Below are 57,671 nucleotides of genomic sequence, written 5' to 3' on the forward strand. Positions count from 1 at the left end.
TCGAAAAAACGAGTCCGAAAGCCAAAAATACCATTGTGATGGGACCATTTTCTCACGGCGCATGGGCTTATGAGCAGGGAAGACATTTCCATAACCAAATTTATTTCGGAGACAGTATTGCAACCTATTATCAGAAAAATATTGAGACTAAATTTTTTAATCATTATTTGAAAGGAAATACTAAAGAAGATGCAGGTTTACCCGAAGCTTTAATGTATGACACAGGTTCAAAACAATGGAGAGAATTTGCGCAATATCCACCAAAAAACGCTCAGAAAATCAATTTTTATTTAGCTGATAAAACCTTAAAAAATACTTCTGGACAAGGATTTTCAGAATATTACAGTGATCCGAACAATCCTGTTTTAAGTTCAGATAACCTGAAAGATTTCAATGGCTTTACTCCAAAAAATTATATGTCGGAAGATCAGAGATTCGCAGAAGGAAGACCAGATGTTTTGACTTTCACCACCGATATCTTAACAGAGGATATTACTTTCGCAGGAGAAATTATGGCTAAGTTAAATATCGCTTCCACTTCCACAGATGCAGATTTTGCAGTAAAATTAATAGATATTTATCCTGAAGATTTTAAACCTGCTGAAAAGAAAGAAGGCGTTATTTACGGAAATTATCATCAGATGGTACGAAGCGAAATCATGCCTGCAAGATTCAGGAATTCAAGAGAAAAGGCAGAAGCTCTGGTTCCGAATCAGAAAACGGCAGTGAATTTCAGATTACAGGATGTTGTTCATACTTTCAAAAAAGGACATAAAATTCAGATACAGATTTCTTCAACATGGTTTCCGCTTTTTGCTATCAATCCACAGAAATTCATGGATAATCCGAATTTTGCAACGAAGGAAGATTACACAAAAGCGCTGATCAAAATTTTTGAAGATTCAGCAGTTGAAGTTGAAGTTTTGAAATAATTTTAAGTTAGAAGTTAGAAGTTAGAAGTTAGAGACAAAATTACGTACAGAATGGCAGTGTTATCGACACTGCCTTTTTATTCTTCAATCGTCCTGAACGTCAGATTCACTCTCGGAGTTTTCACTTTTGTGGTTGGAGGAAGCCGATGCATCCACTGATCTTGCGTTTCGCCTTTCATCACCAGCAAACTTCCATTTTCCAGGAATAATTCTACTTTTTCTTTGGTCGTTTTATGTTTAAATAAGAATTTTCTTTCCGCTCCAAACGTTAATGACGCAATAGCTCCATGCTTTTTCAGATCTTTCTCGCCATCGCTGTGATACGCCATTCCTTCGCTTCCGTCATGGTATAAATTCAACAGGCACGAATTGTAGGTTTCACCGGAAACCGCTTCACATTTTTGCTTTAGTTGTAATAATTCCGGAGTCCAGATTTTTGCATATTTTGTTCGTTTTGAATAGGTATACTCAAATGGTTTTTCTCCGAACCAGGCAACTTTTCGTTTGGTTAAAATCAGTTTACCGAAAATCACGGCTTCATCATTTTCCCACGGAATTTCGTTGAATAAATAGTGATAGTTTTGTTCGCATTCTTCATCAGAAAAAATCTTACCGTAATATTCTGTTATTCCGTCTTTTGGAAGAATATTGATGGGGAAATTTTGGATATTTTCGAATAAATTCAGCATTGATTTTTAATTAATGTTTACGGTTAAAATTTAACCATTAAATTGATGAAAAAGGTAAGGAAATGTAAGTTTGCTTAGCTTAAGAATTATAAGGTCAGGTCGTCAGAATAAATCTTTGCACTCTCCCAGCCAATCATCAGCTGCTTTCTGTCGGTTCCCCACATGTAACCGCCCAATTTTCCAGACGATTGTATGACGCGATGACAAGGAATCAAAAATGCGACAGGATTACTGCCAATCGCTGTTCCGACTGCTCTGGATGCTTTCGGATTGCCAACTGCATTCGCTAAATTTCCGTAGGTTGATAACTTTCCCAAGGGAATTGTCAATAGACTTTCCCATACTTTTAACTGAAAATCTGTTCCCTTTAAATGAAGTTTCACAGAATTCAGTTTTGACCAGTCTTTATTGAAAATTGAAAGAGCATTTCTTTGCATTTCGTTCTGATTCTCAAAAAAAGATGCATTGGGAAATTTATTAATTAAATCTCTCAATGCATTTTCTTTATCTTCTTCAAACGCCATGTAACAGATTCCTTTGTCGGTTGACGCTACGATAACTTTTCCAAAACAGGTTTCTGAAAAGCTGTATTGAATGCTAAGATTTTTTCCGCCGTTTTTGTATTCGGCAGGAGACATTCCTTCAATGTTTACAAACAAATCATGAAGTCTGCTTGTACTGGAAAGTCCGGTTTCGTAAGATGCATCAAAAAGGGATAATTTTTCATCTTTTAGTAAACTTTTCGCGTGTTCAAGACTGATGAACTGCAAAAATTTCTTCGGACTTGTACCTGCCCAATCTGTAAATATTCTCTGAAAATGAGCCGGACTCAGATTTATGTTCGCTGCCACTTCATCCAGATTAGGCTGAAGCTTAAAATTGCTACGGATATACTCTATCGCTTTGGCAATTCTATGGTAGTCAATTTGATTTTGTGTGGACATTGTTTTTCATTTACCTCACAAAGTTCCAGAAAAAATACCTCCTGAAAAATCCGAATCCTGCGAAGTTTAGTTTTTATTAATATGATAATAAGCCAACATTTTATAATACAGTTTTGCGGCTAAGAATGCGCTTGGTTTTGAATAAGCAGAATCCATCAACTCAACAATATCAAAAGCGACAACATTGCATTTTTCAAAAACTTTTCTCAACAGTTCTAAAGTCGGATACCATTGTAAACCACCCGGTTCTGGAGTTCCTGTAGAAGGTGCAATTGACGGATCAAAAGCATCAAGATCAATCGTTATATACACATTTCCTGAAACTTTTTCTAAAACATCATTCACCCAGTTTTCATTATTGGCAATTTCGTGAGCAAAAAACACTCTTCCTTCAGGTAAATATTCAGCTTCTTCAACATCCATTGAACGAATTCCCACCTGCACCAAATTATGCTTTTGGTTTGCTTCAAAAACCGCACACGCGTGATTGGAAGTCGAACCGTGAAATTCAGGGCGAAGATCTGTATGCGCATCTAATTGTAAAACCGTAAGATTTTCAAATTTCTCACCAACCGCACGAATTGAACCGATAGAAACCGAATGTTCACCACCAAAAAGCGTAAACAATTTATCAGTTGCCAAAAGCTCTTTCGTTTTCTGATAAACCGCTTCTGTCATTGCTTCAGGACTTGATTTTTCCGAAACTTCTCCTGCCATATAAACTCCTTCCAAATAAGGTTCTGTTCCCGTTTCGATGTCGTACAATTCCATGTTTTCAGAAGCATCGAGGAACAATTCCGGACCTTTGTCTGCGCCTTTTCCCCAAGTTGAAGTTCCGTCATAAGGAACAGTTACCAAAACTACTTTTGAATTTTCTAACGAAGCATTTTCTTCAGGAATTCCTGCGTATGTTTTCATAATTTATAATTAAAAAATTAAATGATTTAAAGATTAAAATATTTTCGCCAAAGATACAAAGAAGTTGGGAGATTGGCAGGATATGAAGGACGGGAGAAACACTGAAAGAATACAATACTTCAGTATTCAGTCACAGAAAATATTATTAGTTGCTATAATTCAAAAAAAATCCCTCATAATTGAGGGATATAAATTTATGAAATTTTTAATTTTACGATTTTATCAGAATTAAATAACTCGTCTGAAATATCAATGGGCAATGATGTATAATTTGAAAAATCGTCTAAAGAATATGCTAAATCATTTTTGAAAATATTTATAGCATTTTTTAAACAAGTTGGTTTATCTATAAAAACCTCAATTGGTTCTTTTTTAGTGTATCCATTTCTACTCATTTCTATTAAAAAATACTTATAACGATTTTCATCTATACATTTTAAGTCTTTTGCTCTCCTAATTATAGACGACATTGAAGTCAACCAATAACTTTTCAAATCTCCTAACTCATTCAACCTTATGTTTCTTAAAGCATTTTTTATGGACTTTTCAGGCATCAAAAATTCACTAGCAAACTGATTAGCTTCCTTTTCTTTATCTCGATAAGATGAAATTGGAAAATTATTCTCATTATGCATCAAAATATGTCCCAATTCGTGGGCGATTGTGAATCGTTTTCTATCATTAGAGAAATTTTTATTTACAATAATTACTGGAAATCCTTTGTCTGAAATAAACGAAACGCCATCAAATTTTTCATCATCATTAATCTCAAAAAGAATAATTCCCGACGATTCTAAAAGAGAAAATATATTTTTTATTGGTTCATCTCCATTACTTTTTAATATTCTTCTTGTATAATTAGCAATATATTCTGGATAATAGCCATCCTCAACATTCAATGGAGACAATGTAAAATCAGGCCATTCTATAGATTCTGAAAGTTCATCGATGACATAACCAATAACCTTACATTTATTTTCAAATTTTAAAATTTTAGCTTTGCTCACAGTAGCTCTTTTTCTATAATTCGCATTTTCAATAGTTGTATTGATTTTACGATAATAGAAACTTTCTGGAAAATCCAAAAATACAATAATTTTTTTCTGAACATCCTCAGATAAAACACCAAATCCTTTCTCAAATTTTGAAAGATTAGATTGAGAAAGACCCTGAATTTGATTCGACAATTCTGTTTGAGAATATCCTCGATATTCTCTAGCGAATGTTAATTGTTTGTGGTTCATAATAGTATTCTCAATTTAGATAAAAGTAATCAAAGTGCTGCGAAATTACTAATTAGCTTTTTTTATTACATTTTGTACTTTCAATCTTGGAACAACTTCAGTTATATCATTAACGGTTTCATTTTTAGAAGTAGGAATTTTTATTCCCAGGTCATTTTCGTTAATAGAGAAGTTAACTTCACCATCATCAATATAAATTAATTGTGGATTTACGAATTGTCCAAATCTATTTTTTTGATAACCAAAATACAATATTGGTTCATCATTAAAATCTGAATTAGCAAATAAGTCTAAAACTTGATTTTGGCTTAATATCGATTGTACATTAATCGTTTTAATATTCATTGGTTTCCCTTTTCCATTCAATTTCTTAAACAAAATCAAATAACCATTGGTTCTTAAAATTAATCTTTTATATCTTCCGTAAAATGCTTTTTCTCCAAAAGCATTGGAAAGAGATTCGGCAAAACTACTTTGCATAACACTAGCTTCAAATGTTCTTGACCTATGAGAGGGCTCAAATGATGATAATACAATATTCGTTTTAGCTAATGCAGTATAAAATACGTTAAACAATAGTTGTAGTTCTTTCTTTAACTCAACTTTACATTCACTTTCAGAGGCAAGTCTTCTTTTCCCTTGCATTCTTCTTGACAAATTATTATCTTTGTCGGACAAATCAAAAAAATCTGGTTCTGTCATAATCATAAATATTTGTGCAGCACTTTGAAAACTTATATCTCTGCTCCAACAGAGATTTTTTATTTTACAAATATACGAAAAAAAACAGAGTTATATAAATTTTACAATATTTTGTATATAATTTTTTAATTATTTTGTATTAATTTTCAATTTTAAATCATTTGCGAATATCAGTTTATGAGCAATTATATATTTGTTACAAAGGCGTTTCTCTAAATTTTATCCAATTAATAAATTACTTTTGCTATTTTCTTTATTATTAATATCTTCTTCTATCTTGTGTCCCTCAAGTTTTTAAAAATTTAAATTACAGTCTGCTATAATCTCTAAGCATAAATCTCAATAATAAGTTTTTCCAAATTCTTAAATTTTAAAACATTATTTTTGCAAAAATTAAAACATGTCATTAAAAGCTGTGCTGTTCGATATGGATGGCGTAATTGTAGATACAGAACCATTGCACAGAAAAGCGTATTTCAAAACATTTGACCAATTGAAAGTCCCTGTTTCTGAAAAACTTTATACCTCTTTCACAGGAGCTTCTACCAAGAGAGTTTGCGAAACTTTAATCAGTGAATTCAATCTTTCTCATTCGCATGAAGATATTGCTGCAATTAAGAGAGGTCATTTTAAAGATTATTTTTACAATGATGAAGAATTTGATCTGATTCCCGGTGTAAAAAAATTGATCGAACATTATCATGAAAATGGAATCACATTAATATTAGCTTCTTCCGCAACAATGACGACTATCAAGATGGTTTTTGAAAAATTTGATTTAGAAAAATACTTTAGCGGAAAAATAAGCGGTGCCGATTTGCAGGAATCTAAACCTCATCCTGAAATTTTCATCAAGGCTGCTGAAATGGCAAACCAACCTATTGAAAACTGTATGGTTATTGAAGATTCTACCAATGGCATTTTAGCGGCACATCGTGCTAATATTTTCTGTGCGGCTTACAAAAGTGAACATACACATAATCAGGATTACAGTTTGGCAAATATTATCGTTTCAGATTATTCAGAACTGGAAGTTGATAAGATTTCGAAATTCTTTTAAACATAAAAACGGCTCTCAAAATTGAGAGCCGTTTTTATATACGTTTTAGCTAAAGCCACTGATAATTTATTTCGTGAAAACGACAGCCCTTCGATAAGCTCAGGATAACATATCGTTCTTATTGATAATCTTTAGCCTGCCAACTAAATTAGTAACCCAGTATTTTCAAAATATCTTCTGGTTCCTGTCTTTCTCTAAAAATTTCATACTGGAATTCTCCATTTTCATCTTTCTGAATCAGAATATGTCTTGGTTGCGGCATTAAACAATGATGAACTCCGCCATAACCTCCAATCGTTTCCTGATAAGCACCTGTATGAAAAAAGCCGATATACAAGGGCTTCGTATCACTGAAAACAGGAAGATAAATAGCGTTGGTATGCTGTTCTGAGTTATAATAATCATCAGAATCACACGTTAAACCACCTAAGAAAACTCTTTCATAAGAATCTTCCCAACGGTTTAACGGAAGCATGATAAAATGTCTGGAAATCGCCCAGGTATCGGGAAGTGTAGTCATGAAAGATGAATCGATCATATTCCATTTTTCTCTGTCATTCTGGCGTTTCTGAGAGATGATTTTGTACAAATTTGCACCACTCTCTCCCACCGTAAAGCTTCCAAATTCTGTATAAATATTTGGTTCTTCTACGCCTTCTTCTTCACAGAATTTTTTGATCTGAGAGGCAATTTCTTCCACCATATACTGATAATCGTAGTCGAAATTCAATGAAGTTTTAATCGGGAATCCGCCACCAATATTCAAAGAATTCACTTCGGGAGCAATTTTTTTCAAACGAGCATATACACGAAGACATTTATACAACTCGTTCCAATAATACGCAGTGTCTTTTATCCCGGTATTGATGAAAAAGTGAAGCATTTTTAGCCTTGCATTCGGATGTTCCGCAATTTTTTGGCTATAATATGGGATAATATCTTTGTATCCGATTCCTAATCTTGAGGTATAAAATTCAAATTTCGGCTCTTCTTCAGAAGCGATTCTGATTCCGATGTCGAAAGTGGTATCGATGCTTTCGGTCAGTTTATCTAATTCGCGGTAATTATCAAGAATCGGAGTAATGTTTTCAAAACCACTGTTGATCATATCTGAAATTTTCGCCAGATAATCATCCGTTTTAAAACCATTGCAGATCACTTCAATATCTTTGGTCACTTTTCCTTCATTGTAAAGTGATTTTACAATATCCATATCGTAAGCAGAAGAAGTTTCGATCGAAATATCGTTCTTCAGAGCCTCTTCTATTACAAATTTAAAATGGCTGGATTTTGTACAGTAGCAATATCTGTACTCTTTTTTATAATCGATTTTCTCAAAAGCTTCCTTAAACCAGCCTTTTGCTTTCTGAATATTCTGAGAAATCTTCGGGAGGTAACTTACCTTAAGAGGCGTTCCAAACTTCTCAACAACTTCCATTAACGGAATATCGTGAAAAGACAAATTGTTCTCAGAAACGTTGAATTCTTCCGTAGGAAAATACAAAGTCTGATCAATAAGTTCCGAGTATTTTATTTTCATTTTCTGACAAGTGAATTAAGAATGCAAAATTGCTAAAAAAGATTGATTTTTTTAGTTTAAATTTTCTTAAAGTTTTCACCGATCTGAAATTACTGTAATCGTTATTTTCTATGTAAAATCAAAGATCCTTTTTTCCTACAAAGACCAGCAGATCTCCGTTTTCATATTCAATTAAAACCTCGTCTTTCACTGCAAAATTTCTGGTTCCGATTCTCGACGTAATGATCAGATCTTCACGATTTAAAGTCCATTCTAAACCTTTTGTAGTAACGTTTTCTGCATTCGGGAAAGGATAAAGTGAAATCAGTTTATTCTTTACATTTTTTAGCATAAAATGTTTAGGTATAAAATAATACTGAGAAAATTCGTCGTAAAATTTGATATTTAAATCTTCTTTAAAAGTGTAAGCAACGGTAAGATTTCCCAAAAAATGGTCTTGCTCACCTCCACTGCCGCCAAAAACGTCGATATTCTTAAAGCCTTTTTCCAAAATTATCTCCAAAGCTTTGTGAAAATCTGTCTTCTCCTGATTCGGAGTATAGATAAATTTATCTTCATACACACTTTCATCGGCGCCAGAATGCGAATCAAAATCACCTGAAATAAAATCTAATTTCTCTACAGGGAAATTCAGGTTTTTGAGATAATGAAAAGCGCCATCTGTACAGGCAATAAGAGTATATTCTTGTAAATCCGGAAGAAATTTCGGAGCGTCTCCATTGATGAAAAGCAGAACTTTATCTCTCATTCGGATTCCAGTATTCTTCCGGTTCGTTGTTGATTTTTGAGATGTATCTTGCTAAGACAAAAAGATAATCTGAAAGTCGGTTTAAGTATTTTATCAATTCTGAACGCACTTCTTCAGATTCATTTAAAAAAACCAAAGAACGTTCTGCTCTTCGGCAAATTGTTCTTGCTGCGTGTAAAAAAGTGGCAGATTTTCCACCGCCCGGCAAAATGAAATATTGTAATGGCTCGAGTTTTTCTTCAAAAGCATCCATCCAGTTTTCCAGTTCTTCGATTTCGGTATCAGAAATAATTACCGGAAGACGCGATTTTCCGTTTGCCAACATGAGTTTATCCACCGGCGTTGCTGCTTCTGAACCCACCGTAAATAAATCGAACTGAATTTTTTTTAACTGTTTTAAAACCTCATCATCCGTGATATGACTTTTTGAAATTCCGATGAATGAATTGAGTTCATCTATATTTCCGTAGCTTTCTACTCTTGCACTGGCTTTAGAAACACGGGTTCCGCCATACAATGCCGTTTCCCCTTTGTCGCCTGTTTTGGTATAAATCTTCATATTTAAATTTTCATTTGTAAAAAAGCCATTCACAAAGATGGCAATTTGATACGTCTAAAATAGTTTATTTTACAAAAAGTAAAAAATGAAAACCTAATGTTCTTAAAAAAATGTGATTCCTAGCCCGGATAGGAACGGCATCCTTTTTTGTGGCGGACTGATCCCGAAACTCGGGAGCAGACCGATATAAAAAAGATACAGTGGATAGCCGGAACCAGCTCCTGAAAAAAATTGTCGTAAACATACAATTTCTCAAGGATCATACTACAATATATTTATCTTTCTACATTGAGCCGCGAACAATTATTTCACAAAAATAAAATAATTTAAAATTTCAAAATCCTACTGACAAACTGTTGTCATCTTCGCTCTTTACCTTTGCCTTAAGATTAACAATTCAAAACAAAATTATGACAACTACAGCAACAGAAACAAGACAGTTTATCTCGTCAGTACAACTTTTAGAGCACTGGCAAGGACACAGAAATTTAACGAGAAGGGTGATAGAAATGTTTCCTGAGAAAGAATTATTCGAATTTTCTATAGGGGGAATGAGAACTTTTGCAAAATTAGCAGTAGAGTTACTCAGCATTGCAGGTCCTGGTTTGAAAGGAATTGTTGAAAAACAAGTTGAAGACTTTTCTGAGGAAGCTTTTCAGCCAAAAACGAAGGAAGAACTTTTAGCAAAATGGGATTCTGAAACAGAGGTGATCAACCAATATTTTAACCAGATTTCTGAAGAAAGATTTCAGGAAACTTTCAATTTATTTGGTCAGTATGAATTTCCCATTTATCAGAATATCCTTTATTTTGTAGATAATGAGGTGCATCATCGCGGGCAGGGTTTTGTTTATTTGAGAGCCTTGGGAATAGATCCGCCTTTCTTCTGGGAAAGATTTAGCATATAAAATCAAACTCAAAAAAAAGCTTTCGGAATTTTTCTGAAAGCTTTTTTTTATGATTATACGTTTAGTTCAAATGCAAAAATTAGCATTGATTTTTAATGGTTACAAATTACAGATATTCAGATATTTTTAGTCAGGTAAGACAGACTGGAAGAATTTTCTAATATTTTCTTTCAGTTTTACAAAAATTTCAGATGTTCCGAATTCTTTATTATCATAGCCAATGGGAAAACCTTTTTCAACATATTCGTTGTTTTTATCTAAAGTTAAATCCTGAAAATCTTTATTCACCTCGCCTAGTTTGCTGGTATGAATATCTAAAAATTTTACTTTTGCATTTTTAGAAAAATCCAGTTTCTTAAGATCAATTGTTTTCACTTCTTTTTTGAGATCAGAGCGAAAAGTAAGATTCATATTTTTCACATCTATCACCGTTTGCCATTCTCCTGCATGAATTGAGTTTAACATATCCCAGGCGTAAGCAACAGGCTTTTGGTCATATTGATAATTTTGCAGCATGTAATATGCTCGGTTATAACGGTCTTCCCATTTTCCCTGTTTTGCAAAATCAAAATGCTCTTTTCCTCCTAAAAAATCAAATTTCTGAGCGCCCTGAAAATCTTTTTGATATTGATTATTGCATAAAAGCGGCATCGGCATTTCTTTGTCTGTAAGCACTTTATATTTCCCATTAAGCAAAGCAATAGTGGCCGTATTTCCTTTTGCATCTGTAACAAAAAAGTGACTGCCGGCTGCATTGGGCCACCAATCGATATTGGGACCGTCATTTAAATGATCTACAACTTCTTTTACGTCTTTATAATTATCCAACTGATACTGAATCCACTGTGCCCAAAACATATTCGGCTGTTTTGGGTTAACGACTTTTGTAGTTTCTTCCAAATACAATTCTACAAGAAAAAGGCCTTTCTCATTGACTCCGTAACACGGGAAATCATATCCTAAAAGATTGAAAGTGACCGATCCGTATTTTGAAGACCAATTCTTTTTTTGCTGTATATTATTGGTTGTCAGATTTTCCCAGCTTATGTTTCTTTTCAGAACATCTCTTTTATTAATGGCAATCATTCCCGGCATTGTTTTCCAGTTTTCGTTAAAACCCACAACACAATAATCTTTTCCTTTCAGTAAAAAAGCTGAACATGCAGAAGCGTTGATATAAGAACTCATCAAAACAACTAAGAAGCTGCGTAAAAGTAAATTTTTCATTTATTAATAATCTATTGCAATTTTAGTAATTAAATTTTTCATTTTTTCCTTTAGTAATTCAGGTTCCAGAATTGTGGCATAATCTGCGAAAGTAATGAACCACCGCGGAAACCCTTCATCAATCCATTCGGTTTCAAAAGTCATTTCTATCCCATTTTCAGTTTCTTTCTCTTCAGTTAATCCGTAATAACTTTTAGAATTAATTAAATAGCCCATGATTTTTTTATCGACCAGCAATTTAATTTTTGTAGTTTTTTGCGACGCAATTACTCTGTGATCGGTAATTTTTCCATATTCCTGCGAAAAAGCGATCTCGGTTTTGGCAATTTTTAGAATTCTGTCTACTCTGAACTGTCTGAAATCTTTTCTAAGTGTGCAAAAAGCCATAATATACCAATATGAAAATTCATAAAAGATTCCTACTGCCTCAATCGTACGGTTTGAAACCTGTTTTTCAACCGTCTGATATTCTATTGAAAGCTGCTTTTTTTCGGCTATACTTTCCAGAATAATAGGAATAACGTTTTTGATAGAATCATCCGGCTTTGGGCTGTAATCGAAAATATCAATCTGATTTTCAATATTCTGAATTAAATTTTTATCTGAATTCCGCAATACCGAACGCAGCTTTTCCATTGCCGTTTTATAATGGTTGCCCAAACTTTGGTGAGAAAATTTCTGCATGAGTTTTTCTGCAGTAATAAAACTTAGAACTTCTTCTTTCGTAAACATGACAGGAGGAAGTTTGTAACCTTCCATCAAAGAATAACCGCTTCCCGCCTCACCAACAATAGGAATTCCGGCATTTTCCAAAGTTTTAATGTCCCGATAAATCGTTCTTACACTTACCTCAAATTTTTTGGCTAAATCCTGTGCCCTTACGATCGGTTTTGACTGTAACTGGGTAAGAATAGCGGTGACGCGATCGAGTTTTTTTAAGTAATGGTCGTTCATTATTGAGATTTGTTCAAATGACATAAATTTACTTTAATCTTCATCAAATTCTAACTTTTGAAATTTTTAAAACATTAAGATTTGTAAGTTCTTAAGTTTGGTGAAGGAAATATCTGAAGATATTTATTAAGCGGACTGCTTAATTTAGCTTTGTCTGAACCTTAAAAAACTTACCAACTAAAATTCCTTAATGGTTTAAATCACCGGCAAATTAGTTCTTGAAAGAATTCACCAGTTTATCAAGATTCAAACTTCTCGCCGAAGCATCAAAAATTTCCCGGTACGTTCCATTCATTTGCACTAATTCGTCATGCGTTCCGCTTTCTACCACTTCGCCTTTTTTCATCACATAAATTTTATCGGAATCTAAAATCTGGGAAAGTGAATGTGAAATAATTACCACCGTTCTTCCTTCTTTAATCGCATCCAGTGAATTTTTGATCTGTTCCGTGGCAATCGCATCCAGACTTGCCGTAGGTTCATCAAGAAATATAATCGGTGGGTTTTTTAAGAATAATCTCGCAATGGCAATTCTCTGCTGTTGTCCTCCTGAAAGCTGGGTAGCATCATGCTGATATTTTTCTTTTAAATCTAAAATCTGCTCGTGGAGATAGGCTTTTTTCGCTGCCTCCTGAATTTCCTCAAAACTCGCATTCATATTTCCGTAGCGAATATTGTCTTCAATACTTCCCTGAAAGATGTGATTTTTCTGTAAAACCAAACCGAGATCACCTCGTAAAAATGTATTGTCATACTGGTTTAAGTCAACTTTATCCAATAAAATTTCACCTGAATCCGGAAGATAAAATTTGCATAAAAGGTTGATGATGGTAGATTTTCCGGCACCACTGAGTCCCACCAAAGCGGTAGTTTTCCCGTTTTCGATAACCATCGAAACATTGTGTAATGCTTTTGTACCGTTTGGATAAGTAAAATCGATATTTTTCAGTTCAAAATTTCCAGCAATTTCATTTTCAATAAAAGTTCCGTTTGGTTCTTCTTCGTTATCAGCATTTAAAATTTCGAAATAACCTTCCGCATAAATCATTGCATCATTCATATCATCATAAATTCTATGAAGCTGTCTGATAGGCGATGAAACGTTGTTAAATAACATAATATGAAGCATAATCGCACCGATTGTCATTTGCTGATTCAGCACCAGATAAACTGTCAATAAAATAATAAGAACAACACCAATCTGCTCGATGAACGTCTTTAAACCTTCATATATAAAACTGGTTTTCCGCGTATACATCTGGCTTTCCATCAATTGCATCTGAAGATCAAACTGTTTTTTACCTTCAAATTTTTCGCGCACGAAGCTTTTAATTACTAATATTGAATTGATTAAATTTAATAATCCTGAAGTTTTCTGCTCACGTTGATTACGAAGCTGTCTTCTTACACCACCCAATTTTTTCGCCTGCATCGATGTTACATAAAAATAAATAGGGACAATAATTGTAGAAACCAAACCAACGTAAACATTCTGCATATACATAATGACCAAAGCAATAATGGCATTAGAGAACATTGGTAAAATGTCGATAAAAAAATTTTGAACAAGCTTGGTTAAGCTCTCAATACCGCGATCAATTCTGGTCTGCAATTTTCCTGAAGCGTGATTTTCGTCACTGAAATAGGCAACTTTGTACGTTAAAATCTTATCAATTGCAGATTGTGCCAAAACCGAACTTACATTAATTCTGATTTTTTCGCCATAAAATTTCTGCCCGAAACTGATAAAAATGTTGGCAATTTCTTTTCCTAAAAGGATTAACGAAATAACGATAAGGACATGAATACCCTCCGACATCGGACTGGGAAGTTTAGTTAATTTCTCAACTTCGTCAACTGTATATTTCAGCACTACAGCATTTACCTGAGCCGTAATTGCTCCCAAAAATGTAAGAAATAAGGTTCCGTAAATCATCAAACGATAAGGCTTGATGAAAGGCTTTAGTTGTCTGTAAATTCCGAAAATGCTGAGTGCTCTGGTGAAAGGTTTTGCCATAATTGGTTTTAATACAGATAAAGATGACATTAAATGTGATTACTTGCAATATATGACTTCTTTAAATCGCATCAAAAATAGTGATTTAATTCATAAAAAATTAATTGTTGCATCGCTCGTACAACAATTAATTATTTTACATTTGTATATAATTTTTACTAAACAAAATGACAAACGATCAAAAAAATTTAATTAACTCTACCGTTCCGATTTTGAAGAGCAATGGTATCGATCTCACCAAACATTTCTATTCCAGAATGTTTATGCATAATCCCGAATTGAAAAATGTTTTCAATATGGGAAACCAAGCCAGTGGTAAACAGCAAAATGCTCTAGCTGGGGCTGTTCTTGCATATGCCGAACACATAGAAAACCCAGAAGTTCTGATTGATGTCTTGAAATCTATCGGAAACAAACATGTAAGTCTGAACATTACTCCTGAGCAATACGATATTGTGGGGCTGCATCTTATTGCATCTATCAAAGAAGTTTTGGGAGAAACTGCTGACGATAATTTAATAGAAGCCTGGAACGAGGCGTACAATGAGCTTGCTCAAATAATGATTTCTATTGAAAACGATATGTATCAATCTACCATGAATAAAACCGGCGGCTGGAAAGGTTGGCGAAAATTTGTGATTACAGATATTGTAGAAGAAAGTAGCGAAATAAAATCGTTTTATCTGCAACCCAAAGACCAGAAAGCGATTGCAGATTATTTTCCGGGGCAGTATATTTCTATAAAAATATTTGTACCAACTTTAGCACATGAGCAAACGAGACAATACAGCCTGTCTTCTGCATATACTGAAAAACAGTACCGAATTTCTGTAAAAAGAGAAGTCTCTAATGACCGTCTTTTCGAAGGTATTGTTTCTAATGAAATGCATCGTAAAAAAACAGGTGATGAAGTGTGGGTTACTGCTCCTTCTGGCGTTTTCTATGAAGAATTCATTATTCAACGTCCACGTATTTTCATCAGTGGTGGTGTTGGGGTAACGCCTTTACTGAGCATGTTGGAAACTAACAAAAATAATCTTGAAAAAAATAATGTCGTTTGGCTGCACAGTTGCAGAAATGAAAAAGTACATGCTTTCAAGGAGAGAATTAATCATTTATCCGATGAAAATAGTTGGCTGACAACGCATATTTTTTATGAAAATGACGAAGAAACTACTGACAAAAATGTTAAAAAAGGGAGAATCAATTTGCATGAGATGAAAGACGATGTGTTGTTAGAAAATGCAAAGTATTACATTTGTGGACCAGACGCTTTTATTAAAGTTCAATACAACTCTTTATTAGAATTGGGTATTCCGAAAGAAGATATCTTGTACGAAGAGTTTGGCCCCCAACTTTTAAATTTTAATTAAACCTATGAAACTGAACCACTTTACCGATTACAGCATGAGAGTCTTGATTTTTTTAGACAAAAAAGAAGAAAACAATTCTGCTTCTTTAGATGAGATATCAGAAAAACTCAACATCTTAAGAAATAATCTCATCAAAGTGGTTCAGTTTTTATCTAAAGAAGAGCTGGTACTAACAAAACGAGGAAAAAGTGGAGGAATTACTATTTCAAAAAAAGCCCAAAATATGGGATTAGGAGATATGATACAATTACTACAACAAGAGAAATTTCCAATTATCAACTGTCAGGCGAAATCGTGTATTTTTATTTCATACAATTGCCAACTGAAGTCTTTTTTAGATATTGCATACCAAGCATTTTTAGCCAGCCTGAATCAGCATCGATTATCTGATTTAGTTTTCCAAAACTGGGGACAGATTTTCAACAGCAAACAGCAATGAATATTATTTATAAAAGCTTCCTTATCACCATGGTTATTACATTTACCCTGAATATTGTCAATAACAACTACCAACTACCTAATCACTTTTTTCAGCTTTGGCTCAAGTCTTGGAGCATCGCTTTCGGGGTGACTTTGTTGTTTAATTTCATTCTTTTTCCGTCGATAAAAACATTACAAAATAAAATAAAGAACTGCAATTAAAGAAGAAATTATGCTTCAAGCAAATAACCTGTCAGATAATGAAGTTCTGGCTTACTCGCTACCTAAGATTCTGCTTCTGGCTGGTTCCAAAGAATAAAGAGAATTGATTTCTTTACGCTTAAAACAGAAGAATTATTGGAATTTTTGTCAACAACATCATTAAAAATATGCTGAATTTCTAAATTTTACAAAGATGCAAAACTGATATCCTCAAAACTGTGCATCACTAGTAAATCATCAAACGATAAGGCTTGATGAAAGGCTTTAGTTGTCTGTAAATTCCGAAAATGCTGAGTGCTCTGGTGAAAGGTTTTGCCATAATCGGTAAATTAAAAAAACCTCAACATTGTGTAATGTTTGAGGTTTTAAAAGTATTAAAATTTAAGGTAATAATGTGAATAAGCTTTGTTACTTTTTCAATTCAATAACCTGAATTTGATTAGCTCCGTCGGTAGATTTCCATTTTTGATATTTCTTTTTGTTCTCAAGAATGATCCATGTTTTTGAAAAATCTGCGCCTCCATTTTCTATCGTCACATATTTTTCGGTTCCGGTCCACTTAAAAGACAATTCATCATTTCTTTGAATTCCTAAAACCTGATAATCAAGCTTTTTTTCGCCTGTATTGTTTGCTTTAAAAGTCATTGTGCCAATATTGGTGAGTGAGATGCTTTGCTGCCCAGGAGTTACATTTTCATATTTTGCAACGTTCCAAGTTCCTACCAATCGTTGCGAACAAGAAGTAAGTGATAAGATTGTAACAGCAAATGCCGCCAATCTGAAATAATTTGATTTCATATTTTTTATGTTTAAAAAATTCATTTGTGTTCATTTTCATTGTGTTTGAAATAATTTTAACTAAAATCAAACAAAATAAAACTTTATAGATTCAACTCTAACAAAAATAATTCCGATGTTCATTTTTTAACATAATTTTAAGTATAACCTATTTTCTTTACAACTATTTAACATAAAAAAACCATCATCTATTGACAATGGCTAAATATTTTTAAGGTGTAATTTATTAATTATCCTTCAAGCAAATAACTCGTTAGATAATGAAGTTCTGGCTTACTCGCTGCTTTAGATTCTGCTTCGGCCTGTTCCAAAGAATAAAGAGAATTGATTTCTTTACGCTGAAAAACAAAAGAATTATTGGCATTTTTGTCAACCACATCATTAAAAATATGCTGAATTTCTGAATTCCCCAAAGATGCAAAACTGATATCCTCAAAACCGTGCATCAATCTTAGATCATCAAACTGAGCAAAATTTTCATCAACAAAGCTTTGAAACTGAGATTTAGAATCAAAATTTCCTGCCCAGATATTATAAGCATGTTTTTTCTTGCTTTCTTTATCGAAAATACTTTGGTAAACAAAATTCTCTCCCAAATACGCTTCTCTTACCTGCGGATCATTTGCAAGATCTTCCGGTAAACCTTCTTTCAGGATTTTACCTTCAAACATGATGTAGGTTTTGTTGGTAATCGCCAAAGTCTGCTGTACGTTGTGATCTGTAATCAAAATTCCGATGTTCTTGTCGGTCAGACTTCTTACGATTTTCTGAATATCTTCTACTGCAATCGGGTCAACTCCGGCAAAAGGTTCATCCAACAAAATAAAACTCGGGCTGGTTGCCAAACATCTCGCGATTTCCGTTCTACGTCTTTCTCCACCGGAAAGAAGATCTCCACGGTTTTTACGAACGTGCTGTAATGAAAACTCTTCGATCAGCTCATCACATTTAATCTGCTGTTCACGTTTTGAAAGTTTCGTCAATTGCAAAACTCCCATAATATTATCTTCCACAGACAATTTTCTGAAAACCGAAGCTTCCTGTGCAAGGTAACCGATCCCTTTTTGAGCTCTCCGATACATCGCATCGTTGGTAATTTCCTGTTTATCAAGAAAAATTCTTCCGGAAGTTGGCTTTACCAGACCTACGATCATATAAAACGAAGTCGTCTTCCCGGCACCATTCGGACCTAGCAGACCGACAATTTCTCCCTGCTGAACCTGTACAGAAACGCCTTTTACAACTTTTTTGGGACCGTATTCTTTGATTAAGTTTTCTCCTCGTAAAATCATAAAGGCAAAGATAAAGTTTTTTTGAATTTAAATTTCAGATTAAAAAACGGTTGGTTCAGTTTTATGAAAATTTAAGGTTATTTTCTTTTTACCTAATTAATAATACAGAGTTTCGTCATTATTTTGTTGCCGGGGGAACTTTAAGTTGTTTTTAAATTAAATCTTTTTTAAATCATATTTTTCTTACATTTAAATCACCAAAAACATTTAAATTAACCATGGAAAACAATCAACAATTAACCGATTTACTGGCTTTAGATCTAGGAATCAATCTCATCAACCGCAGACCTTACGCAAAAGAAGTATTTAAATGGAAGGATATTGATCTTCTTCCGCACTCTTCCGCAGACACTTTACTGTGTGAAATTTACGAATGGAACGGCAGAAATTGGAGAACAACTAACAATAATCTCATCGGATTTCTATTCTCCGACGAGAAATTAAAATCCATAAAAGAGCAGCTTTTAAATGTTCCGAAACATCCGGCTTTAATTCCTGATTTTGAATTTACGAAAGAAAGTATGATTGAGTATGGTTTGTCTTTACCATCTTTATTTAATATCGGAATTAACGGAAATATCAACAGTGCGAAAAGTTTTTCTGTACGCGTAAACGGCGTTACTAAATCCCGAATTACAAATATCGATTCTCCTGGAATTGAAATCCTGAGAAAATATTCTGAATTTACAGATTCACAATCAAAAACTTATCGGAAAAATATAAAATTTAACTATCTGAGCACCTCATTATTCTATGCTGAAAGTGTAGAAATTTTCCTTGAAAAAGAATCCGGTGTTGGTATAGATGTGAGTTTTCAGACAACAAATGTAGAAGCTGAAGCCAAAGTTGATACGGATACTAAAAAACATTTCGTTTTAAAATATACTGGAAATCAGGCTCCATTTGCAGCAAAATTTACGAAAGGAAAAGATTTTGACTTCAAATGATTTTAAATGCTATAAATTAAAAGTTATGAATTATGAGTTTAGATTTTAAACTTATAATTCATAACTGATAACTTAAAACTAATAAACTAATTACCTGTTTAAAAGAATTGCAGCTTCTTTCGCAGCATAGGTGAAAATCATATCAGCTCCTGCTCTTTTGAAGCACGTAAGACTTTCAATAATCGCTTTGTCATTATCTAACCAACCGTTTTGTGCTGCAGCTTTCAGCATCGCATATTCTCCGCTCACATTGTAAACTGCAATTGGCAAATCGATCACTTCACGAACTTTTGCAACAATATCCAAATACGGTAAACCTGGTTTGATCATAATAATATCTGCACCTTCTTCCACATCTTTAAATACTTCATTTAAAGCTTCACGTGAATTGTGAAAATCCATCTGATAGGTCTTTTTATCTTTTGGAATTTCCATATCATCCTTTGGCGCACTGTCTAAGGCACTTCGGAATGGTCCATAAAACGAACTTGCATATTTTGCAGCATAACTTAAAATCCCAACATCGTGAAAACCGCTATCTTCTAATGCTTCACGAATCGCTAAAACTCTTCCATCCATCATGTCACTCGGTGCCACAATATCTGCTCCAGCTTCTGCATGAGAAACTGACATTCTTGCTAAAGCTTCATTAGTTGCATCATTCAGAATTTTTCCGTTTTCAATAATTCCGTCATGACCGTAAATTGAATATGGATCTAATGCGACGTCAGGCATAATTACCATTTCAGGAATCGCATCTTTGATTGCTTTGATCGTATTTTGCATCAGTCCGTCTTTGTTCCAGGCTTCTTTTCCGGTATTGTCCTTTAAGTGTTCTGAAACTTTCATGTACAGATTGACCGCTTTTACGCCTAAAGAAAATAATTCTTTACATTCTTTTACCGTCAGATCGATACTTCTCCTGAAAATTCCGGGCATTGATGAAATTGCCTCTTCTTTATTTTCACCTTCCATCACAAAAATCGGCATTACAAAATTGTCTGTAGAAAGGCTGCATTCTCTCACCAATCCTCTCATAGATTCATTTACTCGTAATCTTCTGTTTCTTGAATATATCATTTTGGAATACTTTTTGAATAATTTATTGCAAATTTAATATAAGTTCTATAAAAAACTATTGTGGATGATTATAGAATTTATTACTTTTGTTAGTAATAATTATGCAAATTATACGTTAGATGAAAAAAATTCTACTTTTAATTATATTTATGGGCGCTTTTGTTGGTTTTTCCGACAATCTTAAAGCACAGATAAAGGAACCTTCTTCAACTTCTCAGAAGTCTGACGATGGCGTTCTTACTGCATACCCAAATCCTGCTAAAGACTTTTTGGTGGTAAAAGCCAAAGACGCATCTTTAAAAATTAAATCAGTCATTTTCTATTCTATATTAGGGACGCAGGTTGCTAATTATAATGTCAACACCAACAGAGCAGAAATTAATATTGAAAAATTAAAACCCGGAAAGTATCTTATTCGCTACATTCTCAGCGACAATACGCAAAAGGTTACTCAAATAGTAAAACAATAATATTAAATCCTGATAATCATCAGGATTTTTTCTTTTAGATTTATTCTGTTTTAATAATTCCGTAACTTTCGGATTATTTTTATACTCATTATAAAAAAACAAATTAATGCTAAAAGCTGAACACATTACTAAAACTTACAACGCAGGAAAAAAAACAGCCTTGGAAGATTTTAGCATTCATGTGCCGAAAGGAAGTATCTACGGTCTTTTGGGACCCAACGGAGCAGGAAAAACCTCTTTCATTCGTATCATCAATCAAATTACACAGGCAGATTCCGGAAATGTTTTCATCAATGGTGAAAAGCTGAATCCAACTCACATCAAAGACATCGGATATATGCCTGAAGAACGTGGTTTGTACAAAAACATGAGCGTTGGAGATCAGATTCTCTATTTCGGAGAACTGAAAGGAATGAAAAAAAATGATGCATTGAATGAAGCTAAAAAATGGTTTGAAAAACTGCATATCGATCAATGGTGGAAGAAAAAACTGTCAGAACTTTCAAAAGGAATGGCTCAGAAAATACAGTTTGTAGTGACTGTACTTCACAGACCGCATTTATTAATTCTTGACGAACCATTTTCAGGTTTTGATCCTGTGAATGCCAATTTAATTAAAGATCAAATCATTGAACTTAAGAACAACGGAACAACAATTATCCTCTCTACCCACAGAATGGAAAGTGTAGAAGAAATGTGTGATTATGTTGCATTAATTGATAATTCTAAGAAGATCATTGACGGTAGAGTTTTTGACGTAAGAGAAAAATTCAAGAAAAATATTTTTGGAATTACACTTTCTGATGTTAACAATGAGCAACTTCAAAATTTTCAAAATAAATATGAGGTTTTCAACTTATCGGAACAAAACAATTTGATTTCGTTTGACCTGAAAAATACGGTGAATCAAAATGATATATTGCTTGATCTTGTACAAGCCGGAAAAGTAAGATCATTTGACGAGAAAATTCCAAGTATGAATGAAGTGTTTATTAACGCCGTAGGTAATCATTCTTAAACTTATGAACAATATATATTTAATTACAAAAAGAGAATTTCTTACGCAGGTTAAGAAAAAATCATTCATCTTACTGACTTTACTAGCTCCACTAATGATCATCGGATTTGGTGCCGTGATCGGATTGATGTTTAAAGCCAACGAATCTCACAACGTTATTGAAGTGGTTGACAACAGCGGACTTTTTAAAGGTCAGCTAAAATCTAATGACAAACTGGAATATATTTTTGTTCCCGTTGCTGATGAAAAATCAAAAATAAAAAATCTCAAAGGAAATGAATCTTTAGATGGAATTTTAGTTTTACCTCAGATTTCTAGTAATAATTTTGATGATTTAGAGAAAAACACGAGATTAGTCGTCAACACTAAGATCGGTCTTGATACTAAACAGCGCATCATCTCTGATATTAGCAATGTAATTAAGAAAGAGAAAATCAAACAATTAGGCATTGCAGAATCTCAGCTTAATAATCTTGATAAAAGTTTTGAACTTAAAACCATCAATGTTTCTGAAGACAATAAAGAAGATTCTGATCTTGCTTTTGGGGTGAAAACCGGATTGAGTTTAGGATTGATGTACGTTACTTTTATGTTTATCATTATTTACGGAGTTCGTGTCATGAGAAGTGTTTTGGAAGAGAAAAACAATAGAGTGGTAGAAATTATCATTTCATCGGTAAAACCTTTCGAACTGATGATGGGGAAGATTCTTGGGGTTACTATGGTTGCTCTGACACAGTTTATCGTTTGGATATCGATGTCTGTAATTGGAGCTTTAGTTTTGAACACAGGGTTTAATTCTATTCAGAAAAACATTCCAGGCGGAGAAGAAGGTGTTTTAAATAAATTAGATATTCTACAAATATTTACACAGATTTCTCATAGTTTATTGGATTTAAATTTTCCATTAATTATCTTTGTATTTATTGTATTTTTCCTTTTAGGGTATATCTTTTACAGTTCGATTTATGCTGCAATCGGTTCAGCAGTAGATAACGAAACCGAAACACAGCAATTTACTTTATTTGCAATCTTACCATTGACTTTAGGAATGTACGGAAGTTTCTCTTTAATGAATAATCCTGACGGACCGCTAGGTTTTTGGTTATCAATTATTCCTTTCACATCGCCTGTTGCGATGATTGCAAGAATTCCTTACGGCGTTCCAGCTTGGGAAATCGCTTTATCAATCTTTTTACTTCTGGCAACAACTATTTTTATGATTTTCTTAGCAGGAAAGATTTACCGAGTAGGAATTTTGATGTATGGAAATAAGGCGACTTTGAAGGAACTTTGGAAATGGATCAGAAGTTAAAAAATTTTAAAAATTATTAATTATATTGCATAAGCATGACAGAAAAAAATCTTTATATAATTGCAGGTTGTAATGGAGCCGGAAAAACAACTGCTTCTTTTTTACGATTTTACCTGAAATTTTAGATTGTAAAGAATTTGTTAATGCTGATGAAATTGCAAAAGGATTATCACCTTTCCAACCAGAAAAAGTTTCTTTGGAAGCTGGAAGAATTATGTTAAAACGAATCGATGAACTTTTTAAAAATAAAGAAAATTTTGCATTCGAAACTACTTTAGCTACTAAGTGTTATCGACCAAAGATCAAGAATGCACAGGAAAATGGTTACAATACTACATTACTCTTCTTTTGGTTGGAAAATTCAGATTTAGCAAAGGAGAGGGTTAAAATTAGAGTTGCAGAAGGTGGTCATAATATTCCGAATGAAACTATTGAAAGGCGTTACATTAATGGAATTAAAAATTTGTTTCAAATTTACCTTCCAATTGTTGATCAGATTTTGATTTTTGATAATTCTGAAGGAAAGCATAATTTAATAGCCGAAAAGAACCTTAATGAAGAAATTTTAATTCATAACACAGAAAAGTTTAACATTCTAAAACATTATTATGACGAAGGAAGATAAAAATATCAGAAAAAACAAAATACTAAAAGGTTTAGAAAAGGCATACGATAAAATGATTGAATTTAAAAAGGAGAAAAACAGTGAAATAGTAATCATTCGCGAAAAACAAATTATTAAAATCAAACCATAGTTTACGTATAATAGAAAAAAACTCCTGAGATTAATCTCGGGAGTTTTTATGTTAACTGAAAAATTGTTATTCAAAAATATAACTTAGGGTTACACTAAGAACCTGTTCAGATTTCTTTTTCACCGTATTCGGGTCTTTGGTGAAATCTTCAATCAGATTCGGATATGTGTTTGAAACTCCGAAGTCATATTTTAAAGCTAATTCGAGTTGTCTTTTGTAACTGTATCCTACTCCCACTCCCACTGCGAAATTAAAACTGTTTGCCTTTCCGCTGATCTGTGGATTGTTCGGAACTGATACATCCGGATCATAGTAGGGTCTTCCAGCAGGTACATTTTTAACATTTTGACTTAGCAAAAAATTAAATCTTGGGCCAATCATTCCAAAAAATTCTGATTCTGCTTCAGAAAAATATCCTTTAAAATAAATCGGTACACTCAGATAATTGTTTGCATACACCGCATCATAGCCATCCGCACCTTTTGAATCTTTATTTTTACCAGATTCTCCGGCTCCGTAATATGTGATCTCCGGCTGAAGATAAAACTGGTTCGCGCCACCCATCGGGATCAGTGCTAAAACACCACCCTGAAAAGCATATCTGGCTCCTGAAGGATTGTGTGCATTTTTTACTCTCGAATAGTTTCCACCAACTGTAACACCAAATCTTGTACTACTGAAGTCGATCTGAGCGAAAGACATTGTAGAAAGTGCTAAAGCTGATGTTAATAAAATTTTTTTCATATCATTTGTTGTTTATGTTATCCTAATACTTTTGCTACAGTAACACCAATGTCAGCAGGGGAATCTACCACATTGATACCGTTTTCTCTCATGATTTCCATTTTAGCCTGAGCCGTGTCTTCGTCACCACCAACGATAGCACCTGCGTGACCCATCGTTCTACCTTTAGGAGCAGTTTGACCCGCGATGAAACCAACAACAGGTTTTGTAGAACCACTGGCTTTGTACCATCTTGCAGCTTCAGCCTCAAGACCGCCACCGATTTCACCGATCATTACAACCGCTTCAGTTTCCGGATCGTTGATGAATAATTCTAAAGCTTCTCTTGTAGTAGTGCCAATAATTGGGTCACCACCAATTCCGATTGCTGTAGAAACACCGTAACCAGCTTTTACAACCTGATCAGCAGCTTCATAAGTAAGTGTTCCCGATTTTGAAACGATTCCTACTTTACCTTTTTTGAAAACGAAACCTGGCATAATACCAATTTTAGCTTCATCAGACGTGATGATTCCAGGACAGTTTGGCCCGATCAATCTGCACTCTTTGTCAGCGATATAAGATTTTACTTTTACCATGTCTGCAACAGGAATACCTTCCGTAATACATACGATTACTTTAATACCCGCTTCAGCAGCTTCCATGATAGCGTCTGCAGCAAATGCAGGCGGTACGAAAATAATACTTACATTAGCTCCTGCTTTTGCAACAGCGTCAGCAACAGTATTAAATACCGGCTTTCCTAAGTGCTCGCTACCTCCTTTTCCTGGAGTAACGCCACCTACTACGTTTGTACCGTACTCGATCATCTGACCAGCGTGGAAAGTACCTTCGTTACCAGTAAAACCCTGTACAATTACTTTAGAATCTTTGTTTACTAAAATTGACATTTTATTGTTGTTTTAATTTATTTTTTATCTTTTTATTAATGCTCACAAAAATAGCGATTATTTGCCGTAAAAAAAAAGTTTGATTCCGAATTATTCATCATATCTCTTTAATATATTAAGCAAATCCTGATCACTAAGTTTATCATAATTAATCTTCTCAATAAGTGGCTCTAGCTCGGGCTTATCACTCATTAATGCTTTTAACCTTTTTCTGTTATTAACAAATAAGCCCAACTTCTGTATTGTTCCGTTTTTGACTAAAAAGTCTGAAAGCTGTACAGATCCATCATAACCGTTAGCAAAATAACTTCTGTACCATTTAATTTTTCCGTCATGTAACAGCTCTACTAATACATCTTGGAAATCAGGAGCATGCACAAAAGTTCTATTTCTATTTTTTAAATCGGTAAATTCTAATCTCTGTATCGCTGACGATAAATACTTTATTTTTTCGCCATTTTGAAAAACAACCACATATTTGTCAGTTACGGACAGTTCATTGATCAAATCCCGACTGAACATATTAACCCGGAAAGGTATTTTGGTTTCAATGATCTTACCATTAGTCATGGTAATTTTAGAATCAATATCAGATTTTTGTCCTAAACAGATTATAGAAACAAGAATAAAAAGAAAGCTTATTTTTTTCATCACAAATTTCTGAGTTTCACCTCTTTTTTGAGGTACGTTTTGTAATCTTCTGCGAACATCCCAATGTAAGTTCCTTTTTTGAGATCTCTATTGACCCCTGTTTTGCCTAAAAGTACAGATCCTGTTTCAATATTATTACCTGAAGCAATGCCAACCTGTCCCCACAAAGTGACCTCATCACCAATGATACAACAGCCGGCAATACCAACCTGAGAAGCAATGAGACATTTCTTTCCGATCACCGTATCATGACCAATCTGAATCTGATTGTCTAAAACCGAACCCTCACCGATGATGGTAGAATCTGTCACACCTCTGTCGATGGTGCAACCATTTCCAATTTCGACGTTGTCTTCGATGATGACGTTTCCTACAGAGATTAAACGGTCAAAATTTCCGTCTAATTTTCTGTAATAAAAAGCATCTCCGCCCAAAACAGTGTTTGATTGAATGATGACGTTATTACCGATCACAGTTCGGTCTCCAATGACTACATTTGGGAATACAATCGTGTTTTTCCCGATGGTAATGTTGTTTCCCAAAACTGCGGATGGATGTATCTTTGTACCTTCTCCTATTTCCACATCATGAAGTGTTTCTGTGAAATTATAGATCTTCGTGAAATGGGTATTGATTTTATTGAAATCTCCAAACGGATCGTCTGAAATCAAAAGTGCTTTTCCTTCCGGACACTCAACTTCTTTATCAATTAGAATGATGGTTGCAGCCGAATTTAAAGCTTTATCGTAATATTTTGGATGGTTTACAAATACGATTTCACCTGATTTTACTCTGTGAATTTCGTTGGTGCCAAAAACCTGAAAATCTTCGGAACCCACAAATTTTGCTCCGATAAGATCTGCAATTGTTTTTAATTTTTGTGGCTGATGAAACGTCATATTTTTTAATGATGTTTATTTAGTTTACTCAATCTTGATAAGACTCTTGAACCGTAACAAATGTTGTTTTTGGTTCGACTCTGCAGCCCGACCTGAGTGGAGCTCTTTTTTATTTTTTCAAAAAAAAATAAAAAAAGCGGGAACGGAGGGCGGAAATTGCTGCCATAAAAAAAAATCACAAACGGACAGCGCCGAAATGCTTTTAAAATAAGAAAGCTGGAAAACCAATGCTTCCAGCTTAATTATTTTCAATATTTATTCTTTTACTCTTTCCAGATAAGAACCGTCTTCAGTGCTTACTTTAATTTTGTCTCCTGCTTCGATGAACAGAGGAACCATCACTCTAGCTCCTGTCTCAACGATTGCGTTTTTCAGAGCATTTGTTGCTGTATTTCCTTTTACGCCCGGATCTGCTTCTACAACTTCTAAGTAAACAGACTGTGGTAATTCCGCAGAAAGCGGAGTTTCGTCAGCTTCTTTCAAAATGATCGTCACTTCTTCACCTGCTTTCATCAGATTTGAATTTTCAATCATTTCTTTATCTAAATATAATTGAGAGAAATCTTCATTATTCATAAAGTGGAAACCGTTCTCATCATCATAAAGATATTGGAATTTTCTTGTAATTACCTTTACTTCGTCGATTTTGTGACCTGCAGAAAAAGTATTATCAATTACTTTACCGTTGGTTACAGATTTTAATTTTGTTCTTACGAAAGCAGGACCTTTTCCTGGTTTTACGTGCATAAATTCGATTACTTTAAAAATATCATTGCTGTACTCTATGCAAAGACCTTTTTTTATATCGTTACTTGTTGCCATTATTTATAGTATATTTTTTTATTTTGATTTATAAATCTGAAGATGAAGCAGCTGTCTTCCCATCAAATCAGTAGCGTCAATTCTTGGTCTGTAAAAAGTTCCCGCGTCAACTGATGTCACAGAATGATTATTAATAACAGAATTAAAATTGATATCATTAATTAAAAGCTGATCAAGATTTTTATTGATTTCTGATGAAGATTTCAAGCTCAGATTTGAGAATGTTTTTTTCGAATGATCCAGAATAGAATTTACATTTTTAACTGCCAGAGAATCTCTTAAATTCAGAGACAAATCCTTTTTTTGTTGCGCAAACACCAAAGAAGAGACTACTGTAAGAACTAAAACTGGAATTTTCATTATTTTAAATTATTATTCTTTCCCTGTTCCGTATCCTTTGACGATACCTCTCGGGGAATTTTGGATAAACTGTAGAATTTCGTCTCTTTCTGCTGTTGGAAGCATTTCTTTTTCGATGTGAGAAACTGCTTGAGAGACATTCATTTTCATCTGGAAGATTGCTCTGTAAATTTTTTGAATTTCAAAAATTTTATCGTTGGTAAAACCTCTTCTTCTTAAACCTACAGAATTAATTCCTGCATAAGACATCGGCTCACGAGCAACTTTTACATAAGGGGGAATATCTTTTCTCACCAGAGTTCCACCGGAAATCATTACGTGTTTTCCGATTTTTCCAAATTGATGAACAGCACTTAAGCCGCCCATTACCGTAAAATCACCAATTTCTACGTGACCTGCAATACCGCAACCATTCACGATGATTACATGATCACCAATCACACAATCATGAGCGATATGAGAAGTTGCCATAATCAAGCAATTGTCACCAATTTTGGTATAACCTAAGGCTTTTGTGCCACGGTTTACAGTAACACATTCTCTGATTGTGGTCTCATCACCGATGATCGTCTGTGTATCTTCACCATCAAATTTCAGATCCTGCGGAATGGCAGAAATTACGGTTCCCGGGAAAATTCTGCAATTTTTACCGATTCTTGCACCATCCATAATGGTCACATTAGAACCGATCCAGGTTCCTTCACCGATTTCCACATCACCTGCAATCGTAGTAAAGGGTTCTACAATTACATTTTTACTGATTTTTGCACGTTTATCAACGGCTGCTAATTGGTGAATCATTTAGTCAACTTTATTTTTTGCAACCTGAGCCATAAGCTCGGCTTCTACAGCTATTGTGTCCCCAACATATCCGTAACCCTGCATATGCACGATACCTCTTCTGATTGGCTCTATCAATTCGATTTTAAAAATCATGGTATCGCCAGGAACTACTTTTCTTTTGAATTTTACTTTATCCATTTTAATGAAATAAGTAGAATAGTTTTCAGGATCCGGCACGCTTGCTAAAACCAGAATTCCACCAGTCTGAGCCAAAGCTTCCACTTGTAAAACTCCCGGCATTACAGGTTCTTTCGGGAAGTGACCAACGAAGAAAGGTTCGTTCATCGTCACATTCTTTAAACCGACAACGTGCGAGTCTGACAATTCAAGAATTTTGTCGATCAATAAAAATGGAGGTCTGTGAGGCATTAATCTCATGATTCCGTTGATATCGAAAACAGGTTCTTTATTTAAATCAAAATCGGGAACGTTTTTCTTTTTCTGTAATTTCCACTGACGGTTCAGTTTTTTCGCAAACTGAGTATTTACAAAATGTCCCGGTTTGTTGGCGATAATTTTGCCTTTAATTTTAACACCGCACAAAGCCAGATCACCAATTACATCAAGCAATTTGTGTCTTGCAGCCTCATTAGGATAGTTTAAAGTCAAATTATCAAGAATTCCGTTTGGTCTGATCGCAACATGATCTTTACCAAACGCTTTCTTTAATTTTTCGGTAGTTTCTGCAGTAAGATCTTTGTCAACGTACACAATTGCATTAGAAATATCTCCACCTTTGATCAAACCGTGATCAAGAAGCATCTCTAATTCGTGTAAAAAGCTGAATGTTCGTGCAGAAGAAATTTCTTCTTTGAATTCTGAAATATTTTTAAGAGTAGCATTCTGAGTACCCAAAACTTTGGTTCCAAAATCTACCATTGTTGTAATTTCGTAATTATCTGAAGGGATAATTGTAATTTCCGAACCTGTTGCAGGATCGCTGTAGCTTAGAACTTCTTTCACAACCAGATATTCTCTGGCAGTCTTTTGTTCTACAACACCTACGCTTTCGATAGCTTCAACGAAAAATTTAGAAGAACCATCTAGAATTGGCGGCTCCGAAGCATCCATCTCCAAGTACGCATTGTCGACATCACAACCAACTAACGCTGCCAAAAGGTGCTCGCAAGTATTGATTTTAACGCCCAGCTTTTCAAGAGTTGTTCCTCTTTCTGTGGCTACAACATAGTTTACATCAGCTTCAACCTGAGGGTGACCCTCCAAATCTGTTCTCACGAAGATGAAACCTGTATTTTCTTTTGCAGGTTTGATGGTCAGTTTTACTTCTTTACCAGTATGAAGGCCAATTCCGGAAAGAGTAACCTCTTCCTGAAGTGTTTTTTGCATATCACTCATTAGTCTGATCTTTTGAGTTATTCTCAAGATTATTTATTCGCTTTACAAGTTCAGGAAGATTCCTGAAATGTACGTAACTTTTAAGATAATTATTATAGCTGATCGCAGGCGACCCATAAACCGTTTCTTTGTCATTCACATGAGAATTGACACCGCTCTGTGCCTGAATTTTCACCTGACTTCCAATTTTTATATGTCCCACGATTCCTACCTGACCGCCAATTTGATTCCAATCACCGACAATTGTAGATCCTGCAATTCCCGTCTGGGAAGCAATTACATTGTTCTGGCCAATCTTTACGTTGTGTGCAATCTGAATCAGATTATCAATCTTCGTCCCCTTACCGATTACCGTAGAACCAATTGTGGCTCTGTCAATACTGCAATTTGAGCCGATCTCAACATCATCTTCAATGATTACATTCCCCAATTGAGGAATTTTTTTGAAACCTTGAGGAGTTGGCTGAAAACCAAAACCGTCACCACCAATCACTGTGTTTGAATGAATAACACAATTGTCACCAATAATGCAGTAATCATAGATTCTTGCACCACTGTCAATCTTACAGTTTTTACCAATTTTCACACCTTTTCCGATGTAAACTTGAGGGTAAATCTGTGATCCTTCACCAATCTTGGCTTTTTCTGAAACATAGGTGAATGCTCCAACATAGGCTTTTTCTCCCACTACAGCAGTTTCGTGAATAGAAGCACCGTCTTCAACACCTTCTTTTCTACCCTGCATTTCCTGATACAAATTCATCAGAACCTGAAAAGAAAGATAAGCATCTTTTACAGAAATAATTGTCTGACTGTAGCTGTCTTTGGTTAAAATATTTTCCGAAACGATAAGAACGGAACAGTTTGAAGTATCTAAATAGTGTGAAAAACGTTCTTGGGCGATAAAAGAAAGATGCCCGGCTTCCCCACTTTCAATAGGTGAAACTCCTGTTATAAGTGCATTTTCGTCACCTATAATTTTTCCGTCAATAAAACTCGCAATTTGCGAAGCTGTGAATTCCATATCCTGCAAAGATAACAAATTCTATTATTCACCAACATTTTTTAGATTGCGGAATATAGATTTTAATATTCTTTAAGAGTTTAAATTCAATATAAATCAATTAATGCCTCGGAAATGTAAGAATGTATCTTGTTGTCTTGTTGGTAATTAATCCTGATAAAAGCTGATCTTCAGATTCTTCGAGTCTTAAAATTTTACCGCTTTTCTGAAGCAAATAAATAGGCTGTTTATCTGTGTTATAAGGTAAAAGCGTTCGCTCAATCTCGTGCACAAGGTCTTGAGCATTATCTATTCCTAAAAACTCATTGGTGTTTTTTATTTTTTCTGCCACAAATTCCGGGTCGAAGGGTTGTGAAGAAATGATTGTTTTCGGAAGATTTCTCTGGATCACACACTGACACCAATAAGACAGAATAAAATCATCTGAAGTTTGCCACAATTTCATCGCATGAATAATATCATTGTCATCCATTTCGGTAAATCTTTTCACATCTTCGTCTGTTTCTTTACTTTTCTCGCGATTGAGAAAATACTTCAAATTCTCCGTCGCTGGTAAATCGATTCCCTGTGAAGCGAGATATTTTGCTCTTTCTAAAATTTTAACCAAAATAAATTCTGCTAAAGCCGATGTTTTGTGATAATAAACCTGCCAGTACATAAACATTCTTGCGGTAAGGAAGTTTTCAATCGAATAAACACCTTTTGCATCGATCACCAACTCGTCTTCGCAGACATTCATCATCGAGATAATTCTCTGAGTATTCACATTTCCCTCAGAAACTCCTGTAAAAAAGCTGTCTCTTTTCAAATAATCCAAACGGTCAACATCCAGCTGTGAACTAATCAACTGATTAAAAAACTTTCTGTGATACTTCCCCTGAAACATTTCTATGGCGGTTGAAAGCTGTCCTTCAAATTCGGTATTCAATCTGTTCATTAATAATAACGAAAGATTTTCGTGATGCCAATCATCCATCAACATATTTTCTAACGCATGAGAAAACGGACCGTGACCGATGTCATGCATTAAAATCGCCAGCATCGCTCCTTTTTCTTCTTCTTCAGAAATCTGAATTCCTTTCTGTTTTAAAGTTTCCAGCGCAGTAAACATCAAATGCATCGCACCTAACGCGTGATGAAATCTGGTATGGGTAGCTCCCGGAAAAATTAAATTCAGAAGTCCGGTTTGCGAAATTCTTCTTAATCTCTGAAAATAAGGATGTTCTATAATATCAAACAAAATCTCGTGTGGAATTTTTATAAATCCGTGTACAGGATCGTTGATAATTTTAAGCTTGTTCTGCATTGAAATAAATGTGATGAATGCAAAATTAAGGTATTAAACTTAATTCAAAGAAAACAGCTAAATGTATTGTGGTGAATTTTTATTAATAATGCTTTAAAACCTAAAGATTTTAGACTATCTTCATACCACATTTATATAATGTCTGCGGTAAATTTTCTTTAACTTACATTTAACTTTTTTAGCCTCCGAATTGGCTTTTGTTATAGGCTTTTGGTCGCAGTTTTGATACAATAACCATAGAAAAAATTAAACTTTTATGTCAGAAAAAATATTATGGATCGATGATGAAATAGATTTACTCAAACCTCATATCGTATTTTTAGAGAAAAAGGGTTACCACGTAACTCCTGTAAACAATGTGAACGAGGCTTTGGAATTGATAGATTCAGAAAAATTTGCATTGACGCTTATTGATGAAAACATGCCCGGTATTTCCGGTCTGGAAGCTATACCGATGATAAAGGAAAAAGACAGTTCTTTGAAAATCGTAATGGTAACGAAAAGTGAGGAGGAACACATCATGGAAGAAGCGATAGGATCCCAGATTGCAGATTATATCCTGAAGCCGGTAAATCCTAATCAAATCTTATTATCCTTAAAGAAAAACCTTCAGCAGGATAATTTAGTTGAGCAAAAAACCATTCTACAATATCAGCAGGAATTTAGAAACCTTTCGATGGAGCTTTCTTACCTGAAAACTTATCAGGAATGGGCAGAATACTATAAAAAAATCGTTAACTGGGAGCTGAAATTTGATAAAGTTGCCGACAACGAATTTGCAGATTTACTGCAATCTCAGAAAGAAGAAGCTAATATTCAGTTCGCGAAATTTATCGAAAACAATTATGAAGACTGGTTGAATGGAGGTGACAAACCTTTAATGAGCCACACTTTATTCAGAGATAAAGTAAAACCTGAAGTTGAAAAAGACAAAGTTCTTTTGCTGATGGTTGATAATTTACGATATGACCAATGGAAAGTCATTGAACCTTTGTTTACCAAATTTTACAATAAAGTGTCTGAAGATTATTATTACAGCATTCTTCCGACCGCAACTCAATATGCAAGAAATTCGTTTTTTGCAGGAATGCTCCCTTCAGAAATTGAAAAGCGTTTCCCGGATAAATGGTTTAATGATAATGAAGAAGGTAACAAAAATGAATATGAGCGTGATTTCTTAGAAGATCAGATGAAAAGAATCGGTTTAAATTCCAAATCGATGAAATATCTGAAAGTTCTAAATGCCGATTTTGAGAAAAAGATTTATGAAGATTTTAATCAGCATAAGAACAATGATCTTTTGGTGATCGTTTATAATTTTATCGATATTCTTTCTCACGCGAAAACAGATAATCATATTGTTGATCAGTTAATCCGTGATGATAAAACTTTCCGTTCTTTGACATCGAATTGGTTTGAGAACTCATCATTAATTAAAATTATTAAACTGGCAGCCGAAAGCGGTTATAAGTTGGTGATAACAACCGATCACGGAACCGTTTATGTCAAAAAACCAAGCCGTGTTGTGGGCGACAGAGAAACCTCAACCAATATTCGTTATAAGACAGGAAAAAGTTTGACGTACGATGACAAAGATGTTTGGGCAGTAACGAATCCTGAAAAAATATTTTTGCCAAAAGGAAATTTAAGCTCTAAATATATTTTCGCCAAAAACAATACGTTTTTAGCCTATCCTAAAAACTATAATCATTTTGTAAATTATTATAAAGAAACATATCAACACGGCGGAATTTCTCTTGAAGAATGTATTATACCGATTAGTATTTTAGAACCGAAATAGGTTTTTTCATAGTTTATTATTTTGGGGTCGGTCGGAAATAATCTTAGATTTTTTCCGACCGATTTTTTATATTTTTGAGCTATGAAATTAATTACTTACAACGTTAACGGAATCAGAGCCGCTTTTACAAAAGATTTTCTCGGCTGGCTGAAGACCGCAGATCCGGATATTATCTGCATTCAGGAAAGTAAAGCCGGAAACGATCAGATAGATATCGAAAGTTTAGAGAAAATAGGATACCATAGTTATTGGCATTCGGCAGTTCGAAAGGGCTACAGCGGAGTCGGCATCGCTTCTAAAACAAAACCTCATCATGTAGAATATGGTTGCGGAATCGAAAGCTATTACAATGAGGGAAGAATTATTCGTGCAGATTACGATGGCTTTTCTGTAATTTCTGTTTATGTTCCGTCAGCCTCTAATATAGAAAGACTGGAATTTAAAATGCAGTTCTGCAATGACTTTTTAGAGTACATCAAAAATTTAAAGAAAGAAATCCCTAATTTGATTATTTCCGGTGATTTTAATATCTGTCATGAAGCGATAGACATTCATAATCCTGTAGGTTTAAAAAATACTTCAGGCTTTTTACCAATGGAAAGAGAATGGATGACCAACTTTATTAATGAATGTGAATTGATTGACAGTTTTAGATTCTTCAACGATCAACCCAATAATTATACATGGTGGAGCTACAGACAAAATTCAAGAGCCAATAATAAAGGATGGAGACTTGATTATAATTTCACTTCGTATTCTTTAAAAGACAAGCTTACCCGAGCGGTGATTTTAAAGGAAGCTGTGCATTCTGATCATTGTCCTGCGATGGTGGAATTAGATATTTAAAAACAGTAAAGCCAGCTATATGAGCTGGCTTAATAAATTTAAGAATCGTATTAAATTTTAATCGACAATTTCGTACTCTACTGGTATGATACCTTTGCTGATACCGCCAATTTCGTCAAATGCTGCTTTAGACATATCTAATGCTCTTGACGAATGGAAAGGCCCTCTATCATTAATCGTTACAATCACCTCTTCTCCATTATTCAGATTGGTTACCTTAATCTCGGTTCCGAAAGGAAGCGATCTGTGTGCTGCAGTAAGTTTTGAATTATTAAAAACTTCTCCGCTTGCAGTTTTTTTACCATTAAACTTGTCGTGGTAATACGACGCATAACTTGTTTTCTTCGCATCTTCGGCATTATTCTTGAAAGAATTAAGACCTAGTGTTGAAATCATCATTATGATTACGAGAATGAATCTTTTCATCATTTTGAATTATTTTATTGTTTGACAGGGCAAAAATATACTGAAACTAATTACTCACCTATTCTAAAGGTTAATAAATCATAATAAAAAGTTAAAATAAACTTAATTTCACTCATAAACACCTGTTTTTAGGGGATTTGCAACACTATGTTAAAAAATGTTAAATAAAAGAGCTAAAAGTTAACAGAATTAACTGCCTTGAGGTTGTTTAAACACGGTTTTAACTTTTAACTAATTAATAATCAACTTTTTAAAAATTTTCAATTATGCCAAAATCAACCATAATTTTGAACTTTATTACTACGATTACTTGTAAAATATATTGATCAAAAATAAATTTAATCCATAAAAAGGATCAAAATAATTAGCTTGCTCCTGCAATGATATTGCAAATATACACCTCAAATATATCATCAAATTGAAAAAAAATTTGCGCAAAAAAAACCGATGAATGAATCATCGGTTTTTACTTATTTTTTGTTTAGACAAGTTCGCCATATAAATCGAACTCTTCTGCTGAAGTAATTTTTACGTTGGCAAAATCGCCGATAGAAATGTACGTATTCTCTGCAGAAACCAAGACGGTGTTATCTACGTCTGGCGAATCATATTCTGTTCGTCCGATGAAATAGTTACCTTCTTTCCTGTCAAATATACATTTATAGGTTTCACCGATTCTTTTTTGATTTTTCTCCCAAGAAATCTGCGACTGCAATTCCATAATCTCTTCTACTCTTGCTTCTTTTACCTCTTGCGGGATATCGTCTTCTAAAACGTACGCTCCAGTATTTTCTTCATGAGAATAGGTAAAACATCCTAGTCTGTCGAATTTTTGTTCTCTTACCCAATTCTTAAGCTCCTCAAACCTTTCTTCCGTTTCTCCCGGATATCCAACGATTAAAGTAGTTCTGATCGCCATATCCGGAACTTTCTCTCTGAACTTATCTAATAAAGCATTTGTCTTTTCGTGCGTTGTACCACGTTTCATAGATTTCAATAAATCTGAATTAATATGCTGTAACGGAATATCTATATAATTACAAACCTTTGGTTCTTCTCTAATGATATCCAAAACATCCTCGGGGAATCCGCTTGGGAAAGCATAATGCAGACGAATCCATTCGATTCCTTCTACTTTCACCAATTCTTTCAGAAGTTCACCTAAAGCTCTCTTCTTATATATATCTAAACCGTAATATGTCAGATCCTGAGCGATCAAAATCAATTCTTTCACTCCCACTTTTGCCAATTTCTGAGATTCTTTCACCAATTTTTCAATTGGCGTCGAAACGTGACCACCTCTCATCAAAGGAATTGCACAGAAAGAGCAAGGTCTGTCGCAGCCTTCAGAAATCTTTAGATATGCATAATGCTTTGGAGTCGTCGTCAATCGTTCGCCTACCAACTCATGCTTGTAATCTGCACCCAAATGTTTAAGCAAAATCGGCAAATCTCTCGTTCCGAAATACTGATCTACATCAGGAATTTCTTTAATTAAATCTGGCTTATATCTTTCTGAAAGACAACCTGTAACAAAAACTTTTTCAACCTCGCCTCTATTTTTAGCGTCAACATATTCAAGAATAGTATTGATAGATTCTTCTTTCGCATTATCAATAAATCCGCAAGTGTTGATTACCACAATATCTCCTCTGTCTTCATGCACCACTTCTTTGCCATTGGCTTTTAGCTGGCTCATCAAAACTTCTGAATCGTAAACATTCTTGGAGCACCCAAGCGTTACAATATTTATTTTCTTCTTTCCTACAGATTTTGTACGCATCTTTCTATTTTGAGTTTGCAAAGATACAAAATATAACGCTGTATCTTAAACATATAAAAACCACTTGTAAATTAAGTGGTTATGATTTTATATTTAATAATTTTTATCCTTAAAATCTGGTGAGTTTTGATCTTTATCGGAAAGTATCATTTCTTCTTCTCTAAGCTTCCATTCTATATTGAGGTCTTTATCGTTATACTTTACGCTTCCTTCAGACTCTTTATTATAAAAGTTATCGCATTTGTAAGAAAAGACAGCAGTTTCGCTAATAACAGAAAAACCATGACCAAAACCTCTTGGCACATATAATTGCAATTTATTTTCTGCAGTAAGTTCTATACCAAACCACTTTCCAAAAGATGGAGAATCTTCTCGTAAATCAACAGCAACATCCCAGACTTTACCCTCTAGGCAAGAAACCAATTTTGCCTGAGCATGTTCACCTTTTTGCAAATGTAGACCTCGTAGCACTCCATAAGATGATTTTGATATATTATCCTGTACAAAATGACCATTCATTCCTGTAAGCTCCTCAAATTTTTTTTCATTAAATTTTTCAAAGAAATATCCTCGTTCGTCTTCGAAGATTGTTGGTTCGATGATGTAGCAGTCTTTGAGTGGGGTATTTTTTATTTTCATTTAAATCTTTATTTATTTAATTTTCGTGGGTAAATATCAAAATATCTCCTGGCAAAATTGTTGATTTATTTTTTTTAGACATTGCTACATTTTTTGTTTTTCCTGAAGAATTATCAACTATTTTCATTTCTTTTTTTAACTGATATTCAAAGGAAAAATTTTCAATGAGCGAAGTATTTTGAATAATTATAAATTTCTTCTTACCGTTAGACATTAGGGAGACTAAGGCATTTTTTCCATTAGTTGAAAAATATTTAAATTCTTTTGGTATTGTTGTTAGCTTTACTGTACCTTTTGGAACCGTAGTTCCAGTATGAAAAATTGCATCAGACTTTGAGTCAAGAAAAACCCAAGCTAGTCTTTGAATTTGTTGATTGACTTTCTTAACTATTTCATATGTTGGCGTCGGATTACCTTTTTCATCAACGATTGCATAAGAATAATTATTTTTTCTCCAATTTGGATCCGAACTCATTGTCCAATACGTAAAGTATTGTAAACCTTGCGCGCCATATAGTAAATTTGCAAAATTTTGCAGTTTAATCCCAGAAATTGTTGGCTGTAAATAATCAAGATGAATCGTGGAACATGCAAATCCCCAAAACTGTTTATTATGTAAAAGTGATATTCTTCTGATTACTTCTAAATTCTCAAAAAAATTGTTTCGAATTGCATTGTTGATAATTGGATAATGGTCGAATGAAATAAAGGTTAATGGCAATTTTTTTACTGCTAAATTTATATAATTTTCATAGGTGAATTTTTCAATACTTTCGGCAGAGACGTAATTAGGAAATAAATTTGTATAGAAAATATGTGAATTATCAAACTTACTGATCTTTCCTGCAAATTGAGTGTAATTTGTAAACTCTTTTGGGGAAGGCTCGTCTCCCATAAAGTAGCCTTTAAAGGCAGCATATATTTTTATTTTTGGAACAACTTCTTCTGGTTTAGAATAAAGTTCTGGGTATGCGAGAATTAATTTCATACCAGCCTTCTCAGCTTCTTCAAGCGATTTGATAGCATTTTCATGACTTGAAAACGTCATCAAACTAATTGAAATTCCCGCATTCTTCATTTTGGTATAATTCGCTGAGTTGGCATATTTTTCAGGAATTCCAATAAATCCTAATATTGGAATTTCTTGAGCAAAGCACAACGAATGCCATAAAAATATACTGAATGAAATCTTTATCTTGGACATATAAATTAATTACTATTCATAGTTAGTATAATTCTTATTGTTCTCATGATTGTTTCGATATCTAAAAGAATAGAGTAATTTTTTATGTAATATAAATCGAATTCTAATTTTTTTAAATTATCTTTGGGTGTAGCTTTAGGAAGATGTACCTGTGCCCATCCAGTTATTCCAGGTTTAATTAAATGTCTAAGATTAAAGAAAGCATTTTCGTTAACTGCCTCAATAACATACCTATATGTCTCCGGGCGAGGTCCTATTAAACTCATATCGCCATTAAAAATATTATACAGCTGTGGTAATTCATCGATTTTAGTCTGCCTTAACAACTTCCCTACACGAGTAATTTTCTTATCCACAGAACCATCCATATTGACTATATCTTCCATTGTTCTGATTTTATAAATATAAAACGGTTTGGAGTTCTCACCAATACGTTCTTGGATAAAAAAAGCATTTCCTTTTGAAGATATTTTTACAAAACTGATTCCCAACAAAATTAACGGAAGGGCAATTGGAATGCATAAGACTGCCGCAAATAAGTCTAAAAATCTTTTTAAAACAGCTTGCGAAGGACTTATACCAATAGAAAAAATATCATCCACATGATATTTATGTGGATTAAACTTCACTAATGAAACCCTTCTATTCAGTATTTCATAAAAGTGTTGAGCATCTAAGACTTCTACACCAATCATCTTTAGACTACTTAGAATTTCAATATTTTTTTCAGATATATGATTTACCCTGGTATTATCTATAATAACAATCTTAATGTTCAATCTACGAACATACTCACCAATGTCTTTTAAATGATCATTGGAATATATTATCGGCTTGTACAGTTTATTTAGCTTATATCCATTGATCAATTTAAATGAAGTTTCACTTACATTAACGAAAAGACATCTTTTCTTATTCCTGTATTTATCTAAATATTTTTGCACTCTTCAATTCGTGTTTGTATTTTTCTAAATTGTTCAAATCTACAACATTTTAATATTTAAGAAGAAAATACCTGTGGTCTACCATCCCCATTTTTTGAAATAAATATATGCCCCATGAATATTATACAGCATCAATTTAAAATTTTTGTACGATCCTTTACCGTAGTGATGAAAGACCTCTGCGTCAGGATAATATACAGTATTAGAAACTTGTAAAAACCGCCTTGTAATATCAGCATCTTCTATGTACATGAAAATTCGTTCATCAAATCCTCCAACTACATTTAATACCGAATTTCTAAAAAGCATAAAACAACCAGAAAAATAAGGCACATCATAAATTATTTTATCATAATCATAATCTCTGTATTCATAATAATCCATTCTCTTTTTAAATATCTTCTGCACTGCTTTTGGCAAAAATCTACGAGCAAAAAGATCCATAGGGGTGGGATTCCTTTTACACAGATACTGTATATTACCATCAGGATATTTAATCTTAGGCATAAGATGACCGATATTTTTATTCTCTTCCATAAATGTGATCATACTATCCATATCTTTTTTTTTAAAATAAATATCAGGATTTAAGATAAAATGATAATCATTAGAATGAGATTGTAAACTTTTATTTATTGCTATGTTGTGTGCTTTTCCAAATCCTAGATTCATTTGATTAAATATGTAAACAATTCTATCATCTTCTGATATTGATCTCAAATCATCTGTTGGGGAATTATCTATCAAGTATAGGACACATTTGTGACTCGTTGCAAGAAAACTATTGATAGCATCTTTTAGAATCTGACGATCATTTTGATATAACACAATACTTCCCGTAATTTTCATTGCTTTACAATTGGATTAATTTTATTGGGTATTTTATTTTGAAGCCTCACATCACCCCATTTAAGTTTCCAAGCATTAAACGCATTATCATATATAGAATTTGTGCAAAATTTATAAACATTCCCGTCCTCTGTAACAACAGCTAAATTATAACCAAGCTTTAGAACTATATTAGACATTTTAATCTCACCCTTTCTAATTAATAAAAGTTTGTGATCAATTTTTTCACCGGGAAACCCTCTATTAAACTCTACTATTTCTTTTAGAACGTCTGATGTTGTTAGATAAAAAAAACTTTGGAGGTGAGGTGTAAAATTATTCTTTACAAAAGTCTGTATCATCTTTGTGCAATAAGATACACCCAGAATTCCTACATCTTTATTTTCCTTCATATAATCTATATAACCATCTAAAAAAAGATCTTGTGAACATTCTACTGAAGAATTGGTAAGTATAACAAAGCAATTCTCTTCATGTTTTATAGTATTGTAAAAGGATGAGTAACCAGAAAAGTCCATCCCTTCATTTACCACGTCTAGAATATTATCCGAATGCTGCTCTACAAATTTAATATTCTGATGTTTACGTATTTCTGAAATGGAAACATTAATATGCACTTTATTATACTTCTTTTCCTTATTAAATCTTTCTAATTGAAATTTTAAACCACATTTAAATTCTGGTATTGTGCTTACAAATTTGCACCTCTCAAGAGCATATCCACCCCATTCGTGTATATTAACATAAACAATAGGATTTGTAACCTTTTTTCTCTCTTTTAAAATTTCTTTATATTTTTTGCTGCTGCTTATATTCAAAATAAAATTTTTTAAATACAATAAGGGGAGGAACAAAAACTCTATTAGGAGCATTAAATAAAATTTGAGTGTATTAGCTTTTATCATATTACAATTTCCTTATAAGTGTATAATAAATTTTGTAATAGTAATAACCGGCAACGCCAAGTCCGTTAATTTCTTTCAGAAATTTAATGTGCTCAAATTGCTTTTTAAAAGTTGTATGACAGTTTAGTAATTTTAAGAAAAAATATTTTAATCCAACTTGTCTTGCCCCAACTTCATTATGCGAATGTTGACGATAAAGAATTAGAGGCTCTTCAATTTCTACAACCCTTCCTTTGTGTTTAATCACACATAAAGTTATCCACCAATCATGCATAGGAATATTATGGGGAAAAGGGAAAACTATTTCTTTTATCTTTCTGTTAAAGCACATTGTACAGCCTGTCACGAAATTAAATACCTCCGATATACCCTTTTTTTTCAGCAAATATGGTTTGATGCCAGAAGACTTCCAAAATGAGGGGTTAATTACATGTAGATCTTTGTTGACAACTTTTAAATCTGTATGCACAACTATGGGAATGTCTGGATTTTCCTTTTCACACTCCTGCAAAACAACTAACGTCTTTTGTACTTTATCAGCCAACCAGACATCGTCGTGATCACAAAAAAAATAATAATCGGCTTCAACATAACTTAGAAGTTTCATAAAAGTAATTGCTGGTCCCAAATTGATCTCATCTGATTTTAATACATTTATTCTGTGATCCCTCTTTTGATAATCAGCTAAAATCGATAAAGTGCTATCACTCGATCCATCATCTTTTACGGTAAGCTCCCAATTGCGATAAGTTTGATCAACTAACGAATCTAGGAGATCAGCAAGATATTTTTCACTATTGTAGGTCGCCAACAAAACGGCTACTTTCATATAAATGTAGTGTTTACAATTAACTCATTATATAATATGTTCAAAAGCAAATATATTAAAGTATATACAATTACAAAGGTATATCCTGCAAATTTATTTTTGAATATATAAATACCTAAAGGAATCAACGCAATTTCCGCAACATTGAAAAGTTCATGAATTCTATAGGATATTGCCGGTATTACAGCCAACGCAGCAAATGCAAAAATTGACACTGCATTAATTTTAATAAATAATAATGCGTACTTATTCTCGTTTAAAAATTTATTCCTAAAAAAATACATTATATAAAAAAATACTATTTTTATGATCATAGCATAATTAAATACATTTATTGTACTGTCTTGCTTGTTACCGCTTTCCACACCTGCCTGATAAAGCTTGAGCTTTTCTTGAAAATAAGGTATTGGTATCTCAATAATAACATTAAAACCTAAAAAATATATGAGATAACCCAAAGGAATTAGGTATCCATATATTTTCTCTTCTTTTTTAGGATTAACGAAATATATAAATAGCAAAAAAAATGCTGAATAATGAAATATAATTGCACATCCTATACACAGTAAAAACTTTACTAAATTTCTTTCATATATGTAGGGAATTGAAAATAAAAAGAAAGCTACAGCAACGCCAGCCCTGATTTGAGTTAAATCATGTAGAATATAGTAATGCGAAAAATATACGAGTAGAGATAATAAAAATAAGTCACTAATTCTCTTTATAGCAAAAAACTTTATTGAAATACCAAGCAATGCATAAACTATCAAAATAGATCGAATTGGTAATTCTAGTGTATATCTCAAAATATCTCTTATAAAAACGAAGGAAACTTCTATAATGGCTCCATAAAAAGCATAGTGCCATGCATTATAGTAAATATCACTGTCTTTATCAGAATTTTCCGGACGAAGACCCGCTATTAAAATAAAAACAACAAGTAAAAACCAAAAAATCACATTTTTAGCATTTTTTATATCAGTGGGAAAACAGATAAATAAAAGCAGTACTGTATACATTAAAAAGATAGACTCAACGATCATAAAATCTGTTTTTTTTCGGGTACAAAAAATCTTAATAAAATGTACAAAAGCTTTAAAAATCTTTTAGGAAAAATAGATAGTATTATTAGTAAACAATTATTAATACCAGTGTATTTTGTAAAACTTCCTTTTAAAGAACAATATATCTTATAATTTAAAACATCATTTATTCGCATTTTCACAAAGCTATGATAACCAAAAAGTTTCGATTTTATAGAGTGTGATTTTACCGAGTCATCTATCAGATTCTGAGGAAAATTCTGAGGGAAATTTGAGTACGCCGACTCTAAGTCGGTGAAAAAGACTTCGAAAACGTTATTTGTCCAGTAACTTTTTTTACTTAAATTACCATAAATCAGACTCTCTGAAAACCAATACAGTTTACTTTCATTGTCTATGAAGCTATTAAAAATAAGTGCTAATTGTGGGAAATTCTTAAACTTCCTAATATCAAAATTTTCAAATCTTAAAGATGATCTACGATAAACAGTTGTTCCGGTCATTGTAAGATGCCAAGCCAAATCTACAAATATATTTTTTGCCCGATGATAATTTTTTGAGCTAATATCTACACGTCTATTCTTTTCTTTAAAAGAGATGAAATCAGAGTTTTCTGATTGAATAATGGACAAAATCCGACCTATGGAATTTTTATAAATCAACATCGAATCACCCAAATACCAAATATAATCTTGTTGAGGGGTAGAAAGACTTTTTATACAATTGAGATCATGACCCAATCTGTTCTTATTTTTTGTATAAAAAATATAAGAGTATTTTTTCTTGAAGATTTCAACAATATTTTTCGTATCATCATTTGAGCTATCATCAAATATATAAATAGGAACATTATTAAATAGACATTCTTCAATAATGATCGCAAGATTTTCAGAAAGTATACCCGCCCGATTATAAGTAGGAATTGAAATTGCTAAAATTTTATTAATATCTTCCATCAAACTTTTCTGATTCAACATGCTTTATGCCAAAGTTTTCTTTTAGAAATAAATGTGTACACTACCCACGGCAAACTTATAAAAAAAGTTATAAAAAAATAACTCCACACTACTCCCATAAGACCACCTTTTTTACCAAGTATTAAAAAGAAAGATGCCGTTACTATTGCTATTGCAAGAGAGTATATAAGTAGAGGTTCTTTTTTATGGCATCTTAAATATATTGCAAGACCACCAATAAATTGATTAACAAATGCTGAGATTGCCAAAATTGAAAAAGGAATAAAAGATAAAAATCGATTTTCAATTTCCATATTGTAATAATTTAAATATGCTATAAAGAGAATTGCGACTAATAAACCTGTAAAGCTGAAAATATTAGCCAACATAAAATTCTTCTTAAATACCACATCTAACTCATAAAATTTACTTTGCGCAATTAATTTTGAAAACTGTGGTATTCTTATATTCATCCAACTTAATGATATTGTTAATATCCCATTTATAAAAGCAAGCGAGATACCAACTTTCCCAGCAATAACTGCGCCTTCGGTCGCAAAAATGATAGGATTAAATAATTGATAAATAAAATAGCCGCTTGCCCAACTAAGTGCTATTTTCCACTGAAGTGGAAAAATTTCTCTTATGTAATCTACTTTATGTATTATTTTATTACGCCAAACTTTTAACAACATTGGGTTTAACTTAGAAAATAAAATAAATGATGGAGGTACAAACGCGGAAATTAATAATGCAAAAGGATTGGCATATAAACCCATACCGGAAAAAAGCAGCAAAATACTTGCAAAAATAACGATGAGTTGTTGTATCGCACGTATTTTTGATGAAGTTGCAACAAAACCCAAACCTTCAATAAATGCCAGTATTGGCGTATAAAAAAGATTTATTACTGTAGACAAACATAAAATAATCCAGGGTATATGCCAATCTATAGACTGTGCATTACTGAAATTATTAAAAAAAAAGAAACCTACAATAATCAAAGTTACAAATAATAAAAGCGAAATGCAAAAAAACCATTTTACACAAAACTTTAATAATGATGATAATCTTGAGCCAGCTTTTGTATCTACTTTTATATCATAGTTATATAACGAAATACTGCCCATCTCATGAGCAACAAACTGAGTAATTATTGCAGTAATGCCAAGTTCAAAGAAAACTTGAATAGCAAGAATGCTTCCAAATGTATAATAATATCCCTGTTCTTCTTTATTTAAGAACGTAGCGATGAAAAATATTGTAAAGATTGTACCAACAGCTTGTAATCCTCTAAAAAGCAAAGTAAAAAAAAGAGCAGAATCGAGTCCTATTGTACGGAAAAATTTTCTGATTTCCATTTATCAATATTTATTTAAAAAACTTCTGCCACCACTTTTGTTCTGTTGCGGTATAACCATATCCATACTTATTGCCGTAGCCAAGAAGTCCTAGAGCTATATCATTTAAAACAAAACCAACGTTTTGAATTCTTTTCTCTTCGACTGCATTGTTAACAAAATCGATGTAGCTTTTTTCTGAATATCCAGATCTCGTTACATAAAGCGTCGTATCCGCAATATGAGAAATTAACATTGTGTCAGTTACCAACATAAGTGGTGCGGTATCAACCACAATATAGTCATATCGCAGTTTTAATCGTCCAATAAGTTCATTAAATCTTCCATTATTCAATAAATCTGTAGGGTTTGGTGGTATTGTACCTGAAAAGATTACATCACAATTGCTATTAAAGACAGATTGATGTATGATCGTATCCATCTCAGTTTCTGATGAGGCCAAATATTCCGTAAGACCGCTTACACCTCTCTTTTGTTCGTCATATCTTTGCAATTGGGGATTTCTTATGTCAGATCCTATGATAACGACTTTTTCTGACGGTGTCGCTAACAAAAGTGCTAAATTTAATGAAACAAATGTTTTACCTTCTCCTTTCACAGATGAGGTTACAAATATAACTTTACCTTTATTTATATTTAAATTTTTTGAAAGCAGAAAATTCATGTTTGTTATAAGAATCCTGAATGATTCTGCCATTGGGCTAAGTGGCGACTTAATAACAATTTCATCATCATTTTTTTTCAGAGTTGGAATCTCTCCCAGTACAGGATTATTAGATAGCTTAGAAAGATCTTTTCTAATCTTGATTTTATTATCAAAATATTCACGTATATATATGTAAGCGAAAGGTAAAAAAAGACCTAAAAATAGAGATCCAAGTAGTATATATATTTTTTTTGGTGAAACAGGTTTTTTTAATTTATATGCAGAATCTATTATTCTTGCCTTTTCCGAGGTTATTGCTTTTGAAATAGCAGATTCTTCTCTCTTCTGCAAAAGTAAAAGATACAGATTTTCTTTGATTTCCTGTTGTCTTTCGATACTTCTAAATATTTTTTCCTTAGCAGGAATTCCCACCAAATTAGCTTGACTCTTAGAAATTTCAGAAGAAAATTGATCTTTTATGACCATCTGATTATTTTTAGCCCTAACTAAACTCTCATTAACGCCATTTTTTAGGGTTGTTAATTGCTGTGTGATTTCTTTTACTATAGGGTTTTCAGATGTGCCATTCTCAAGCAACCTATTCCGGTCTAAAACAAGCTTATTGTAGGCACTTATATTTGAAGTTGCAGCATCATTATCAAGTCCAATATTTGTAGGTAATACGTGACGTAAATCATTTTTTTGAAGAGAGGATAATAAGATGTTTGAAATTTCAATCTGTGTCTCAATATCTAAAAGCTTATTCTTGGCACTTGTTGACAACTGAAGACTTAGCTGTGCTTCCCTAGCTAAATCTATAGTCTTATTTTCAACCTTGTATTTTTCTTTCCTATTTTCTACTTCTCCTAGTTCTTGCGAAATAATAGTAATTCTGTCATCAATAAACTCTTCAGTTTTTCTTGCTTCTATATTTTTATCAATAATTGCATCTTCATTGTAAAAACTTACTAAACCATTAAGTATCGCAATCGCTTTTTCAGGTTCCTGATATTGCATTCTCAGTCCTAAAACTGTGGATTCCTTTTCTACAATTTTAACTTCATTTAGTTTCTGTAGATTATCTGTTGCATCATCAAAAGAAGAGTAAGTAAAGAAGAGATCATTTAAATTCCCGAGTTTTCTAGTTTTTCGTGGATTATAATTTCTATTTTTAGTAATTATAAAGCTCGCAAATTTATATCTTATTAATTTATTAAATTTAGTTCTTAATATTCCAAAATCTTTTGAATCCAATATTACATCATCATTAGTAAAAGATATTTTTATAGGAGTTTTTGGTGCATCTTCAAAAGCATTTTCTGCAACAATATTTACTGTAATTGGAGAAGTTTCATTAAACAGCTCTTGATCATAAAACTTACCGCTATTATAAATTGATATTTGCAGATTAAGATTTTTCACAACTTTCTCAGCAATCTTTTTAGAAGTAATCACTTCAATTTCATTCTCTATACTATTAGCGGGCATTCCCCCTAAACCAGTAAGCCCTTGAAGCAACGACGCTTCAGGCGAGCCACCTGACGACTTTTTCGCATCTTTAATAAGAATTTTAGTTTGTATTTGATAGATTGGAGTAGAAAATTTAATAATTAGAAATCCTAATACTATAAACAAAAAAACTGATAAAATAAATAGGTACCATTTTTTTATATAAGGCTTCAAAGCTTCAGATGCGTTTACATCTTTATTTTCAGGAATTTTTGTTTGCAAATTACGTAATCGCATCTTTGTTTACTTCTTTTAATAAGTTCCGCAATTTACATATATTTTTTAATTGTAGCAATTAAATACATTGATGATAATTTACATATTAAGTACTAAAATATTTGTAAAATTAACCTTTAATTACGATTAAATTTATTTTTTCCCAACTCGTAAGTCAACATCAAACCTCCTCTTGTCGGAATGATTTCGCCACTTTTATTCCATCTTGAAGAACCGTCATATCGCTCATTATTATCCTTCAGATATCCTCTATAAAGTGATTGAGATGTTCCTACTCCAGCGTAAAGATCTAATCCCAAATTTTCGTTGATTGTAAAATGATATCCGCCACTGACTCCGATGACAAAGGCTAAACCTTTTTGATATCTCTCAGTAATACGTACACCTCCATCTGCTAAAAGTTGCGGACTACCGTCTTCGTTCAAGACAGGTTTTGCCTGAAAATAATTCCATTTCTGGAGATTGTACGCAGCAATGCTTCCATAAGCACCAACATACCAACCTTTCATCACATCTTTAAAATAATATCTCCCTTCCAAAGTCCCCATATAAATTTGCAGATTTTTGCCAGCAAAGGATTTCCATGGCGATATAAATCCTTCTGCCTGAATAGAAATTTTATTATTCAAAGCCTTTTCGGCTGCAATATTGATCATTCCGATCGGAACAAAAGGAGCATTGACTTTTATTTCCGTTTGAGCATGTGCTTTACTACAGAAAAATGATGCTGAGATAAAAGTCATTTTATAAAACAACTGCATTGTACACTTCATATTTTTGAACGGCTTTATTTATTTAAAACCGAGAATGTCCTAAGCAAAATCTGTGCATCTTTTTTAAAAGAGAGATGATGATAGTACATTAAATTCATTTTAATTTTTTGGGGGAAGAGAATTTCGTCATTATATTTCAACGGATTCTCCTGCATATTCAGAATTTCTTCTTCGTTCCTAAATTCGATTCCTGCATCACTCGTCAGTCCTGGCTTTAGTTCTAAAATTTTACGATCAGCACCTTGCAGTCGATCGTAATAACCAGGAATATCTGGTCGTGGACCAACAAGTGACATATCTCCTTTTAAAACATTAAAAAGTTGGGGCAATTCGTCAAGTTTTGTTTTTCTGAGCCATAAACCAATTTTTGATTTTGTGGCATTTTTTGAATGGTAGGTCTGAAATTTATAGATTGTAAAAATTCTGCCTTCGCGTCCAATTCTTTTTTGCATAAAAATGCCGGGGAAACCAGTATCAGCTGATGCAACGATAAGAATAATAAGAAGAATGGGTAGTAAAATACAGATCGCCACGAAACTTAATCCGTAGTCCATTATTGCTTTCCACCATGGATATTTCTTCACTTGTGCTGAATTGATTCACAAATATATATAAATAAAATGATCTGTGAATCTAGGCGTGCTTTTTAATAGGTTTGTCAATAACAAAAAAAACTGTTTACTTAATGAAAAGCAAACAGTTATAGTACATATTAATTTTAATTAAACTGAAAATTATTTAATAAAAAAATCTGTGATAACTTTTTTGATTCTTGCTCGGTCATCGTCCGAAAGATTTGAACCAGAAGGTAAACATAAGCCATTATCAAACAATTTTTCTGCTACATCTTTACCATAATACGGTGCATCAGCAAAGATTGGTTGCATATGCATTGGTTTCCAAAGCGGTCTGGATTCAATATTATCTTCCAAAAAGGCAAGCCTCAAATCTTCTCTAGTTTTACCTGTTTTTATTGCATCAACCAAAATTGCAGACAGCCAGTGATTGGAATAAAAATCTTCTGAAGGTTCAGAAAAAACCTCAACACCGTCAATATTACTAAAAATATCAACGTAGAAATGATGCATTTTTCTGCGTGCTTCAACTCTATCATGCAAAACTTCCATTTGCCCACGGCCTATTCCTGCAACAATATTACTCATGCGATAATTGTAACCGATATGGGAATGCTGATAGTGTGGAGCGTTGTCTCTCGCCTGAGTTGAGAGAAACACTGCTTGATCCTTATCTTCCTGCGTATGGCAAACCAAAGCTCCACCACCCGAAGTCGTAATAATTTTATTCCCGTTAAAAGATAGAATACCGAAACGTCCGAAAGTTCCGCAAGCTTTTCCTTTATAAGTTGAACCTAATGCTTCTGCAGCATCTTCGATAATAGGAATTTCATATTTCTCCGCAATAGCTGTAATTTCATCCATTTTAGCGGGCATCCCGTACAAATGCACAACAATAATCGCTTTTGGTTTTTTACCTTTTGAAATTCTATCCTGAATCGCTTCTTCCAAAGCAACCGGACACATATTCCACGTATCTTTTTCTGAATCTACAAAAATTGGAGTTGCACCGCAATATGTAATTGGGTTGGCGGAGGCAGAAAACGTCATCGACTGGCAGATTACCTCATCACCATATTCTACTCCACATTGAATCAAAGCCAAATGCAATGCTGCTGTACCTGCAGAAAGAGCTCCCACTTTTACATCAGCATTTAAATATGTTTCTAAATCTTTTTCAAAACCATCTACATTGGGTCCTAAAGGAGCCACCCAGTTTGCAGCAAATGCTTCATTTACATATTTCAGTTCAGTTCCTCCCATGTGTGGGGAAGATAGCCAGATTTTATCTTGCATAGTTTTAATTATTTCGCAAATTTAGTATATCTCAAATAAAGTTCTGAAAATTTTTGTAAATTTGTATATAATTATTTATTTACATTAAAAAATGCAGAAATTCTATTCTTTAGTTGTAAAAGAAATCTCTAAAAAAACTTCCAAAGCTTATTCATTATTATTTGATATTCCTTCAGAATTAAGAGAATCTTTTGCTTTTAAAGCTGGTCAATACATTACAATAAAATGTAATATTGATGGTGAAGAAATACGAAGATGCTACTCCATCTCGTCGATTTCAAATGAAGCAGAAACCTTTCAGGTTGTTGTAAAATCTGTTCCGAACGGAATTTTTTCAAAATATGTTGAGGAAAATGTAAAAGCAGGAGATATATTGGAGGTTTCTGAACCGGAAGGTAATTTTTGTTACGAACCGACAAATGAAAAATCAAAAACAATTGTTGCGGTTGCTGCGGGAAGTGGGATCACGCCGATTTTTTCAATTATTCAATCGATTCTTTCTTTTAGTAATGATCAAATTATATTGTTTTACGGGAACAAAAGTGAAGAACAAACAATATTTAATAAGGAAATTATAAAATTAGAAGGAGATTTTAACGACAGATTTAAAGTCATTAAATTTTACACTCAGGAAAAGATTGAAGGTTCTCATTTTGGGAGAATAAATCAAAAAATTATTCTTGAAACACTTCAAAATCATGATTTCTCGACGATTGAAAAATTTTACGTTTGTGGTCCTGAAGATTTGATAAAAAATACAACAAACACTTTTTTATCTCAAAATATTAAGAAAGAAAATATTTTGTTCGAGCTTTTCTTTTCACCACAAACTTGTGAGCAAAATAAAGCTGTTGTTTCGGAAAATTCGGGTGAAACGATCGTTAAACTTATTCTAGATGGTGAAGAAGAAACTATTAGCGTAGACAAAAATACATTGTTGTTGGATTCTATTTTAGATGCAGGTTTTGATATTCCTTATTCTTGCCAAAATGCAATTTGCAGTACTTGCTTGTGCGTGCTGACAAAAGGAGAAGTGAATATGGTAAAAAATGAAGTTCTTTCGGATGCTGAAATTGATGAAGGTAAAATTGTCGTTTGCCAGTCTTATCCGGTTTCAGATAAAATTGAGATTAATTATGATATTATTTAATTCTTAATAATCAAATATTTAAATAAAAAAGCCTTACAATTTTAATTTGTAGACTGCACCCCAAAGTTTAGACAAAATTAAATAATATTTTGATAATAAAGAGTTCGGTACTGTACCGGACTCTTTCCTTTTAAATTGAGTCTTATTCTGTCGTTGTTATAGTAATTAACCTGAGTTCGGGATAAAAAATGAAATATAATTTGTAAAAAATAGCAATAATTCGTATATTTAAGTTTCTGACATTCAAATATTTAAACGATTTATTGCTATGAATTTGAAAGACCAAATTACAAATATTTTTGTACAAATTGATGATTTTTGTAAAGAGTTTGATGCGCAAATTAAAAAATTAAAGCTTGATGCGTTAGGAGATAGCAAGAAGAGAAGGAACAGAAATTCAAAAATGTCTGATTCTGAAATTATCACAATCATGATCGGTTTTCATTTAGGAGCTCACAAAACGTTTAAGCATTATTACAAAGAAATAGTTTGTGGATATTGGAAAGATCTGTTTCCAAACAGTCTTTCCTACAATAGGTTTATCGAACTTCAACAAAGATGTTTTGTTGTTTTTGCCTTATTTTTAAAAGAAAAATGTCTGGAAAAATGCACAGGAATAAGCTTTATGGATAGTACAACTTTGAAAGTTTGCAGAAACCAAAGAATACATAATCATAAAGTTGTCAAAGGTTTAGCAGAACGCGGAAAATCCTCAATGGGTTGGTTCTACGGTTTTAAACTGCATTTGGTATGCAATGAAAAGGGAGAACTTTTATCTTTTTATGTGACAAAAGGAAATGTGGATGATCGAAATCCGACACACATTAAGAAGATGACCAAGCAACTGTTTGGGAAATTGTTTGCCGATAAAGGATACCTTTCAAAAACCTTGTGGGAGATGCTTTTTGCAGATGGAATTCAACTCTTTACCAAACTTAGAAAGAATATGAAAAATCATATTATGACTATGGAAGACAAGATTTTGCTCAGAAAAAGAGCCATCATCGAAACCATAAATGATGAATTGAAGAATCACTGTCAGGTTGAACACACGAGACATCGCAGTGTGAACAATTTTATAATGAATATTCTGGGAGGGCTTACAGCATACTGTTTCTTTCCAAAAAAACCGTCACTTAATTTGAAAAAAGTAAATGACGGTCAATTATTTTTAAATTTTGCTTAAACCGAACTCAGGTTAAACTATATTTTGATTGTACCATAAATAAAAATGCCCCTAAAAAGTGTCTAACTTTTTGGGGGCAGTCCATTTGTAAGGCTTTTTTATTATATAATTGCAGTTCTACCTCCATCGAGGATTAGATCCTGACCTGTAATCCATTTACTAGCTTCTGATAAAAGGAAAACAATTGGCAATGCAACATCTTCCGGCTCTCCATAACCCAAAGGATATTTTTTCTTATCTTCATTAATTACTTCTTCAGACAAAAAGCTGCTCGCATCCAAAGTAATCTGAGTATTTACCATTCCCGGAGCAACTGTATTTACCCTGATCTTTTTGAAAGCCAATTCATTAGCATATGTCTTTGCCATAATTCCCAATGCTGCTTTTGTAATTCCGTACAGACCATTGCCTTTCATTCCGTAAAGTCCTGATATTGAACTCACAAAAACAATAGATGCCGGTTTATTGAATTTTTTCTTTTTTAGTAAATGAGAAATAAAAACCAAAGCAGAGTCTAGATTTACTGTTCTGATTTTGTTATATAATTCTTCATTAAAAAATTGAATAGGATTGTTTTCTACAATACCTGCAGAATGTACAAAACCGTCAATTTTCACTTCCAAAGATTCAACTAATGCCGGGATAGTATCTAATTGCGTAACATCCAAAAATCTTGAAGAGGAACCTTGTATATTATTTTCTTTAATAAACTGATCCAGCTGATCTGTTTTTCTTCCTAAACCGATAAAGTTTCCTCCTGCGTTAAAGATTTGTTTACAAACCTCAAAACCTATTCCTGATGTAGCACCAGTTACTAAAATTGTTTTATTTTCTAGCGAAAATGCATTCATTAATATTCAATTAAATCGTTGATTATTCCTTTATCAAAATTCATCCTTACAATACCGATACTCAATCCTACTCCAAAACCGCACATTACAACTTCAGTTTTTTCAAGATTTGTATCTTGGGTTGTCATTGTCATGGGAATTGTTGCAGAACTCGTGTTACCATATTTATCCAAAGAATAAGGAACTTGTTCTGTTGTAAGCTTTATCTTTTTTCTGATCATATCGTTCATAAAACGATTTGCTTGATGGAAATAAAAATATTTTACTTGCTCTTTATCAACTTGAAAATGCTCAATAAATTTTTTCAATTCCTGAGTCACTGTTCCTATTCCGAAAGAAAAAACATTAGTTCCATTCATGTACGTATTAATACCCGAACGCATGTTTCCGTCTTTATCTTCCTTTAAAACCAAAGATTCTTCAGTAAAAGGGTTTCGATATCCACCTTCGGGAACGATAATATCTCCGAAGCCGCTTCCGTCTGACCACAAATTAAAATCCATTTTACCGCCAACAGAATATTCTAAGGCAGTAGCACTTCCTGCATCACCAAATAAAGGATATGTTGCTTTATCTAACGGTGAGCATTGTTTACTCAAAGTATCTCCTACCAAGAGAAGACCTTTCTTGAGTTGTCCGTTCTGAAGAAAATTTGATAAGATGGATAATCCGTAAACGTAGCCACTGCATCCTAGAGGTACATCAAAACAAATTGTATTTTTAGAAAGTCCTAATTTGTCTTGAATAATAATAGATGTATTTGGTACAGGAAAATCCGGAGTTTGGGTAACCATAATCAAAACATCTATATCTTCCTTTTGCCAGTTTAGCTTTTCTAAAAGATTATTGGCTGCTTTTATACATAGATCTGAAGTACATGTATCGTTATCAACATGTCTTTTCTCAGCAATACCGGTAACAGAGATAAATTTTTCTGCTTCGTCTCTTGTTGAAAACAAATCGTTCTCCAAATTTTTTACAATTTGGGTAGGGACTGCAGAAACAACTCCAGCTATACGTACATTTTCAATAGAGAATAATGCCATAATTCTACTTTTGAGTCAATTGAAATAAATCTGACAAAGTGTTAGCTTTATTAATGCTATCTCCATTGAGTTTAGCTTCATACTGTTCATCAAACATTGCAATAAGCATTAAAGCAGTCATCGAGTTCCATTCATCCAGATTCTTGAATTCTGTATCTGGAGTAATTACATCTCTATCTGTTTCTTCTAATAATTCGTAAAAGTTTTCTAAAAACTGTTCCATTGTATTTTTATTTATAATTAATAATATTTTTTATATTTTGATGAAAAGCCTCAATCCTAAATTCCTCTTCGCCAAATATTTGTTTATCATTCAGGATAATACTTAAATTTTTTTGGATAACTTCCAAGATATCTCTGTCCTCAAAAATAACTCTCTTGGATGAGTCTAAAGAAGCCTGAGCATAGGCATTGAGTAGCATTCCTTCTTTTTTCGTAAGACCCGTATAAGTAGGCTTTACAAACTCTGCATATAAATTGGTGAGATTAGGCTTTTCAGGCGATAATTTCCCGACATAAAATAGATTTCCGGCAGTACTCGAAATGAATAGATTCGGAAATATATACCAATGCTGCAAAGATTTATGTGAATATTCAGTTTTAGTTAAAAAAGACAATTTCGCTTCTCTCTCTGTTTGTAACGCCGTAGTTCTAATAGGATAATCAACTTTATCGTGTCCATTTTCGTAAAAATGATTCTCAGGCTTTTTACCCCCGATTCCGATAGGAACTAATGTTTCTTTGTGAACACTGCTGCAGTGGTAACATTCTAAGACATTCTCTACCAATAATTTCCAATTAGCTTTATGATTAAGAACTATTGTTTCGTGATTGATAATTTCTTGAAAAAAAGAAGATAGTTCAAATAATTTATCGTAAAAAGTTCCCAAAAATTCCTTCAAAGAAACAGAATCTTTTTTGTTAACTTTCGCAAAAACAAACCTACCACAAATTTCTACTTCATGTTGTTCTAATTTTGATCTGCTACAAGACGTCAATTCTTCTTTTAAGCAGGCAGATCTCACCATAGGATTACCGTTGTCATCGTAAACCCAATTGTGATAAGAACAAATCACATGTCCGTTGCCTTCATTTCCTTTATGAATGTTATTAAATCTGTGCAGGCATATATTTGAAAAGCATTTCAATTGCTCTCCAAAATTCTGTACAAAAACTGAAACAGAACCACAGCGATAAGTGATATAATCATTTTTATTTTGCAGCTTATCTGAAAGCCCTACAAAAAACCAACTTTTATGAAAAATTCCATCCAGCTCTTGGTTGAGTACATTTTCATCTGTATAATTGATATTCTTAATCATAAGTTTATCTTTTTTGCGGGAATTCCGAAATAGGTATTACCATCCTTCAGATTTCGCATAATGCTTGTATTCATCCAGATATTATTATTGTTTCCAATATTTTTATTCTGTAAAACGATGGAATTTACTCCAAAATCATTCTTATCGCCGATGGTTACAGCTCCTGAAATTGCAACTCTGGGACCAAAACTGTTGATATCACCAATTTTACAATCATGACCTATTCCTGTGTAAGAATTGAATATATTAAAGCTCCCAATTTCCAAATTTGTGGAAAGAATAACATGATGCATCACAATATTACCTTCTCCTATTTTAATATAATCATAATCAACAATCGCATGAGGCGAAAATAAATTTGGAAAACATACTTTATTATTTTCTTTTAATTTATTAATAATAATCTCTCTAGTATTTACATTATTTATAGTAATTACAATGTCTATTTCAGAATCAATAGTCATCAG

At 33.1% G+C, this 57,671-nt stretch carries 59 protein-coding genes and 2 pseudogenes (2 of these 61 only partly in view); 16 read left to right on the top strand and 45 right to left on the bottom strand.

The annotated features are described in order from the left end of the window. Positions 1–932: the 3' portion of a CocE/NonD family hydrolase gene (locus PGH12_RS07900; protein ID WP_267597636.1), read on the top strand. 925 nt of this gene lie to the left of the window's left edge; 932 of the gene's 1,857 nt are visible here — the last part of the coding sequence; its start codon lies off the left edge, out of view; it ends in the stop codon at positions 930–932. A gap of 77 nt (positions 933–1,009) precedes the next feature. On the opposite strand, the gene PGH12_RS07905 is transcribed toward PGH12_RS07900, so the two are convergent. The 5 genes from PGH12_RS07905 to PGH12_RS07925 form a co-directional block, all read right to left on the bottom strand. Further along, positions 1,010–1,621, bottom strand: coding sequence for an alpha-ketoglutarate-dependent dioxygenase AlkB family protein (locus tag PGH12_RS07905; RefSeq protein ID WP_267597638.1), 612 nt, complete (start codon positions 1,619–1,621; stop codon positions 1,010–1,012). Between the two features lie 86 nt (positions 1,622–1,707). Then, complete coding sequence (locus PGH12_RS07910) at positions 1,708–2,565, bottom strand: bifunctional helix-turn-helix domain-containing protein/methylated-DNA--[protein]-cysteine S-methyltransferase (RefSeq protein WP_267597639.1); 858 nt, start codon at positions 2,563–2,565, stop codon at positions 1,708–1,710. Positions 2,566–2,631: 66 nt separating this feature from the next. Beyond that, positions 2,632–3,483, bottom strand: a complete 852-nt coding sequence (gene speB, locus PGH12_RS07915) for an agmatinase (protein ID WP_267597641.1) — start codon at positions 3,481–3,483, stop codon at positions 2,632–2,634. Positions 3,484–3,677: 194 nt separating this feature from the next. Beyond that, entirely contained in the window at positions 3,678–4,727 is a 1,050-nt protein-coding gene (locus PGH12_RS07920; protein ID WP_267597643.1) for an XRE family transcriptional regulator, read from the bottom strand. Positions 4,728–4,775: 48 nt separating this feature from the next. Next, positions 4,776–5,429, bottom strand: coding sequence for a hypothetical protein (locus PGH12_RS07925; RefSeq protein WP_267597644.1), 654 nt, complete (start codon positions 5,427–5,429; stop codon positions 4,776–4,778). A gap of 400 nt (positions 5,430–5,829) precedes the next feature. On the opposite strand from PGH12_RS07925, the gene PGH12_RS07930 reads away from it, so the two are divergent. Beyond that, positions 5,830–6,489, top strand: a complete 660-nt coding sequence (locus tag PGH12_RS07930; RefSeq protein ID WP_267597645.1) for an HAD family hydrolase — start codon at positions 5,830–5,832, stop codon at positions 6,487–6,489. A gap of 148 nt (positions 6,490–6,637) precedes the next feature. Here PGH12_RS07930 and PGH12_RS07935 read toward each other — a convergent pair whose 3' ends face one another. The 3 genes from PGH12_RS07935 to PGH12_RS07945 form a co-directional block, all read right to left on the bottom strand. After that, positions 6,638–8,029, bottom strand: coding sequence for a type III PLP-dependent enzyme domain-containing protein (locus PGH12_RS07935; RefSeq protein WP_050379504.1), 1,392 nt, complete (start codon positions 8,027–8,029; stop codon positions 6,638–6,640). A 118-nt stretch (positions 8,030–8,147) separates the two neighbouring features. Next, positions 8,148–8,777, bottom strand: a complete 630-nt coding sequence (locus tag PGH12_RS07940; RefSeq protein WP_267597648.1) for a thiamine diphosphokinase — start codon at positions 8,775–8,777, stop codon at positions 8,148–8,150. After that, on the bottom strand, positions 8,767–9,336 hold the full coding sequence (locus PGH12_RS07945; RefSeq protein ID WP_267597650.1) for a cob(I)yrinic acid a,c-diamide adenosyltransferase: 570 nt from the start codon (positions 9,334–9,336) through the stop codon (positions 8,767–8,769). The genes PGH12_RS07940 and PGH12_RS07945 overlap by 11 nt, the downstream gene beginning before the upstream one ends. 410 nt (positions 9,337–9,746) lie before the next feature. On the opposite strand from PGH12_RS07945, the gene PGH12_RS07950 reads away from it, so the two are divergent. Then, on the top strand, positions 9,747–10,244 hold the full coding sequence (locus PGH12_RS07950; RefSeq protein WP_267597652.1) for a DinB family protein: 498 nt from the start codon (positions 9,747–9,749) through the stop codon (positions 10,242–10,244). A gap of 126 nt (positions 10,245–10,370) precedes the next feature. Here the strand turns inward: PGH12_RS07950 and PGH12_RS07955 are convergent, their stop codons facing one another. The 3 genes from PGH12_RS07955 to PGH12_RS07965 all read right to left on the bottom strand — a co-directional run bounded on the left by PGH12_RS07955 (position 10,371) and on the right by PGH12_RS07965 (position 14,361). Continuing rightward, complete coding sequence (locus PGH12_RS07955) at positions 10,371–11,471, bottom strand: linear amide C-N hydrolase (RefSeq protein WP_267597653.1); 1,101 nt, start codon at positions 11,469–11,471, stop codon at positions 10,371–10,373. Positions 11,472–11,474: 3 nt separating this feature from the next. Next, entirely contained in the window at positions 11,475–12,425 is a 951-nt protein-coding gene (locus tag PGH12_RS07960; RefSeq protein WP_267597654.1) for a helix-turn-helix transcriptional regulator, read from the bottom strand. Between the two features lie 211 nt (positions 12,426–12,636). Then, positions 12,637–14,361 carry an ABC transporter ATP-binding protein gene (locus PGH12_RS07965; RefSeq protein ID WP_267597707.1) on the bottom strand — a complete coding sequence of 575 codons (1,725 nt, stop codon included), beginning with the start codon at positions 14,359–14,361 and terminating at the stop codon, positions 12,637–12,639. Positions 14,362–14,609: 248 nt separating this feature from the next. Between PGH12_RS07965 and hmpA the strand changes: the two genes are divergently transcribed. Genes hmpA through PGH12_RS19135 form a run of 3 tightly spaced genes read left to right on the top strand, consistent with a single transcriptional unit; the run spans position 14,610 to position 16,457 of the window. Beyond that, positions 14,610–15,815 (top strand): NO-inducible flavohemoprotein, encoded by a 1,206-nt coding sequence (gene hmpA, locus PGH12_RS07970; protein WP_267597656.1) that lies wholly within the window; start codon positions 14,610–14,612, stop codon positions 15,813–15,815. Positions 15,816–15,819: 4 nt separating this feature from the next. Next, positions 15,820–16,254: an Rrf2 family transcriptional regulator gene (locus PGH12_RS07975; RefSeq protein WP_267597657.1), complete on the top strand. Its 435-nt coding sequence runs from the start codon at positions 15,820–15,822 to the stop codon at positions 16,252–16,254. Continuing rightward, positions 16,251–16,457 carry a DUF2798 domain-containing protein gene (locus PGH12_RS19135; RefSeq protein ID WP_420710257.1) on the top strand — a complete coding sequence of 69 codons (207 nt, stop codon included), beginning with the start codon at positions 16,251–16,253 and terminating at the stop codon, positions 16,455–16,457. The genes PGH12_RS07975 and PGH12_RS19135 overlap by 4 nt, the downstream gene beginning before the upstream one ends. A 408-nt stretch (positions 16,458–16,865) precedes the next feature. On the opposite strand, the gene PGH12_RS07980 is transcribed toward PGH12_RS19135, so the two are convergent. Together PGH12_RS07980 and lptB are read right to left on the bottom strand one after the other, a co-directional pair. Continuing rightward, positions 16,866–17,255, bottom strand: a complete 390-nt coding sequence (locus tag PGH12_RS07980; RefSeq protein WP_267597658.1) for a hypothetical protein — start codon at positions 17,253–17,255, stop codon at positions 16,866–16,868. 566 nt (positions 17,256–17,821) lie between these two features. Then, a pseudogene (gene lptB, locus PGH12_RS07985) lies at positions 17,822–18,547 on the bottom strand (LPS export ABC transporter ATP-binding protein); the annotation flags it as partial. Positions 18,548–18,765: 218 nt separating this feature from the next. Between lptB and PGH12_RS07990 the strand changes: the two are divergent. Next, positions 18,766–19,494, top strand: a complete 729-nt coding sequence (locus PGH12_RS07990) for a hypothetical protein (RefSeq protein ID WP_267597661.1) — start codon at positions 18,766–18,768, stop codon at positions 19,492–19,494. A gap of 90 nt (positions 19,495–19,584) precedes the next feature. Here PGH12_RS07990 and hemB read toward each other — a convergent pair whose 3' ends face one another. Beyond that, a complete protein-coding gene (gene hemB, locus PGH12_RS07995) occupies positions 19,585–20,574 on the bottom strand; it encodes a porphobilinogen synthase (protein ID WP_267597662.1) in 990 nt (329 codons plus the stop codon). 119 nt (positions 20,575–20,693) lie between these two features. Between hemB and PGH12_RS08000 the strand changes: the two genes are divergently transcribed. The 5 genes and pseudogenes from PGH12_RS08000 (at position 20,694) to PGH12_RS08020 (ending at position 24,132) form a co-directional block, all read left to right on the top strand. Beyond that, a complete protein-coding gene (locus tag PGH12_RS08000) occupies positions 20,694–21,044 on the top strand; it encodes a T9SS type A sorting domain-containing protein (RefSeq protein ID WP_267597663.1) in 351 nt (116 codons plus the stop codon). Between the two features lie 106 nt (positions 21,045–21,150). Continuing rightward, positions 21,151–22,062, top strand: a complete 912-nt coding sequence (locus PGH12_RS08005) for an ABC transporter ATP-binding protein (protein ID WP_267597665.1) — start codon at positions 21,151–21,153, stop codon at positions 22,060–22,062. 4 nt (positions 22,063–22,066) lie between these two features. Then, positions 22,067–23,377 (top strand): ABC transporter permease, encoded by a 1,311-nt coding sequence (locus PGH12_RS08010; protein WP_267597666.1) that lies wholly within the window; start codon positions 22,067–22,069, stop codon positions 23,375–23,377. Positions 23,378–23,412: 35 nt separating this feature from the next. Continuing rightward, positions 23,413–24,002 (top strand): annotated as a pseudogene (locus tag PGH12_RS08015) (ATPase). Beyond that, positions 23,986–24,132, top strand: a complete 147-nt coding sequence (locus PGH12_RS08020; protein ID WP_267597667.1) for a hypothetical protein — start codon at positions 23,986–23,988, stop codon at positions 24,130–24,132. The pseudogene PGH12_RS08015 and the gene PGH12_RS08020 overlap by 17 nt, the downstream one beginning before the upstream one ends. A 66-nt stretch (positions 24,133–24,198) precedes the next feature. Here the strand turns inward: PGH12_RS08020 and PGH12_RS08025 are convergent, their stop codons facing one another. From PGH12_RS08025 to PGH12_RS08070, 10 genes are all read right to left on the bottom strand, one after another. Then, the gene (locus PGH12_RS08025; RefSeq protein ID WP_267597668.1) at positions 24,199–24,876 is read right to left on the bottom strand and encodes a porin family protein; all 678 of its coding nucleotides are present in this window, start codon (positions 24,874–24,876) and stop codon (positions 24,199–24,201) included. Between the two features lie 17 nt (positions 24,877–24,893). Then, entirely contained in the window at positions 24,894–25,766 is an 873-nt protein-coding gene (gene sucD / locus PGH12_RS08030; protein WP_129534654.1) for a succinate--CoA ligase subunit alpha, read from the bottom strand. 90 nt (positions 25,767–25,856) lie between these two features. Further along, the gene (locus PGH12_RS08035) at positions 25,857–26,417 is read right to left on the bottom strand and encodes a hypothetical protein (protein ID WP_267597669.1); all 561 of its coding nucleotides are present in this window, start codon (positions 26,415–26,417) and stop codon (positions 25,857–25,859) included. Then, complete coding sequence (locus tag PGH12_RS08040) at positions 26,417–27,316, bottom strand: UDP-3-O-(3-hydroxymyristoyl)glucosamine N-acyltransferase (RefSeq protein WP_267597670.1); 900 nt, start codon at positions 27,314–27,316, stop codon at positions 26,417–26,419. The genes PGH12_RS08035 and PGH12_RS08040 overlap by 1 nt, the downstream gene beginning before the upstream one ends. A gap of 255 nt (positions 27,317–27,571) precedes the next feature. Further along, a complete protein-coding gene (efp, locus tag PGH12_RS08045; RefSeq protein ID WP_267597671.1) occupies positions 27,572–28,138 on the bottom strand; it encodes an elongation factor P in 567 nt (188 codons plus the stop codon). Positions 28,139–28,156: 18 nt separating this feature from the next. Then, positions 28,157–28,498: a hypothetical protein gene (locus PGH12_RS08050; RefSeq protein ID WP_267597672.1), complete on the bottom strand. Its 342-nt coding sequence runs from the start codon at positions 28,496–28,498 to the stop codon at positions 28,157–28,159. Between the two features lie 12 nt (positions 28,499–28,510). Next, positions 28,511–29,299 (bottom strand): acyl-ACP--UDP-N-acetylglucosamine O-acyltransferase, encoded by a 789-nt coding sequence (lpxA, locus tag PGH12_RS08055; RefSeq protein WP_267597674.1) that lies wholly within the window; start codon positions 29,297–29,299, stop codon positions 28,511–28,513. After that, complete coding sequence (locus tag PGH12_RS08060; RefSeq protein ID WP_267597676.1) at positions 29,300–30,697, bottom strand: bifunctional UDP-3-O-[3-hydroxymyristoyl] N-acetylglucosamine deacetylase/3-hydroxyacyl-ACP dehydratase; 1,398 nt, start codon at positions 30,695–30,697, stop codon at positions 29,300–29,302. Further along, positions 30,690–31,721, bottom strand: a complete 1,032-nt coding sequence (lpxD, locus tag PGH12_RS08065) for a UDP-3-O-(3-hydroxymyristoyl)glucosamine N-acyltransferase (protein ID WP_267597678.1) — start codon at positions 31,719–31,721, stop codon at positions 30,690–30,692. The genes PGH12_RS08060 and lpxD overlap by 8 nt, the downstream gene beginning before the upstream one ends. 100 nt (positions 31,722–31,821) lie before the next feature. Then, on the bottom strand, positions 31,822–33,027 hold the full coding sequence (locus PGH12_RS08070; protein WP_267597680.1) for an HD domain-containing protein: 1,206 nt from the start codon (positions 33,025–33,027) through the stop codon (positions 31,822–31,824). 256 nt (positions 33,028–33,283) lie between these two features. Here PGH12_RS08070 and porX point away from each other — a divergent pair, with 256 nt between their 5' ends. Then, entirely contained in the window at positions 33,284–34,828 is a 1,545-nt protein-coding gene (gene porX / locus PGH12_RS08075) for a T9SS response regulator signal transducer PorX (RefSeq protein WP_267597681.1), read from the top strand. Between the two features lie 81 nt (positions 34,829–34,909). Continuing rightward, the gene (locus tag PGH12_RS08080; RefSeq protein WP_267597682.1) at positions 34,910–35,674 is read left to right on the top strand and encodes an exodeoxyribonuclease III; all 765 of its coding nucleotides are present in this window, start codon (positions 34,910–34,912) and stop codon (positions 35,672–35,674) included. Between the two features lie 57 nt (positions 35,675–35,731). Here the strand turns inward: PGH12_RS08080 and PGH12_RS08085 are convergent, their stop codons facing one another. From PGH12_RS08085 to PGH12_RS08155, 15 genes are all read right to left on the bottom strand, one after another. Then, positions 35,732–36,103, bottom strand: a complete 372-nt coding sequence (locus PGH12_RS08085; RefSeq protein ID WP_267597683.1) for a septal ring lytic transglycosylase RlpA family protein — start codon at positions 36,101–36,103, stop codon at positions 35,732–35,734. A gap of 478 nt (positions 36,104–36,581) precedes the next feature. Then, a complete protein-coding gene (gene rimO / locus PGH12_RS08090) occupies positions 36,582–37,883 on the bottom strand; it encodes a 30S ribosomal protein S12 methylthiotransferase RimO (RefSeq protein WP_267597684.1) in 1,302 nt (433 codons plus the stop codon). Between the two features lie 93 nt (positions 37,884–37,976). Further along, the gene (rfbC, locus tag PGH12_RS08095; RefSeq protein WP_267597685.1) at positions 37,977–38,522 is read right to left on the bottom strand and encodes a dTDP-4-dehydrorhamnose 3,5-epimerase; all 546 of its coding nucleotides are present in this window, start codon (positions 38,520–38,522) and stop codon (positions 37,977–37,979) included. A gap of 16 nt (positions 38,523–38,538) precedes the next feature. Continuing rightward, a complete protein-coding gene (locus tag PGH12_RS08100) occupies positions 38,539–39,726 on the bottom strand; it encodes a hypothetical protein (RefSeq protein ID WP_267597686.1) in 1,188 nt (395 codons plus the stop codon). A gap of 5 nt (positions 39,727–39,731) precedes the next feature. Continuing rightward, positions 39,732–40,670 carry a sugar transferase gene (locus PGH12_RS08105; protein WP_267597687.1) on the bottom strand — a complete coding sequence of 313 codons (939 nt, stop codon included), beginning with the start codon at positions 40,668–40,670 and terminating at the stop codon, positions 39,732–39,734. Positions 40,671–40,748: 78 nt separating this feature from the next. Continuing rightward, the gene (locus PGH12_RS08110) at positions 40,749–41,519 is read right to left on the bottom strand and encodes a glycosyltransferase (protein ID WP_267597688.1); all 771 of its coding nucleotides are present in this window, start codon (positions 41,517–41,519) and stop codon (positions 40,749–40,751) included. Next, positions 41,516–42,337 carry a hypothetical protein gene (locus tag PGH12_RS08115; protein WP_267597689.1) on the bottom strand — a complete coding sequence of 274 codons (822 nt, stop codon included), beginning with the start codon at positions 42,335–42,337 and terminating at the stop codon, positions 41,516–41,518. The genes PGH12_RS08110 and PGH12_RS08115 overlap by 4 nt, the downstream gene beginning before the upstream one ends. A gap of 88 nt (positions 42,338–42,425) precedes the next feature. Next, positions 42,426–43,253 carry a glycosyltransferase family 2 protein gene (locus PGH12_RS08120; RefSeq protein ID WP_267597690.1) on the bottom strand — a complete coding sequence of 276 codons (828 nt, stop codon included), beginning with the start codon at positions 43,251–43,253 and terminating at the stop codon, positions 42,426–42,428. Then, positions 43,250–44,296 carry an EpsG family protein gene (locus tag PGH12_RS08125; RefSeq protein ID WP_267597691.1) on the bottom strand — a complete coding sequence of 349 codons (1,047 nt, stop codon included), beginning with the start codon at positions 44,294–44,296 and terminating at the stop codon, positions 43,250–43,252. Before PGH12_RS08125 ends, PGH12_RS08120 begins: the two co-directional genes overlap by 4 nt. Beyond that, a complete protein-coding gene (locus PGH12_RS08130) occupies positions 44,293–45,273 on the bottom strand; it encodes a glycosyltransferase family 2 protein (protein ID WP_267597692.1) in 981 nt (326 codons plus the stop codon). The genes PGH12_RS08125 and PGH12_RS08130 overlap by 4 nt, the downstream gene beginning before the upstream one ends. Further along, entirely contained in the window at positions 45,267–46,613 is a 1,347-nt protein-coding gene (locus PGH12_RS08135) for a polysaccharide biosynthesis protein (RefSeq protein WP_267597693.1), read from the bottom strand. Before PGH12_RS08135 ends, PGH12_RS08130 begins: the two co-directional genes overlap by 7 nt. 10 nt (positions 46,614–46,623) lie before the next feature. Continuing rightward, complete coding sequence (locus PGH12_RS08140) at positions 46,624–49,005, bottom strand: GumC family protein (RefSeq protein ID WP_267597694.1); 2,382 nt, start codon at positions 49,003–49,005, stop codon at positions 46,624–46,626. 116 nt (positions 49,006–49,121) lie between these two features. Further along, positions 49,122–49,778, bottom strand: a complete 657-nt coding sequence (locus PGH12_RS08145) for a DUF3575 domain-containing protein (RefSeq protein ID WP_267597695.1) — start codon at positions 49,776–49,778, stop codon at positions 49,122–49,124. Between the two features lie 14 nt (positions 49,779–49,792). Beyond that, on the bottom strand, positions 49,793–50,362 hold the full coding sequence (locus PGH12_RS08150; RefSeq protein WP_324290966.1) for a sugar transferase: 570 nt from the start codon (positions 50,360–50,362) through the stop codon (positions 49,793–49,795). 150 nt (positions 50,363–50,512) lie between these two features. Then, on the bottom strand, positions 50,513–51,649 hold the full coding sequence (locus tag PGH12_RS08155; RefSeq protein ID WP_267597696.1) for an aminotransferase class I/II-fold pyridoxal phosphate-dependent enzyme: 1,137 nt from the start codon (positions 51,647–51,649) through the stop codon (positions 50,513–50,515). A gap of 91 nt (positions 51,650–51,740) precedes the next feature. Here PGH12_RS08155 and PGH12_RS08160 point away from each other — a divergent pair, with 91 nt between their 5' ends. Continuing rightward, the gene (locus PGH12_RS08160) at positions 51,741–52,799 is read left to right on the top strand and encodes a ferredoxin--NADP reductase (RefSeq protein ID WP_267597697.1); all 1,059 of its coding nucleotides are present in this window, start codon (positions 51,741–51,743) and stop codon (positions 52,797–52,799) included. Between the two features lie 77 nt (positions 52,800–52,876). Here PGH12_RS08160 and PGH12_RS19140 read toward each other — a convergent pair whose 3' ends face one another. Next, positions 52,877–53,050, bottom strand: a complete 174-nt coding sequence (locus PGH12_RS19140) for an IS3 family transposase (protein WP_420710261.1) — start codon at positions 53,048–53,050, stop codon at positions 52,877–52,879. Positions 53,051–53,067: 17 nt separating this feature from the next. Here PGH12_RS19140 and PGH12_RS08165 point away from each other — a divergent pair, with 17 nt between their 5' ends. After that, complete coding sequence (locus PGH12_RS08165) at positions 53,068–53,985, top strand: IS982 family transposase (protein ID WP_442867855.1); 918 nt, start codon at positions 53,068–53,070, stop codon at positions 53,983–53,985. Positions 53,986–54,086: 101 nt separating this feature from the next. On the opposite strand, the gene PGH12_RS08170 is transcribed toward PGH12_RS08165, so the two are convergent. The 5 genes in view from PGH12_RS08170 to PGH12_RS08190 are tightly spaced (at most 7 nt apart) and all read right to left on the bottom strand, a layout consistent with a single transcriptional unit that may run on beyond the window. Further along, complete coding sequence (locus PGH12_RS08170; protein ID WP_267600095.1) at positions 54,087–54,836, bottom strand: SDR family NAD(P)-dependent oxidoreductase; 750 nt, start codon at positions 54,834–54,836, stop codon at positions 54,087–54,089. Further along, complete coding sequence (locus PGH12_RS08175; RefSeq protein ID WP_267600094.1) at positions 54,836–55,882, bottom strand: ketoacyl-ACP synthase III; 1,047 nt, start codon at positions 55,880–55,882, stop codon at positions 54,836–54,838. Before PGH12_RS08175 ends, PGH12_RS08170 begins: the two co-directional genes overlap by 1 nt. Positions 55,883–55,886: 4 nt before the next feature. Further along, entirely contained in the window at positions 55,887–56,105 is a 219-nt protein-coding gene (locus tag PGH12_RS08180; protein ID WP_267600093.1) for an acyl carrier protein, read from the bottom strand. Between the two features lie 7 nt (positions 56,106–56,112). Further along, positions 56,113–57,204: an aromatic ring-hydroxylating oxygenase subunit alpha gene (locus PGH12_RS08185; RefSeq protein WP_267600092.1), complete on the bottom strand. Its 1,092-nt coding sequence runs from the start codon at positions 57,202–57,204 to the stop codon at positions 56,113–56,115. Further along, positions 57,201–57,671: the 3' portion of a PglD-related sugar-binding protein gene (locus PGH12_RS08190; protein WP_267600091.1), read on the bottom strand. The gene runs 174 nt beyond the window's last position; only the last 471 of its 645 coding nucleotides appear in the window; the start codon falls outside the window, past its right edge — the gene reads right to left on this strand; the stop codon is at positions 57,201–57,203. Before PGH12_RS08190 ends, PGH12_RS08185 begins: the two co-directional genes overlap by 4 nt.

Source organism: Chryseobacterium sp. CY350 (assembly GCF_027945075.1).
GTDB lineage: Bacteria > Bacteroidota > Bacteroidia > Flavobacteriales > Weeksellaceae > Chryseobacterium.

Coding starts and splice junctions, on each gene's coding strand:
- speB (WP_267597641.1), bottom strand. CDS start 3,483: ATGAAAACATACGCAGGAATTCCTGAAGAAAATGCTTCGTTAGAAAAT.
- PGH12_RS08110 (WP_267597688.1), bottom strand. CDS start 41,519: ATGAAAATTACGGGAAGTATTGTGTTATATCAAAATGATCGTCAGATT.
- PGH12_RS08010 (WP_267597666.1), top strand. CDS start 22,067: ATGAACAATATATATTTAATTACAAAAAGAGAATTTCTTACGCAGGTT.
- PGH12_RS07920 (WP_267597643.1), bottom strand. CDS start 4,727: ATGAACCACAAACAATTAACATTCGCTAGAGAATATCGAGGATATTCT.
- PGH12_RS08135 (WP_267597693.1), bottom strand. CDS start 46,613: ATGGAAATCAGAAAATTTTTCCGTACAATAGGACTCGATTCTGCTCTT.
- PGH12_RS07940 (WP_267597648.1), bottom strand. CDS start 8,777: ATGAGAGATAAAGTTCTGCTTTTCATCAATGGAGACGCTCCGAAATTT.
- PGH12_RS08050 (WP_267597672.1), bottom strand. CDS start 28,498: ATGAAAATTCCAGTTTTAGTTCTTACAGTAGTCTCTTCTTTGGTGTTT.
- lpxD (WP_267597678.1), bottom strand. CDS start 31,721: ATGGAATTCACAGCTTCGCAAATTGCGAGTTTTATTGACGGAAAAATT.
- PGH12_RS08155 (WP_267597696.1), bottom strand. CDS start 51,649: ATGCAAGATAAAATCTGGCTATCTTCCCCACACATGGGAGGAACTGAA.
- sucD (WP_129534654.1), bottom strand. CDS start 25,766: ATGTCAATTTTAGTAAACAAAGATTCTAAAGTAATTGTACAGGGTTTT.
- PGH12_RS08145 (WP_267597695.1), bottom strand. CDS start 49,778: ATGAAGTGTACAATGCAGTTGTTTTATAAAATGACTTTTATCTCAGCA.
- PGH12_RS08185 (WP_267600092.1), bottom strand. CDS start 57,204: ATGATTAAGAATATCAATTATACAGATGAAAATGTACTCAACCAAGAG.
- PGH12_RS08080 (WP_267597682.1), top strand. CDS start 34,910: ATGAAATTAATTACTTACAACGTTAACGGAATCAGAGCCGCTTTTACA.
- PGH12_RS07950 (WP_267597652.1), top strand. CDS start 9,747: ATGACAACTACAGCAACAGAAACAAGACAGTTTATCTCGTCAGTACAA.
- PGH12_RS08085 (WP_267597683.1), bottom strand. CDS start 36,103: ATGATGAAAAGATTCATTCTCGTAATCATAATGATGATTTCAACACTA.
- rimO (WP_267597684.1), bottom strand. CDS start 37,883: ATGCGTACAAAATCTGTAGGAAAGAAGAAAATAAATATTGTAACGCTT.
- PGH12_RS07960 (WP_267597654.1), bottom strand. CDS start 12,425: ATGAACGACCATTACTTAAAAAAACTCGATCGCGTCACCGCTATTCTT.
- PGH12_RS08060 (WP_267597676.1), bottom strand. CDS start 30,697: ATGAGTGATATGCAAAAAACACTTCAGGAAGAGGTTACTCTTTCCGGA.
- PGH12_RS08120 (WP_267597690.1), bottom strand. CDS start 43,253: ATGAAAGTAGCCGTTTTGTTGGCGACCTACAATAGTGAAAAATATCTT.
- efp (WP_267597671.1), bottom strand. CDS start 28,138: ATGGCAACAAGTAACGATATAAAAAAAGGTCTTTGCATAGAGTACAGC.
- PGH12_RS08025 (WP_267597668.1), bottom strand. CDS start 24,876: ATGAAAAAAATTTTATTAACATCAGCTTTAGCACTTTCTACAATGTCT.
- PGH12_RS08125 (WP_267597691.1), bottom strand. CDS start 44,296: ATGATCGTTGAGTCTATCTTTTTAATGTATACAGTACTGCTTTTATTT.
- porX (WP_267597681.1), top strand. CDS start 33,284: ATGTCAGAAAAAATATTATGGATCGATGATGAAATAGATTTACTCAAA.
- PGH12_RS19135 (WP_420710257.1), top strand. CDS start 16,251: ATGAATATTATTTATAAAAGCTTCCTTATCACCATGGTTATTACATTT.
- PGH12_RS08160 (WP_267597697.1), top strand. CDS start 51,741: ATGCAGAAATTCTATTCTTTAGTTGTAAAAGAAATCTCTAAAAAAACT.
- PGH12_RS07925 (WP_267597644.1), bottom strand. CDS start 5,429: ATGACAGAACCAGATTTTTTTGATTTGTCCGACAAAGATAATAATTTG.
- PGH12_RS08130 (WP_267597692.1), bottom strand. CDS start 45,273: ATGTTGAATCAGAAAAGTTTGATGGAAGATATTAATAAAATTTTAGCA.
- PGH12_RS08175 (WP_267600094.1), bottom strand. CDS start 55,882: ATGGCATTATTCTCTATTGAAAATGTACGTATAGCTGGAGTTGTTTCT.
- PGH12_RS08070 (WP_267597680.1), bottom strand. CDS start 33,027: ATGCAGAACAAGCTTAAAATTATCAACGATCCTGTACACGGATTTATA.
- PGH12_RS07930 (WP_267597645.1), top strand. CDS start 5,830: ATGTCATTAAAAGCTGTGCTGTTCGATATGGATGGCGTAATTGTAGAT.
- PGH12_RS07980 (WP_267597658.1), bottom strand. CDS start 17,255: ATGAAATCAAATTATTTCAGATTGGCGGCATTTGCTGTTACAATCTTA.
- PGH12_RS07990 (WP_267597661.1), top strand. CDS start 18,766: ATGGAAAACAATCAACAATTAACCGATTTACTGGCTTTAGATCTAGGA.
- lpxA (WP_267597674.1), bottom strand. CDS start 29,299: ATGATTCACCAATTAGCAGCCGTTGATAAACGTGCAAAAATCAGTAAA.
- PGH12_RS08035 (WP_267597669.1), bottom strand. CDS start 26,417: ATGAAAAAAATAAGCTTTCTTTTTATTCTTGTTTCTATAATCTGTTTA.
- PGH12_RS08180 (WP_267600093.1), bottom strand. CDS start 56,105: ATGGAACAGTTTTTAGAAAACTTTTACGAATTATTAGAAGAAACAGAT.
- PGH12_RS08170 (WP_267600095.1), bottom strand. CDS start 54,836: ATGAATGCATTTTCGCTAGAAAATAAAACAATTTTAGTAACTGGTGCT.
- PGH12_RS08005 (WP_267597665.1), top strand. CDS start 21,151: ATGCTAAAAGCTGAACACATTACTAAAACTTACAACGCAGGAAAAAAA.
- PGH12_RS08100 (WP_267597686.1), bottom strand. CDS start 39,726: ATGTCCAAGATAAAGATTTCATTCAGTATATTTTTATGGCATTCGTTG.
- PGH12_RS07955 (WP_267597653.1), bottom strand. CDS start 11,471: ATGAAAAATTTACTTTTACGCAGCTTCTTAGTTGTTTTGATGAGTTCT.
- PGH12_RS08165 (WP_442867855.1), top strand. CDS start 53,068: ATGAATTTGAAAGACCAAATTACAAATATTTTTGTACAAATTGATGAT.
- PGH12_RS08040 (WP_267597670.1), bottom strand. CDS start 27,316: ATGACGTTTCATCAGCCACAAAAATTAAAAACAATTGCAGATCTTATC.
- rfbC (WP_267597685.1), bottom strand. CDS start 38,522: ATGAAAATAAAAAATACCCCACTCAAAGACTGCTACATCATCGAACCA.
- PGH12_RS07910 (WP_267597639.1), bottom strand. CDS start 2,565: ATGTCCACACAAAATCAAATTGACTACCATAGAATTGCCAAAGCGATA.
- PGH12_RS07945 (WP_267597650.1), bottom strand. CDS start 9,336: ATGAAGATTTATACCAAAACAGGCGACAAAGGGGAAACGGCATTGTAT.
- PGH12_RS07905 (WP_267597638.1), bottom strand. CDS start 1,621: ATGCTGAATTTATTCGAAAATATCCAAAATTTCCCCATCAATATTCTT.
- PGH12_RS07965 (WP_267597707.1), bottom strand. CDS start 14,361: ATGATTTACGGAACCTTATTTCTTACATTTTTGGGAGCAATTACGGCT.
- PGH12_RS07935 (WP_050379504.1), bottom strand. CDS start 8,029: ATGAAAATAAAATACTCGGAACTTATTGATCAGACTTTGTATTTTCCT.
- PGH12_RS08140 (WP_267597694.1), bottom strand. CDS start 49,005: ATGCGATTACGTAATTTGCAAACAAAAATTCCTGAAAATAAAGATGTA.
- hemB (WP_267597662.1), bottom strand. CDS start 20,574: ATGATATATTCAAGAAACAGAAGATTACGAGTAAATGAATCTATGAGA.
- hmpA (WP_267597656.1), top strand. CDS start 14,610: ATGACAAACGATCAAAAAAATTTAATTAACTCTACCGTTCCGATTTTG.
- PGH12_RS08000 (WP_267597663.1), top strand. CDS start 20,694: ATGAAAAAAATTCTACTTTTAATTATATTTATGGGCGCTTTTGTTGGT.
- PGH12_RS07975 (WP_267597657.1), top strand. CDS start 15,820: ATGAAACTGAACCACTTTACCGATTACAGCATGAGAGTCTTGATTTTT.
- PGH12_RS08020 (WP_267597667.1), top strand. CDS start 23,986: ATGACGAAGGAAGATAAAAATATCAGAAAAAACAAAATACTAAAAGGT.